This window comes from Seohaeicola saemankumensis (genome assembly GCF_042678485.1).
Classification (GTDB): domain Bacteria; phylum Pseudomonadota; class Alphaproteobacteria; order Rhodobacterales; family Rhodobacteraceae; genus Seohaeicola; species Seohaeicola saemankumensis.
The window spans coordinates 449,399-505,846 of sequence record NZ_JBHTKR010000005.1; the positions used below are offsets into that span (position 1 = coordinate 449,399).

Annotated in this window: 55 protein-coding genes and 1 pseudogene (2 of these 56 only partly in view); 23 read left to right on the top strand and 33 right to left on the bottom strand. The window is 63.7% G+C overall.

Annotation, left to right across the window (positions count from 1 at the left end; all coding sequences use genetic code 11):
• Both serB and ACFQ3C_RS14460 read left to right on the top strand, forming a co-directional pair.
• Positions 1-45 carry the 3' portion of a phosphoserine phosphatase SerB gene (gene serB, locus ACFQ3C_RS14455; protein ID WP_380793204.1) on the top strand. The gene continues 840 nt to the left of window position 1, outside the view, so only the last 45 of its 885 coding nucleotides appear in the window; its start codon lies beyond the left edge, outside the window; it ends in the stop codon at positions 43-45.
• An 87-nt stretch (positions 46-132) separates the two neighbouring features.
• The gene (locus ACFQ3C_RS14460) at positions 133-1,122 is read left to right on the top strand and encodes a Hint domain-containing protein (RefSeq protein ID WP_380793206.1); all 990 of its coding nucleotides are present in this window, start codon (positions 133-135) and stop codon (positions 1,120-1,122) included.
• A 22-nt stretch (positions 1,123-1,144) separates the two neighbouring features.
• On the opposite strand, the gene ACFQ3C_RS14465 is transcribed toward ACFQ3C_RS14460, so the two are convergent.
• On the bottom strand, positions 1,145-2,140 hold the full coding sequence (locus ACFQ3C_RS14465) for an asparaginase (RefSeq protein ID WP_380793208.1): 996 nt from the start codon (positions 2,138-2,140) through the stop codon (positions 1,145-1,147).
• Positions 2,141-2,334: 194 nt separating this feature from the next.
• Between ACFQ3C_RS14465 and ACFQ3C_RS14470 the strand changes: the two genes are divergently transcribed.
• The 3 genes from ACFQ3C_RS14470 (at position 2,335) to ACFQ3C_RS14480 (ending at position 4,580) form a co-directional block, all read left to right on the top strand.
• Entirely contained in the window at positions 2,335-2,874 is a 540-nt protein-coding gene (locus ACFQ3C_RS14470) for a hypothetical protein (protein ID WP_380793210.1), read from the top strand.
• 142 nt (positions 2,875-3,016) lie between these two features.
• A complete protein-coding gene (gene rlmN, locus ACFQ3C_RS14475) occupies positions 3,017-4,198 on the top strand; it encodes a 23S rRNA (adenine(2503)-C(2))-methyltransferase RlmN (RefSeq protein WP_380793212.1) in 1,182 nt (393 codons plus the stop codon).
• Positions 4,199-4,367: 169 nt separating this feature from the next.
• Entirely contained in the window at positions 4,368-4,580 is a 213-nt protein-coding gene (locus ACFQ3C_RS14480; RefSeq protein ID WP_380793214.1) for a hypothetical protein, read from the top strand.
• Between the two features lie 257 nt (positions 4,581-4,837).
• Here ACFQ3C_RS14480 and ACFQ3C_RS14485 read toward each other — a convergent pair whose 3' ends face one another.
• A complete protein-coding gene (locus ACFQ3C_RS14485) occupies positions 4,838-6,067 on the bottom strand; it encodes an META domain-containing protein (protein WP_380793216.1) in 1,230 nt (409 codons plus the stop codon).
• Between the two features lie 127 nt (positions 6,068-6,194).
• Complete coding sequence (locus ACFQ3C_RS14490) at positions 6,195-7,040, bottom strand: LOG family protein (RefSeq protein WP_380793218.1); 846 nt, start codon at positions 7,038-7,040, stop codon at positions 6,195-6,197.
• 171 nt (positions 7,041-7,211) lie between these two features.
• Here ACFQ3C_RS14490 and dapD point away from each other — a divergent pair, with 171 nt between their 5' ends.
• Together dapD and ACFQ3C_RS14500 are read left to right on the top strand one after the other, a co-directional pair.
• Positions 7,212-8,039 (top strand): 2,3,4,5-tetrahydropyridine-2,6-dicarboxylate N-succinyltransferase, encoded by an 828-nt coding sequence (gene dapD, locus ACFQ3C_RS14495; protein ID WP_380793220.1) that lies wholly within the window; start codon positions 7,212-7,214, stop codon positions 8,037-8,039.
• Positions 8,032-8,376 carry a hypothetical protein gene (locus tag ACFQ3C_RS14500; RefSeq protein WP_380793222.1) on the top strand — a complete coding sequence of 115 codons (345 nt, stop codon included), beginning with the start codon at positions 8,032-8,034 and terminating at the stop codon, positions 8,374-8,376. The genes dapD and ACFQ3C_RS14500 overlap by 8 nt, the downstream gene beginning before the upstream one ends.
• Before the next feature lie 16 nt (positions 8,377-8,392).
• Here the strand turns inward: ACFQ3C_RS14500 and ACFQ3C_RS14505 are convergent, their stop codons facing one another.
• Positions 8,393-9,493: a Hint domain-containing protein gene (locus tag ACFQ3C_RS14505; RefSeq protein ID WP_380793224.1), complete on the bottom strand. Its 1,101-nt coding sequence runs from the start codon at positions 9,491-9,493 to the stop codon at positions 8,393-8,395.
• A gap of 1 nt (position 9,494) precedes the next feature.
• A complete protein-coding gene (locus tag ACFQ3C_RS14510) occupies positions 9,495-11,093 on the bottom strand; it encodes a Hint domain-containing protein (RefSeq protein ID WP_380793226.1) in 1,599 nt (532 codons plus the stop codon).
• Between the two features lie 326 nt (positions 11,094-11,419).
• Here ACFQ3C_RS14510 and dapE point away from each other — a divergent pair, with 326 nt between their 5' ends.
• From dapE to ACFQ3C_RS14530, 4 genes are all read left to right on the top strand, one after another.
• Complete coding sequence (gene dapE, locus ACFQ3C_RS14515) at positions 11,420-12,589, top strand: succinyl-diaminopimelate desuccinylase (protein WP_380793228.1); 1,170 nt, start codon at positions 11,420-11,422, stop codon at positions 12,587-12,589.
• A gap of 89 nt (positions 12,590-12,678) precedes the next feature.
• Positions 12,679-14,931 (top strand): ribonuclease R, encoded by a 2,253-nt coding sequence (rnr, locus tag ACFQ3C_RS14520; RefSeq protein ID WP_380793230.1) that lies wholly within the window; start codon positions 12,679-12,681, stop codon positions 14,929-14,931.
• A 116-nt stretch (positions 14,932-15,047) separates the two neighbouring features.
• Entirely contained in the window at positions 15,048-16,337 is a 1,290-nt protein-coding gene (locus ACFQ3C_RS14525; protein ID WP_380793232.1) for a lytic murein transglycosylase, read from the top strand.
• A 124-nt stretch (positions 16,338-16,461) separates the two neighbouring features.
• Positions 16,462-17,481 carry a 4Fe-4S dicluster domain-containing protein gene (locus ACFQ3C_RS14530; RefSeq protein WP_380793233.1) on the top strand — a complete coding sequence of 340 codons (1,020 nt, stop codon included), beginning with the start codon at positions 16,462-16,464 and terminating at the stop codon, positions 17,479-17,481.
• Here the strand turns inward: ACFQ3C_RS14530 and ACFQ3C_RS14535 are convergent.
• The 13 genes from ACFQ3C_RS14535 to ACFQ3C_RS14595 all read right to left on the bottom strand — a co-directional run bounded on the left by ACFQ3C_RS14535 (position 17,396) and on the right by ACFQ3C_RS14595 (position 34,795).
• Positions 17,396-20,323 (bottom strand): error-prone DNA polymerase, encoded by a 2,928-nt coding sequence (locus tag ACFQ3C_RS14535; protein WP_380793235.1) that lies wholly within the window; start codon positions 20,321-20,323, stop codon positions 17,396-17,398. The genes ACFQ3C_RS14530 and ACFQ3C_RS14535 overlap by 86 nt on opposite strands.
• Before the next feature lie 112 nt (positions 20,324-20,435).
• On the bottom strand, positions 20,436-21,296 hold the full coding sequence (locus tag ACFQ3C_RS14540; protein WP_380793237.1) for a class I SAM-dependent methyltransferase: 861 nt from the start codon (positions 21,294-21,296) through the stop codon (positions 20,436-20,438).
• 82 nt (positions 21,297-21,378) lie between these two features.
• Positions 21,379-21,867 (bottom strand): RNA pyrophosphohydrolase, encoded by a 489-nt coding sequence (locus tag ACFQ3C_RS14545; protein WP_380793238.1) that lies wholly within the window; start codon positions 21,865-21,867, stop codon positions 21,379-21,381.
• Positions 21,868-21,930: 63 nt separating this feature from the next.
• Positions 21,931-23,265, bottom strand: coding sequence for a S41 family peptidase (locus tag ACFQ3C_RS14550; RefSeq protein WP_380793240.1), 1,335 nt, complete (start codon positions 23,263-23,265; stop codon positions 21,931-21,933).
• A 2-nt stretch (positions 23,266-23,267) separates the two neighbouring features.
• Positions 23,268-24,425, bottom strand: coding sequence for a murein hydrolase activator EnvC family protein (locus ACFQ3C_RS14555; RefSeq protein ID WP_380793242.1), 1,158 nt, complete (start codon positions 24,423-24,425; stop codon positions 23,268-23,270).
• Positions 24,422-25,939 carry a 2,3-bisphosphoglycerate-independent phosphoglycerate mutase gene (gene gpmI / locus ACFQ3C_RS14560; RefSeq protein WP_380793243.1) on the bottom strand — a complete coding sequence of 506 codons (1,518 nt, stop codon included), beginning with the start codon at positions 25,937-25,939 and terminating at the stop codon, positions 24,422-24,424. The genes ACFQ3C_RS14555 and gpmI overlap by 4 nt, the downstream gene beginning before the upstream one ends.
• A 124-nt stretch (positions 25,940-26,063) precedes the next feature.
• On the bottom strand, positions 26,064-27,377 hold the full coding sequence (locus tag ACFQ3C_RS14565; RefSeq protein ID WP_380793245.1) for a M16 family metallopeptidase: 1,314 nt from the start codon (positions 27,375-27,377) through the stop codon (positions 26,064-26,066).
• Positions 27,377-28,669, bottom strand: coding sequence for a M16 family metallopeptidase (locus tag ACFQ3C_RS14570; RefSeq protein WP_380793360.1), 1,293 nt, complete (start codon positions 28,667-28,669; stop codon positions 27,377-27,379). Before ACFQ3C_RS14570 ends, ACFQ3C_RS14565 begins: the two co-directional genes overlap by 1 nt.
• A gap of 136 nt (positions 28,670-28,805) precedes the next feature.
• On the bottom strand, positions 28,806-29,336 hold the full coding sequence (locus ACFQ3C_RS14575; protein WP_380793247.1) for a DUF3035 domain-containing protein: 531 nt from the start codon (positions 29,334-29,336) through the stop codon (positions 28,806-28,808).
• Between the two features lie 53 nt (positions 29,337-29,389).
• Positions 29,390-29,860 carry a signal peptidase II gene (gene lspA, locus ACFQ3C_RS14580; protein ID WP_380793249.1) on the bottom strand — a complete coding sequence of 157 codons (471 nt, stop codon included), beginning with the start codon at positions 29,858-29,860 and terminating at the stop codon, positions 29,390-29,392.
• Between the two features lie 114 nt (positions 29,861-29,974).
• Positions 29,975-31,567: a bifunctional phosphoribosylaminoimidazolecarboxamide formyltransferase/IMP cyclohydrolase gene (purH, locus tag ACFQ3C_RS14585; protein ID WP_380793251.1), complete on the bottom strand. Its 1,593-nt coding sequence runs from the start codon at positions 31,565-31,567 to the stop codon at positions 29,975-29,977.
• 43 nt (positions 31,568-31,610) lie between these two features.
• Positions 31,611-33,359, bottom strand: coding sequence for a heparinase II/III family protein (locus ACFQ3C_RS14590; RefSeq protein WP_380793253.1), 1,749 nt, complete (start codon positions 33,357-33,359; stop codon positions 31,611-31,613).
• Positions 33,360-33,529: 170 nt separating this feature from the next.
• Positions 33,530-34,795, bottom strand: coding sequence for an RsmB/NOP family class I SAM-dependent RNA methyltransferase (locus ACFQ3C_RS14595; RefSeq protein ID WP_380793255.1), 1,266 nt, complete (start codon positions 34,793-34,795; stop codon positions 33,530-33,532).
• 66 nt (positions 34,796-34,861) lie between these two features.
• On the opposite strand from ACFQ3C_RS14595, the gene ACFQ3C_RS14600 reads away from it, so the two are divergent.
• Positions 34,862-35,053, top strand: a complete 192-nt coding sequence (locus ACFQ3C_RS14600; protein ID WP_380793257.1) for a DUF1674 domain-containing protein — start codon at positions 34,862-34,864, stop codon at positions 35,051-35,053.
• 23 nt (positions 35,054-35,076) lie between these two features.
• On the opposite strand, the gene ACFQ3C_RS14605 is transcribed toward ACFQ3C_RS14600, so the two are convergent.
• Both ACFQ3C_RS14605 and dapB read right to left on the bottom strand, forming a co-directional pair.
• The gene (locus ACFQ3C_RS14605) at positions 35,077-35,454 is read right to left on the bottom strand and encodes a dihydrodipicolinate reductase (protein ID WP_380793259.1); all 378 of its coding nucleotides are present in this window, start codon (positions 35,452-35,454) and stop codon (positions 35,077-35,079) included.
• Positions 35,455-35,597: 143 nt separating this feature from the next.
• Positions 35,598-36,416, bottom strand: coding sequence for a 4-hydroxy-tetrahydrodipicolinate reductase (gene dapB / locus ACFQ3C_RS14610; protein WP_380793362.1), 819 nt, complete (start codon positions 36,414-36,416; stop codon positions 35,598-35,600).
• Between the two features lie 96 nt (positions 36,417-36,512).
• Between dapB and rbfA the strand changes: the two genes are divergently transcribed.
• The 10 genes from rbfA (at position 36,513) to ACFQ3C_RS14660 (ending at position 44,786) form a co-directional block, all read left to right on the top strand.
• Positions 36,513-36,902, top strand: a complete 390-nt coding sequence (rbfA, locus tag ACFQ3C_RS14615) for a 30S ribosome-binding factor RbfA (protein WP_380793261.1) — start codon at positions 36,513-36,515, stop codon at positions 36,900-36,902.
• The gene (locus ACFQ3C_RS14620; protein ID WP_380793263.1) at positions 36,902-37,648 is read left to right on the top strand and encodes a phosphodiester glycosidase family protein; all 747 of its coding nucleotides are present in this window, start codon (positions 36,902-36,904) and stop codon (positions 37,646-37,648) included. The genes rbfA and ACFQ3C_RS14620 overlap by 1 nt, the downstream gene beginning before the upstream one ends.
• A gap of 121 nt (positions 37,649-37,769) precedes the next feature.
• Positions 37,770-38,678: a tRNA pseudouridine(55) synthase TruB gene (gene truB, locus ACFQ3C_RS14625; RefSeq protein WP_380793265.1), complete on the top strand. Its 909-nt coding sequence runs from the start codon at positions 37,770-37,772 to the stop codon at positions 38,676-38,678.
• Between the two features lie 47 nt (positions 38,679-38,725).
• The gene (locus tag ACFQ3C_RS14630) at positions 38,726-39,259 is read left to right on the top strand and encodes a DUF1643 domain-containing protein (RefSeq protein ID WP_380793267.1); all 534 of its coding nucleotides are present in this window, start codon (positions 38,726-38,728) and stop codon (positions 39,257-39,259) included.
• 31 nt (positions 39,260-39,290) lie between these two features.
• Positions 39,291-39,605: a DUF5665 domain-containing protein gene (locus ACFQ3C_RS14635; RefSeq protein WP_380793269.1), complete on the top strand. Its 315-nt coding sequence runs from the start codon at positions 39,291-39,293 to the stop codon at positions 39,603-39,605.
• A gap of 88 nt (positions 39,606-39,693) precedes the next feature.
• Positions 39,694-40,698: a calcium-binding protein gene (locus ACFQ3C_RS14640; RefSeq protein ID WP_380793271.1), complete on the top strand. Its 1,005-nt coding sequence runs from the start codon at positions 39,694-39,696 to the stop codon at positions 40,696-40,698.
• A gap of 191 nt (positions 40,699-40,889) precedes the next feature.
• Entirely contained in the window at positions 40,890-41,159 is a 270-nt protein-coding gene (gene rpsO / locus ACFQ3C_RS14645) for a 30S ribosomal protein S15 (RefSeq protein ID WP_380793273.1), read from the top strand.
• A 174-nt stretch (positions 41,160-41,333) separates the two neighbouring features.
• Positions 41,334-43,472: a polyribonucleotide nucleotidyltransferase gene (gene pnp, locus ACFQ3C_RS14650; protein WP_380793275.1), complete on the top strand. Its 2,139-nt coding sequence runs from the start codon at positions 41,334-41,336 to the stop codon at positions 43,470-43,472.
• 218 nt (positions 43,473-43,690) lie between these two features.
• On the top strand, positions 43,691-44,380 hold the full coding sequence (locus tag ACFQ3C_RS14655; RefSeq protein ID WP_380793277.1) for an esterase/lipase family protein: 690 nt from the start codon (positions 43,691-43,693) through the stop codon (positions 44,378-44,380).
• A gap of 4 nt (positions 44,381-44,384) precedes the next feature.
• Complete coding sequence (locus ACFQ3C_RS14660) at positions 44,385-44,786, top strand: hypothetical protein (RefSeq protein ID WP_380793279.1); 402 nt, start codon at positions 44,385-44,387, stop codon at positions 44,784-44,786.
• A 23-nt stretch (positions 44,787-44,809) separates the two neighbouring features.
• Here ACFQ3C_RS14660 and ACFQ3C_RS14665 read toward each other — a convergent pair whose 3' ends face one another.
• The 4 genes and pseudogenes from ACFQ3C_RS14665 to ACFQ3C_RS14680 all read right to left on the bottom strand — a co-directional run.
• Positions 44,810-45,853, bottom strand: coding sequence for a succinylglutamate desuccinylase/aspartoacylase family protein (locus ACFQ3C_RS14665; RefSeq protein ID WP_380793281.1), 1,044 nt, complete (start codon positions 45,851-45,853; stop codon positions 44,810-44,812).
• Between the two features lie 13 nt (positions 45,854-45,866).
• A complete protein-coding gene (gene rimK, locus ACFQ3C_RS14670; protein WP_274555494.1) occupies positions 45,867-46,772 on the bottom strand; it encodes a 30S ribosomal protein S6--L-glutamate ligase in 906 nt (301 codons plus the stop codon).
• A gap of 53 nt (positions 46,773-46,825) precedes the next feature.
• Positions 46,826-47,341 (bottom strand): ATP-dependent zinc protease family protein, encoded by a 516-nt coding sequence (locus ACFQ3C_RS14675; RefSeq protein ID WP_380793283.1) that lies wholly within the window; start codon positions 47,339-47,341, stop codon positions 46,826-46,828.
• A gap of 183 nt (positions 47,342-47,524) precedes the next feature.
• A pseudogene (locus ACFQ3C_RS14680) lies at positions 47,525-47,743 on the bottom strand (redoxin domain-containing protein); the annotation flags it as partial.
• A 166-nt stretch (positions 47,744-47,909) separates the two neighbouring features.
• Here ACFQ3C_RS14680 and ACFQ3C_RS14685 point away from each other — a divergent pair.
• On the top strand, positions 47,910-49,349 hold the full coding sequence (locus ACFQ3C_RS14685) for an aldehyde dehydrogenase family protein (RefSeq protein ID WP_380793285.1): 1,440 nt from the start codon (positions 47,910-47,912) through the stop codon (positions 49,347-49,349).
• Between the two features lie 100 nt (positions 49,350-49,449).
• Here the strand turns inward: ACFQ3C_RS14685 and ACFQ3C_RS14690 are convergent, their stop codons facing one another.
• The 9 genes from ACFQ3C_RS14690 to urtB form a co-directional block, all read right to left on the bottom strand.
• On the bottom strand, positions 49,450-49,629 hold the full coding sequence (locus tag ACFQ3C_RS14690) for a Trm112 family protein (protein ID WP_380793287.1): 180 nt from the start codon (positions 49,627-49,629) through the stop codon (positions 49,450-49,452).
• The gene (locus ACFQ3C_RS14695) at positions 49,629-50,273 is read right to left on the bottom strand and encodes an LON peptidase substrate-binding domain-containing protein (RefSeq protein WP_380793289.1); all 645 of its coding nucleotides are present in this window, start codon (positions 50,271-50,273) and stop codon (positions 49,629-49,631) included. Before ACFQ3C_RS14695 ends, ACFQ3C_RS14690 begins: the two co-directional genes overlap by 1 nt.
• 27 nt (positions 50,274-50,300) lie before the next feature.
• Positions 50,301-51,212: a thioredoxin gene (gene trxA, locus ACFQ3C_RS14700; RefSeq protein ID WP_380793291.1), complete on the bottom strand. Its 912-nt coding sequence runs from the start codon at positions 51,210-51,212 to the stop codon at positions 50,301-50,303.
• An 84-nt stretch (positions 51,213-51,296) separates the two neighbouring features.
• Positions 51,297-52,085: an exodeoxyribonuclease III gene (locus ACFQ3C_RS14705; protein WP_380793293.1), complete on the bottom strand. Its 789-nt coding sequence runs from the start codon at positions 52,083-52,085 to the stop codon at positions 51,297-51,299.
• 105 nt (positions 52,086-52,190) lie between these two features.
• The gene (locus tag ACFQ3C_RS14710) at positions 52,191-52,967 is read right to left on the bottom strand and encodes a transglutaminase-like domain-containing protein (protein WP_380793295.1); all 777 of its coding nucleotides are present in this window, start codon (positions 52,965-52,967) and stop codon (positions 52,191-52,193) included.
• A gap of 135 nt (positions 52,968-53,102) precedes the next feature.
• Positions 53,103-53,798, bottom strand: a complete 696-nt coding sequence (urtE, locus tag ACFQ3C_RS14715) for an urea ABC transporter ATP-binding subunit UrtE (RefSeq protein WP_380793297.1) — start codon at positions 53,796-53,798, stop codon at positions 53,103-53,105.
• A 1-nt stretch (position 53,799) separates the two neighbouring features.
• Positions 53,800-54,540: an urea ABC transporter ATP-binding protein UrtD gene (urtD, locus tag ACFQ3C_RS14720; protein ID WP_380793299.1), complete on the bottom strand. Its 741-nt coding sequence runs from the start codon at positions 54,538-54,540 to the stop codon at positions 53,800-53,802.
• Entirely contained in the window at positions 54,537-55,766 is a 1,230-nt protein-coding gene (gene urtC, locus ACFQ3C_RS14725) for an urea ABC transporter permease subunit UrtC (protein ID WP_380793301.1), read from the bottom strand. Before urtC ends, urtD begins: the two co-directional genes overlap by 4 nt.
• A 96-nt stretch (positions 55,767-55,862) precedes the next feature.
• Positions 55,863-56,448 carry the final stretch of an urea ABC transporter permease subunit UrtB gene (urtB, locus tag ACFQ3C_RS14730; protein ID WP_380793303.1) on the bottom strand. The gene runs 1,388 nt beyond the window's last position, so 586 of the gene's 1,974 nt are visible here — the last part of the coding sequence; its start codon lies off the right edge, out of view; the stop codon is at positions 55,863-55,865.

Genomic DNA, 56,448 nt, shown 5'->3' on the forward strand with positions numbered 1-56,448 from the left:
ATCCAGGGCTATGCGCGGTCGGAATTCACGACGGCACTTGTTTAATTCTCTACCTTAAGTTAACATTTCCGGCAATTCGCTGCCACGTTGCAACAAATCCTGGGGGGGTCTTGTTGACGGGGAACTGGCGCATTGCCAACGATCGAGATATTCGCCACGGGTGACGAGATAGGCATATATTCCAGCCTGTCGGTCTCTGGCGCTTCCAACGGAACGAAGGTGACCCTGCAAGGCGTCCAGGCGCTTGGCACCTCTACCGATGTGTTCCGGATCGTGATCCGGAATGTAGAGGAAGGCGACGGCCTTTTCAGCAGCGGACAATACGTGGATATCTATGCTTGGCCGGATACCGATCCGCCCGCGCCGCCGCTTTATTCCTCGCTTGACCCGCAAAGTGACCAGTTCAATGGGCGCGCCTCCTCGGCCGAGCATCAGGTATTTACCGGCGCCAACATCGTGTTCGATCTGAACGGGATCACCGAAGGCACGATACAATACGGCCCCGGCATTGATCCGCCACGCAACCAGCAACTGTCGTTCAACACCTTCTCGCCCGATCCACCTGTCTTTCCCTGCTTTGCCGCCGGCACCCTGATCGAAGCCGAGGGAGGCCCACGCCCGGCCGAGACCCTGAAAGAGGGCGATCTGGTGCTGACCGCCGACAATGGCCTGCAACCGATCCGCTGGATCGGAAAACGCAGCGTATCGGGGCTGGACAGGTTGGCACCGATCCTGATCAAGGCCGGCGCCCTGGGCAATTACCGCGATCTTCTGGTGTCGCCGCAGCACCGGATGCTGGTGCAGAATTGGCGCACACAGGTCTATTTCGGCAAGTCACAGGTTCTGGTCGCCGCAAAACATCTGGTGAACGGCAAAACCATAAGGCCAGCCCCGCGCAGCAGCATCACCTATGTGCATATGGCCTTTGACCAGCACGAGATCATCTTTGCCGAAGGCTGCCCCAGCGAGAGCCTTTTCCTGGCCGACGAATCCATGGCCGCGCTCGGCGCTGACGCATTGGCAGAGCTTCGTGATATCTTTCCGGACATGCGCCGGGATGCGCCTTCTTCAAAGGCCGCGCGCGCCTTTCTGCGCGGATGGGAAGGCACATTGGTGGCCTGATCTGCTCTGCGGCACGTCGCGATCAGGCGAAGGCGGCGCCCGGTCGGATCATGCCGACCTCGATACCCCTCCGGTTCAGGATTGGCGGGTTCAGAAATCGACGCGTTGCGGGATGACCGGCATCCAGCACCCCAAGACGTACCAGGATCGCGGCAATCGCGCATTCCGCGCCGCGGGTGGTGCCATCGGTGATCTTCAGCGCCACGCCCAGCCTGCGTTCGGGTATGATCGCGATGAAAAACGCCTCGGCCCCGGTTTTCAGCGCCACGCGACCGTTCATCGCCCGCATCAGAAGCGTGCAGGCTCGGCCTTCTCCGGCGACCAGTTCGGGAAAGGCGACCATGGCTTGCACCAACCGGGCAGCGGCCCCTTCCTGCGCCGAGGCACCATCCCGTGCGGCGGCAAAGAAAGCCATGGCGCGGGCCATGCCATGCAGAGAGGTGGCGAAATTCGGGGCGGAACAGCCGTCGATCCCGTAGCCGGGGCTGGCCTCTCCCGTGATTTCTTCGAACGCCTCCAGACAGGCGCGCTGCACCGGATGATCAGGGTCCACATATTCGGGCCCGCCGCCCAGATGGCGGTTCAGCGTCAGAAAGCCCGTGTGCTTGCCAGAGCAGTTGTTGTGGATCTGGCAGGGTTTTTGGCCCGCCCGGATCAACGCATCACGGGCCGGCAGGTCGTCAGGCTCTTGCGGCCCGCAGCGGAAGTCATCGACGGTGCAACCGATATGATCCAGCCAGGCTTTCACCCGGTCCGTGTGGATCGCCGCCCCATTGTGACTGGCGCAGGCCAGGGCCAGATGTTCGGGCCATAACCTGGCGGCATCCGCGGCGCCGCTGGTGATCAAGGGCAGCGCCTGCAACATCTTGGAAGACGAGCGCGGCATCACCACCGCTTGCGGATCCCCCCAGGATTCGACGATCCCGCCCGCGGCGTCACAAATCACGGCGTGACCGTGATGAATGCTTTCCAGAAAGGGCCCGCGCCATATTTCGGCCATGGGAACAGGGGGGGTCATCGATTGCTCCTTTGTAAACTCTACGCGATCCCGGGGCGGGTCTGTGCAATTTTCCGCCAACAGCACTTTCGCATGTGGCAGCTTTCAGGCTATTGTTGCAAGGTCGAGAAGGACATGGGTCAAGCGCGAATGCCGAAAACGGCGGGCCTGACCCATCGCGGAATTGAGGCACGTACGGCTTGGAGGCTGGACAGATGACATCAAGACTGGCGCGCGGATGGCTCCGCGCAAGTGTCGGGGCGATGATGGCCCTCGCGGCGACCGGAGCATGGGCGCAACAAACAAGCACCAATCAGGTTGCGGCCAAAACGGACTGGAGCGTCTTCGAAGACGCGGACCCCAAGGAATGCTGGGCCGTGTCGTCGCCCAAGGAAACGGTCAACACAAGAGACGGGCGTGTGGTCGCCGTGCAGCGCGGGGAAATCCTGCTGATGACCTTCTACCGCCCTGCGGCAGGGGTCAGCGGGCAGGTGACATTCACCGGCGGCTATCCCTTCGCCTCGGGATCGACCGTGAACCTGAACATCAATGACACGCAATTCGAACTCTTCACCGAAGGCGAATGGGCCTGGCCGGCCTCGGCCGAGGACGATGCCAAGATCATCGCCGCGATGAAGGGCGGCTCTTCGGCGATACTGACCGCGCGCTCGGCGCGCGGGACGGTGACCAAGGACAGCTTTTCGTTGCTGGGCTATACGGCCGCCACCGAAGAGGCCGCGCGCCGCTGCCAGTGACACGCAAGCGCGACGGAATATGGGCAGCCCCCGGATGGGGCTGCCCTTTCGCGTTTGAAACTTGGCTTTGGATTCGCCGCGCGAATCCTGTATGACCCCGCTCTGTTTCCAAGCCCGCTCTGTTTCCAGGAATGCAAAGCCCATGACCGCCACCGCCCCGATCACCCAGGATGTGATGACCATCCCGCGCAAGCTGCCCGACGGGCCCGTCAACCTTGTCGGCCTTACACGTGATGCGATGCGCGCGGCACTGATTGCCCATGGCACCCCGGAAAAGCAGGCGAAGATGCGCGTGGGCCAGATCTGGCAGTGGATCTACCAGAAAGGTGTGCGCGATTTCGACCTGATGACCAATCTGGCCAAACCTTACCGGCAAGAGCTGGCACAGCACTTCACCATAGAAGTGCCCGAGGTCGTGACCCGCCAGCTATCCGAGGATGGCACCCGGAAATATCTGGTCCGCATCGCAGGCGGCCATGAGGTCGAGGTGGTCTATATCCCCGAAGAAGGGCGCGGTACGCTGTGCATCTCCAGCCAGGTAGGCTGCACCCTGACCTGTTCCTTCTGCCATACCGGCACGCAGAAACTGGTCCGCAACCTGACCGCCGCCGAGATCATCGGCCAGGTCATGATCGCGCGCGACGACCTGGGCGAATGGCCCGAACCGGGGCGCAACCCCAAGGACGAAACGCGGCTTCTGTCCAACATCGTCCTGATGGGCATGGGAGAGCCGCTTTACAATTTCGACAACGTGCGCGACGCGATGAAGATCGCGATGGACCCCGAAGGCATCAGCCTCAGCCGTCGCCGCATCACCCTGTCCACGTCGGGCGTGGTGCCGGAAATCGCGCGTACCGCGCAGGAAATCGGCTGTTTGCTGGCCGTCAGCTTCCACGCCACCACGGACGAAACCCGTGACAAGCTGGTGCCGATCAACAAGCGCTGGAACATCGCGGCCCTTCTGGACGCGCTGCGCGAGTACCCCAAGGTGTCCAATTCCGAGCGGATCACATTTGAATACGTGATGCTGGCCGGGGTGAATGATACCGACGAGGATGCGCGCCGCCTGGTCAAGCTGATCGAAGGGATTCCCGCGAAGATCAACCTGATCCCGTTCAACGAATGGCCCGGCGCACCTTACAAGCGGTCGTCGAACAACCGCATTCATGCCTTTGCCGACATCATCTACAAAGCGGGGTATGCCAGCCCGATCCGCACCCCGCGCGGCGAAGACATCATGGCCGCCTGTGGACAGTTGAAATCGGCCACGGAACGCGCTCGCAAGACGCGCGCCCAGATCGAATCCGAGGCCGGGTTGCGCTGACATGGCGTTTCTTGATTGCCGAGGCATTGCTTCGGCGATGCCCATCAATCCGCCCAGCCTGCCTTAATTGTTTCGCAATGCCCTGCAATTGCCCTGATCTGGCAGAATTGACGCCAAGATTCGGGAACAGATTGTTTCCTGTAGAGACGCCTTACAGGAGCCACATAAAATGTCCGTCATCCAAGCCAGCGACGCCTTCATGGCCGCCCAAGTCCTTGATCTGGTGCTGAGTGAGCGCCGCAAGGCGTTGTCCCCGCGCGAATGGAAACACCGCCTGGCCGGTTACGGCTACCGACTGATGCAGTCGGATGAAGGTGTCGTTGTCACCAGCATCCGCACAGGCAGCGCCGTCTGCGCGGTTCCGGGTGAAATGTCGGTCTGATACCAGCTCGCAGTATCAGGCCGCGCAAACGGGCTCGAAACCCTGGGGGGAAATCCCGGGCCCGAAATCCTGGGGGCGACTTGGGCGGGAAACCCTGGGGGGAAATCCTGCGCCCGAAATCCTGGGGGAAGACTTGGGCCGGAAACCCTGGGGGGAAATCCTGCGCCCGAAATCCTGGGGGAAGACTTGGGCCGGAAACCCTGGGGGGAAATCCTGCGCCCGAGATCACGGACCCGCATTGCTGCAGGATGTGATGCCTACTGGCTGATACGCGCCAAAATCAGCGGGTCCTGCCGATCGTTGGAAAACAGAAGCAGGGCGCCTGTGGGGTCGATGTCAAACCGGCTGATCCGTTGCAGGTCGGCAAGAAACAGTCCCTCCTGTTCCATCAGGTCTGGAACACATGCCATTCGCGTGGCCCCTGCGGGCCCGATGCTCAGGCCCTCGCCGCTCAACTCGAAGGCCGCATTATAGCGATTGCAGCCACTGCGCCCGGCCAATCGCCGCGTGACCGCATCGAATTCCAGCGTGACCAGCGAACCGTCCACAAGGCTGGAACCGCTGATCTGCTCGACGATCCATTCCACACCGGCAAGCAGATCCATCGACTCGCCCCCGCAGCCTTCCAGAACACTGTCCTGCGTGGTCACACTGACCGTCTGGGGAAAAGGCGTGCCTGACATCAGGTCATGGCAGATCACGTCGGACAGGCGCAGCACCATGCCCTGGGCCGACATGTCAAAGACGAAGTCCGCACCCACCAGCGCCGCCGGTGGCAGTTTGGCGCGCAAGGGCATCTGCCCGATATTCGGGATCAGCTCGACCATTCCGCCGACGATCGTCAGCGACCAGAACGGTTCTGTCCCGCGGGCACGATAGGGCTGTTCGGGCTCGGGCGGAACGGCCACGCATTCCGGCAGGACCTCGCCTTGCAACGACACCAGCGCGGTATCCCCCCTGGACTGATAGGAGGTGCCGGGGTCCGCCGGGTCTTCGAAGGTCATGCCCGAAGCGGTCGGAGCCCGCAACAGCACCAACCGATCCGCATCGGTTTCAAGCACGGCGCGATCCTCGAAGAACCCGATCTTCAGCCGCGCCTCACCGCAGCGCAGCGTGCTGGCGAATCCCATCGGTTGATGGCGGCTCATGATGACCTCGCCCAGCGCCACGGGTGCCATCCCCGCAGCCACGACAATCGCATCGCTGACCCAAAGCGGTTCGCCATCCAGGACCACTGCCGCGCGTATCGTGGCGCCAACACCGTCGGGCAGCGTCAGCGAGAACGGCAGCGGCACTTGCTTCCCGCCAGACTGAAACCGCGTCTCTGCCAGGGGCGTGTCCTGCAACCCCCTTGCCTCGATCACGATCTCTGCGCCGGGCGGCAGCGCATCGCGCGACAGGTAGGTCAGGGCACCATCGACATTGCGGGCTTCGGCAACGCCGCACAGCATCGCAAAAGCCAGAACAGAGATACCGACGATGCGCATCAAGGCAGACCCTTTCGAAGATCCCTGCAAGTCTCGCGCAATATAGATCAGCGGCGGGCCTGCTCAATGCCCTCCCGGCGCTGCGGCTGCTTTTTTGGCCGACCCTTCAGCACCCACGGAGGGCCGGTCAGCGCCCCGGAATGGCCTCGCGCTTTTCGCCAGCGCCTTCCCATTCCGCCATGGCGGCGATCGCTTCATCGGCGGTCTCGACATAGCGGAACAGCGACAGATCCTCGGCCGAGATGGTGCCCGCCTCGGCCAGCGCCTCCCAGTTGATGATGGTTTGCCAGAAGTCCTTGCCGAACAGAAGAAACGGCACGCGTTTCATACGGCCTGTCTGGATCAGCGTCAGACTTTCGAACATCTCGTCCAGCGTGCCGAAACCGCCCGGAAAGACGCAAACCGCATTGGCGCGCATCAGGAAATGCATCTTGCGGATCGCGAAATAGTGGAAGTTGAAGCACAGGTCGGGCGTGACGTATTCATTGGGCGCCTGTTCATGCGGCAGCACGATATTCAAGCCGATCGAAATGCCCCCCGCCTCACGTGCGCCGCGGTTTCCGGCCTCCATCACACCGGGCCCGCCACCCGTGGCAATGATGTTGCGATGCCCGCCTGCAACAAGCGAGGCTTCCGTCACCAGATAGGCGAAACGGCGCGCCTCCTCGTAGTAGCGCGACAATGCCGCAAGGTTCTTGTTGGATGCCTCCGATGCCTTGTCCGGGGCCGGGATACGCGCGCCACCGAACAGAACCACGGTGCTTTCGACGCCATATTCGTCCAGCAGCATCTGCGGTTTCAGCAGTTCCAGCTGCAAGCGGACCGGGCGCAATTCATCCCGGCACAGGAATTCATTATCGGCAAAAGCCAACTTGTAGGCAGGCGAGCGTGTCTGTTCGGTCTCGGGCACGCCATGGGCCGTCTTGATGTCCGTATGCGCGTCCCGAAACGGGCTGCTGCGGTCTTCTGTCATCGTGGTCGCTTTCCTGAAGGGGCTGAACCGGACCTATCAAAGCGCGCGCGGCAAAGCCAGTGACCTGTGGCCGGGTCCCGCCCTGCACACGCGATGCCGTTGCGATTGCGCGCGGCGGCACTTGGCCTTATAGGCGTGGCGAAACATCGTTCATTGACCGGAGAGCCCGCCATGTCCAACGCCGCACTCGAAACCGCAATCGAAGCCGCCTGGGAAGCCCGTGACGGCATCACGCCCGCCACCAAAGGCGAAGCGCGCGACGCGATCGAGGCCACGCTGGACGCGCTGGACAGCGGCAAGCTGCGCGTGGCCGAACGTCAGGCTGACGGCCAGTGGCATGTGAACCAGTGGGCCAAGAAAGCCGTGCTTCTGGGGTTCCGCATCAATGACATGGAAGTGCATGATGGCGGCCCGCAGTCGGGCGGCTGGTGGGACAAGGTCGACAGCAAGTTCAAGGGATGGGAAGCGGCTGACTGGAAATCCGCAGGGTTCCGCGCCGTTCCCAACTGCGTCGTGCGCCGCTCGGCCTATATCGCGCCGGGCGTTGTGCTGATGCCGTCCTTCGTGAACCTGGGCGCCTATGTGGACAGCGGCACGATGGTCGATACCTGGGCCACGGTGGGCAGCTGCGCGCAGATCGGCAAGAATGTGCACCTGTCGGGTGGCGTGGGGATCGGCGGCGTGCTGGAACCGATGCAGGCCGGCCCCACGATCATCGAGGATAACTGCTTCATCGGCGCGCGTTCCGAAGTGGTCGAAGGCTGCATCGTGCGCGAAGGCTCGGTCCTGGGCATGGGTGTGTTCATCGGCAAATCCACCAAGATCGTGGACCGCGAAACCGGCGAGGTCATGTATGGCGAAGTGCCGGCCGGTTCCGTCGTGGTCGCAGGCTCGATGCCCTCGAAGAACGGCATCAACCTTTACTGTGCCGTGATCGTCAAGAAGGTCGACGCACAGACCCGCTCGAAGACGTCGATCAACGAGCTGTTGCGTGACTGACCAACCCGAAAAGCCGAAAAAGAAGCCATCCCGCCAGCAGGTCTATACCCTGCTGGTCGAGGTGGGCCGCAAGGATGGTGACGGCTTGCCGCCGAAATCCACCGGCGCGGCGCTGATGATCTATGCCTCGGGCGTGGATGAGGCCGAAGCCGTACGCGAGACGGTGGCGATCCTGAAACAGGCAGACATGGCACCGCTGGATGTGACCGGCTATGGCACCCTTGAGGAACGCCTTGCGGATGGTCAGGAGATCGACGAGGACGAACGCGCCCTGATGGCCCGCGCCTTGGACGAAAACGCCGTCATCGTGGCGCAGATCACCCCGTTCGAAGACTGAAACCTGCCTTGCGAGCTTAGGCCGCCCGGCGTTCTGCCAGGGTGATTGCCTCGTAGGCCCGCAGCACCGGATAGGCTGAAACAGCATGGTCCGGCAGGCGCGACCGCTCGGATCCGGCCAGAAGACTGGCCGCCAGCCGGGCGGGATTGCGCCGTATCCGCCCGATGAAAAGACTTTCAAGGGGCGCGCCCGCCGCAAGGATCGCCTCGTGTCCGGGCAGCAGAACCTGGCCATAGGTCGCCGTCGGGCCTGTCGCGCAGAAATGGGCGGCCGTGCGATTGACGAGGTGTCGCGCCGGGACCAGCACGAATTCCTGGTCAAACAGGTATTCAACATCGGACCCGCCGATCACCAGCCGCTGTTCAGGCGACACGACGATATCCTGCTGCAAGCCGAAATAGGGTGCGCGCAACCGCACGGGGCGGAACATCCCGCGCGCGGGTACTGTGCGACGCAGCACCTGCAGCACGGGCTGGGTATTGCCATCCGCCAGCCGCATGACATCGCCCCGCTTGATCGCACCCAATGGCTTGTAACCATAAGTCGTGCACAGGGGCACACGCGCATCCAGGGTCGGCAAGGGACCCACGGGTTCGATCCGGGTCGAGACGGCGAAATACGTGACATCGGGATCCATGGACCGCATCGCAGGCGTCATCGTGACCGCATGCACATCGCCCAGCAACAGCGGCGGGGGATCGCGGAACTCGGTCAGGAACTGCCCGGGCGTGTTGAGCTTTTCAACCACAAGCCGCCCCCAGCGGGCCGGCGCATCCCAGGAATAGCTGATCCGCAATGTCTCATCGCCACCGACGGCATCATGCTTGACCACGCAGTGACACGCATCGCTTCCCTGGAACACCACCAAGGCGATACCGCCGCCGGGCAAGGCCCGCAGCGACAGGCCGCGCCGCCAGGGGTGGGTCTGATCCCATTCCAGCAGGGTCTGGGGCCGTCCGTCAGGTGCAAGACGCGCCTCCATCAGCAGCGTCCCCCGCATCAGAAGCGCCTGGGGGTCGTTGCGATGCAAGGCGGTTTCGGACTGGCCTGCATCACAGCCAAGACCTGAAGAGGAAAACCGCGGATCCGCCGGGTCTGAAATCGCGATCCATGCCATGTCAGGCCACCATTCTTTCGGTCTGCAGCAATCGGGCCTCGTAGCAGCGCAACATGCGGCGGGCAGCCGGGCCATAGCCCTGCCACGTCATCGGATCCAGGTCCGGCAAGATCGTCGTGATCTGGTCGATGACTTCAGCCTCGAATGACCGCACGATCTGCGGCCCCGGCAGGAAGCTTTCGGTCTCAAGACCTTCGGAAAAGACAACCTGGTGCCGGTCGAACAGGATATGGACATAGTCGACCATGCCGCCTTCGATCCGTCGCACCGATCGATCATTGACCAGATCTTGCGCCGCAACCAGAACCTCGCGTTCGCCGAAAAGAACCTCGGCCAGACTGTCGCGGATCAGAATGCGATGCAGCGGCGACACCATCAGGGCGCGATGGTCGCCAAAGGTATTGGCCGCGATCAGGATAGGGGCATGACTGTCCAGGGCCTCGACCCGGCGCCGGCCGATCCAGCGCAGAGGCTGCGGGCCGTCGTCCTTGGTCAGCACCAGATCGCCCGGCATCAGGCTTTCGACGGGTACCTCGCCCTTCGTGGTCAAAACCATCGTGCCGGCCACGAAACAGGGCACGGAATCGACAATCACGAAACCGGTGTCGGTCTGTCCGGTACTGCTGGCCACCGTGTAGGTGAAATTCGCCACCTCGACATTGCCATCGCCGACAAGGGTCAGTGTCCCGTCGGCGTTCACCGTGATCTGCTGACCCGTCCCAAGGGTCAGGACACTGCCCGCCACCACGGCCTGGCCATTGATATGGGTGATGGTCAGCACACCGCCCGTGGCATTCACGTCATTGTCAAGAACATCGATCACCACGGTGCCGTTGGGATAGATCTCGGCCATATCCGTTTGCGCGACCAGCACGGTCTGCACCGAATTTCCCGCGATCAGCACATTGGTGTCGTATTGCGAATCAAGCACATCCGCGATGCCGATACGGATCGAATTGACCTGACCGGGGTTGACCACCATCGTCAGGGTCATGGTGACGGTGAAGCCGTCCATCTCGGTGTTGTAGGGGCTGCCGACGTTCGAGATGAAAAGGTTCTGGTTGCTGCCCCCATTCAGGTTGTTGGGGTCGACATCGCCATCGCCCACCGCCAGTTCGACCTGCTGGCCGTTAACCCAGACCCCGAAGAAATCCTGATAGGCGCCATTGGCGAACTCGGGATATTCATCCGAGGAAAAGACGAACTGCATCGTCATCAGGTTACCGGTGGGGATGAAGTCCACATCCAGCCAGGCCGCGTCAAAGGTGCTGGTTCCGGCGGCCGCGTTGAACTGGGCATTGTTGTTGATGCCCGCTGTATCGGTACTGCGTGCGGTGCTCTGGTTGGCCTGGGTCGGGTTGGCATTGGTTCCCCCCGCCGCATTGGTGAAATCCGTCGCTCTGCCGGTCGACAGGATCACGCCTGTATCGCTTGGCGTGACAAAGGGCGATACGCTGTCGCCATTGCTGTAGATCCCTGAGGATCGCGCATCGCCAGTGTAGCTTGCGCTGACAACCGTGACGCCGTCGCCGAAGATCTCGTTCGCCATCTGCAAGGCAGAGGCATTCGTGTTCACAGGTAATTTGGATGCTGCAACCATTTACGTCCTGCCCCACTTTGCCAGAGAACAGGACAGCAACAGATCACACGGCCGCATTTCACGCGACACGTACCACGTGCCGGTCAGGACCGGCACCTTCGTTGATCGGGACCACGTTGGATCCTGCTGCTTGTGACCTGCCTCGGGTCTTATTGATTGAGGACGATCTAACACTTTCATCGCAGCACTGTTAACAACCTTGCAGCCACAGACCCGCTATCGCCATGAAATTGCGCCTTTTCTGACACATACATACAATCGGGGATGGTTTGCCGTTGCTGCAAAAGCAGTCTATCGATGGGCAACGCCACGAAAGGATGCCGCCCATGGCCCAGACCCATAGCAACGCGCCCGCCGCGATCGACCCCGCCGACCTGACCGTGCAACTGATCCGCTGCCCCTCGGTCACGCCCGAAGAAGGTGGTGCGTTGGTGCTGTTGCAATCCCTGCTGGAAAGCGCGGGTTTTACCTGCACCCGCGTTGATCGCGGCGCAGTGTCGAACCTGTTTGCCCGGTGGGGCGCCAAGGGGCATCCACATACATTCGGCTTCAACGGTCATACGGATGTGGTGCCGCTGGGCGATGAAGCGTCCTGGACCGTGCCGCCCTTTGGTGGGGTCATCAAGGATGGTCAGATCTGGGGCCGGGGCGCCACCGACATGAAATCGGGCGTCGCGGCCTTTGCCGCCGCCGCGATTGATTTCGTGCGCCAGACACCGCCCGATGGCGCGGTGATCCTGACCATCACCGGCGACGAGGAAGGTGACGCCGTGGACGGAACAACCGCGCTGCTGGACTGGATGCGCGACACAGGCGAAGCGATGAGCGTGTGCCTTGTGGGCGAACCCACCTGCCCCGAGCGCATGGGCGAGATGATCAAGATCGGGCGGCGCGGATCGCTGACCGCGTTCTTCACCGTGACCGGCGTGCAGGGCCATTCCGCCTATCCGCACCGCGCCAAGAACCCCTTGCCCGCCATGGCGCGCCTGATGGACAGGCTGTCCAGCCACGAACTGGACAAGGGCAATGATCATTTCGATCCCTCGACCCTTGCCGTGGTGACCATCGACACCGGGAACCCCGCGACCAATGTGATCCCCGCCCAATGCCGCGCCAGCGTCAATATCCGCTTCAATGACATCCATTCCGGCGCCAGCCTGACCGACTGGCTGCGCGCCGAGGCTGACAAGGTGGCCGCCGAATTCGACGTGCAGGTGGCGATGACCGTCAAGATTTCCGGCGAAAGCTTCCTGACACCGCCCGGCGATCTGTCGGACATGGTCAGCGCGGCGGTTCAGGCGGAAACCAACATCGTGCCGGTGCTGTCCACTTCGGGGGGCACCTCGGACGCGCGCTTTGTCAAGGATCACTGCCCGGTGGTGGAATTCGGACTGGTGGGACGCACCATGCATCAGGTCGATGAACGGGTCGAGATTGCCCATATCCACCAGCTCAAGGCGATCTATTCCCGTATCCTGCACAGCTATTTCCGCTGATCCGGGTCTGCGGTGATTTCAGGGGGCCGCATGTAGGGAAGAAGGCGATTCCCCATGACGGCCCCGCGCACCTGTGATAACCGGACAAAATGAGCCAGCTTCCCACCAAGGCCGAGATCCTGAACTGGATCGCGGACCACCCGACCCTCACCGCCAAACGCGACATTGCCAAGGCTTTCGGCATCAAAGGTGCTGCGCGGATCGACCTCAAGCGCCTGCTGAAGGAGCTGGAGGACGAAGGTCATCTGGCCAAGCGCAAAAAGACCTATCGCGACCCCGATCGCCTGCCCCCTGTCAGCATCGTGCAGGTCGGCCCGCCCAATGCGGAAGGCGACATGACGGCCCGCCCGCTGGAATGGACCGGCGAAGGACCCGAACCGCGCATCCTGATGATCGCGCGCGCCACGGACCCGGCCCTGGGTGAAGGCGACCGCATTCTGGCGCGCCTGACCGAAGTACGCGGGCAGACATATCATTACGAAGGCCGACTGATCCGCCGTGTCGGCACCAATCCGGCAAGAGTGCTGGGCGTGTTCCGCAAGACCTCGGAAGGGGGGCGGATTCTGCCCATCGACAAGGGTGACGGCAAGGAATGGCTGGTGCCCGAAGGCGCCACCGGCGGCGCCAAGGACGGCGAGCTTGTCGAGGCAGAGCAGGCCGGCCCCAAGGCCCGCATGGGCCTGCCGCGCGCCCGTGTGATCAACCGGCTGGGTGATCCGTCAGCGCCCAAGGCCGTATCGCTGATCGCCATCCACCAGCACGGCATCCCCGACGACTTCCCCGACGAGGTGATCGCCGAGGCGGACAGCATGAAGCCTGCGGGCCTGAACGGGCGCGAGGACATGCGCGACATGCCCCTGATCACGATTGATCCCTGGGATGCACGCGACCATGACGATGCCTGCTGGGCCCATGCCGATGACGATCCCGCCAACGCGGGCGGCCATGTGATCTGGGTCGCCATCGCCGATGTGGCGCATTACGTGCACCCCGGATCGGCGCTGGACATCGAAGCCCGAAAGCGGGGCAATTCAAGCTATTTCCCGGACCGTGTCGTGCCGATGCTGCCGGACCGTCTGTCAGGCGATCTGTGTTCGCTGCACGAGGGCGTGCCGCGCGCCTGTATCGCCGTGCGGATGCAGATAGACGCCGAGGGGCAGAAGATCGGGCACCGCTTCGTGCGCGGGCTGATGCGCTCTGTCGCCTCGCTCAACTACCGCGAGGTTCAGGAGGCCCGTGACGGCACCCCGAACGACAAATGCGCGCCCCTGATGGATCTGGTGATCACCCCGCTCTATGGCGCCTATGACGCGCTGGTGAAGGCGCGCGCGCGCCGGCAGCCGCTGGATCTGGACCTGCCCGAACGCAAGGTGATCCTGTCGGATGAGGGCAAGGTCACATCCGTCAACTTCGCCGACCGGCTGGACGCGCACAAGCTGATCGAGGAATTCATGGTGCTGGCCAATGTCGCCGCAGCCGAAACCCTGATCGCGCGCCGCTCGCCCCTGCTGTTCCGCGTGCACGAGGAACCCAGCCCCGAAAAGCTGGAAAGCCTGCGCGACACGGCCGAAGCCGCAGGGCTGGTGCTGGCCAAGGGGCAGGTTCTGAAAACCGCGCATCTGAACGCGCTTCTGGCCCAGGCCGAAGGCACGGATCATGACGAGCTGATCAATATCTCGACCCTGCGCGCCATGACGCAGGCCTATTACAGCCCGTCGAACTTCGGCCATTTCGGACTGGCGCTTCAGGCTTACGCGCATTTCACCTCGCCGATCCGGCGCTATTCGGATCTTGTGGTGCACCGGGCGCTGATCTCGGCCCACAAATGGGGCGATGACGGCCTGAGCCATCACGAGATCGACCGGCTGGAGGCGACCGCCCAGCATATCAGCGAGACCGAGCGGCGGTCGATGATGGCCGAGCGGGACACGAATGACCGCTATCTGGCGGCCTTCCTGTCCGACCGCCTGGGTGCGGAATTCAGCGGGCGCATCAGTGGCATCGCCAAGTTCGGGGCCTTCGTGAAACTGGATGAAACCGGCGCGGACGGACTGATCCCGATCCGGTCCCTGGGCAGCGAATATTTCCACTTTGACCGCGACAGGGGCACGCTGATGGGCGCGCAGACCGGCCTGACCATCGGACTGGGCCAGCGCGTGCGCGTCAAGCTGACCGAAGCCGCCCCCGTCACGGGCGGCATCGCGCTGGAACTGATCAGCATCGAGGGCCGTGACATGCCAAAGGGTCCGCCCGCCTCGCGCGGCAAACCGCCCAAGCGCGCCCTGGGCAAGGCAAAACACAAGGCAGACAAGCTGAAACGCAAGGCCAAACGCAGCCGTTGATCCGGCCATCGGCGAAACCTTGCAGCAGGCGTGACGTGCCCTACAGAACGCTTTTGTAATCGCAGGCGCTGCGCTACCATGTGGACAAAAGACCAAGCACAAGCGGGGCCGAGCATATGAGCATGAAATTCCTTATTCCACTGTCAGGCGTGATCCTGATGACAAATGCCGCCTGCGCGGGTCCGGTCGAGCGATCCTTGCGCCCCGAGGCGCGGCCTGCCGCCCTGTCTTCGGTCCAGCAGACCTCTGGCACCTCGACGCGCCAGGAGGTGCCGGCCGCAACGCGCGCGGCCTTCAATCGCTGGATCGACGGGTTCCGCGGGCGGGCCCAGGCCCAGGGCATCAGGGCCGATGTGCTGAACCGCGCCTTTGCCGGTATCAGCTACAATCCGCTGGTCATTGAACGCGACCGCAATCAGGCTGAATTCACCCGTCAGATCTGGGACTACCTGGACAGCGCCGCCTCGCCCGTACGTGTGGCAAACGGGCAAGCCGCGTTGCAGAAGCATCGCCGCACCTTGCAGGCGATCGAAGACCGCTTCGGTGTGGAGAAGGAAGTCGTGACAGCCGTCTGGGGCCTGGAAAGCGCCTATGGCGAGCGTCGCGGCACGATGGATATCGTGGAATCTCTGGCGACGCTTGCCCATGACGGGCGGCGCGGCCCCTTCTTCGAGGCGCAGCTGATCGCAGCCTTGCAGATCATCCAGGCCGGCGACGTCGATCCGCGAAGCATGACCGGCAGTTGGGCAGGGGCGATGGGTCATACCCAGTTCATCCCGACATCCTACCTGGCTTATGCGGTGGATTTCACCGGCGATGGCAAGCGTGACATCTGGTCGGATGATCCCACCGATGCGCTGGCCTCGACCGCGGCCTATCTCAAGCGGTTCGGCTGGACCAAGGGCCAGCCCTGGGGCGTCGAAGTGCGCCTGCCACGCGGCTTCAACGCGGGCCTGGCCAAGCGGGACATCAAGCGCGCGCCATCCGATTGGGCCGCGATCGGCGTGACCGACATGAACGGGCGCGCCGTGCCCAATCATGGTGCGGCCGCTATCCTTCTACCCGCGGGCGCATCGGGCGCGGCCTTCATGATCTTCGACAATTTCGCGGTGATCGAACGCTACAATCAGGCGGATGCCTATGTGATCGGGGTTGGTCACCTGTCGGACCGAATCAAGGGCGGCCCCGAGATCCAGACCCCCTGGCCGCGCGGCTACAAGCCTCTGTCCTTCGACGAACGGATGGAGATGCAGCAGCGCCTCCAGGCCCGCGGCTTCGGGATCGAGAAGATCGACGGTATCATCGGCCCCAACACGACCGAAGCCATTCGCGCTTTTCAGATGTCGGCGGGCGTCACGCCCGATGGTTTCCCCAGCCAGGACCTGTTGGCCCTGCTCAAGCGGTAGCCGCCGCGACGGATCAGGGGCGGCGGTCCTGGCCGCCCCATTGAGATGAGTATTTCTGGAAAGATGAAGCCGGCACAGCCATAATCCTTGCAGAACCGGGTGCTGGCGGGTGTAGCATGGGCCCATGCCGCGCAAGAACCCTTACCGCCCCTTCATCCCGGACCCGGCGCAGATGGCGCTGGCGCCGGCTGTATCGGGCAATGCCATCAACGGGCTTGGCGAGGATGCGCCGCGGCCCGCGCGCGTGGTCTACTGGGCGCCGGATCCTGACACGATACCCCATGGCGCAATGCAGCGCTGGTTCTATACCGTCGATCCGGGCGCGGCCCCGATCGTGGCGGCGCGGGCCGCGCGGCAGGTGATCCTGAACGCACCGCTGGCTGATCTGGCGCCTGAGCCGGTGGAGCGTGCCCCCGAGACCTGGACTGCCCTCCTGGAACGGTTCGTCGAAGACGGATTTTGCGAGAAAACCGGCGTGGCCGTGATGGACCCGGCTTGGGTCTATGAGGGGCAGGACATTGCACAATCGCGGGTGATCGTGCTGGGCGTTCAGCATGATTTCGACGCGATCAGCGCCGCACCCGAGGCCCTGGCGGGGGGCGAGGTGATCCGCCAATACGGCCGCGCGGCGGGCGCGGCCAAGGCCGTGGCCAGCTGGCTGCGCCAGCAAGGATGGGCGGCGGAGCCTGTGACCGGCCCGATGGCGGGCAAGCTGTTGCTGATCCCGCCCGCGCTGGCCTGTGGCTTTGGCGAACTGGGCAAGCACGGGTCGATCATCGACGCCGAAATGGGATCGTCCTTTCGCCTTGCGGCGGTGCTGACGGATGCGCCCTTTGCCCCGACCCCGCCCCAAACCCACGGGGTCGACGCATTCTGCACCAGTTGCCGCATCTGCGAGGATGCCTGCCCGCCCATGGCGATTGCCCCCGAGAAGCAGACCGTGCGCGGCGTGGAAAAGTGGTACGTGGATTTCGACCGCTGCCTGCCCTTTTTCAACCAGACCAACGGTTGCGCGATCTGCATCGCCGTCTGCCCCTGGTCGCGCCCCGGTGTCGGCCTTAACCTGGCGGCAAAGCTGGCCCGGCGCGCGGCGCGGGTGCAGGGGTCAGCAACGGACGCAGCAACGCCAGCGGATGCGCCCTGAGCGACAGGCGCATGGCGACGTAATCCTCGACCACCTCCTCGCCCAGGGTCATTGCCGGCAGATGGGCAGCGGGTTCCACGATCCCCTCGCCGTCCATGTCCAGCGCGAAGAGCGGCAGGGGCGCATCGGCGGTCAGGGCCTTGGCCTCCCATAGGGCCTGGCGACGGGTCAGGCCAAGACCCGCGAAGGCATCGGCCTCGGCCAGGCGGGCCACCACCGCAGGCGCCAGCCCCGCGCGGCGCCAGACATCGGCCACCGAGGGATAGCCATTGCCCCGCGCGGCGGACAGCCATGCGGCATCATCCTCGCGCAGGCCCTTGATCTGACGAAAGCCGAGGCGCAGGGCCAGCCCGCCCAGACCGTCAGGTTCCATCACATTGTCCCAATAGCTGTGGTTCACACAGACGGGGCGCACCTGCACACCATGTTCGCGCGCATCGCGGATGATCTGCGCGGGCGCGTAAAAGCCCATCGGCTGCGCATTCAGAAGCGCACAGGTGAAGATGCCGGGGTGATGGCACTTGAGCCAGGCCGAGGCATAGACCAGCAGCGCGAAACTGGCCGCATGGCTTTCGGGAAAACCGTAGCTGCCAAAGCCTTCGATCTGGCTGAAACACCTTTCGGCGAAATCCATGTCATAGCCGTTGCGCGCCATGCCCCGCAGGAACCGTGTGCGGAATTCGGACACGTTGCCATGTTTCTTGAAAGTGGCCAGCGAGCGGCGCAAACGATCCGCCTCGTCCGGGGTGAAACCTGCGCCGATGATGGCGATCTGCATCGCCTGTTCCTGGAACAGCGGCACGCCCAGCGTCTTGACCAGCACGTCGCCCAGCGCGTCAGACGGAAATTCCATCCGTTCCTCGCCATTGCGGCGGCGCAGATAGGGATGGACCATGTCGCCCTGAATGGGACCGGGGCGAACGATGGCGACCTCGATCACCAGATCATAGAAACAGCGCGGCTTCATCCGGGGCAGAAAGTTCATCTGCGCGCGGCTTTCCACCTGGAACACGCCCACGGAATCGGCGCGGCAGAGCATGTCATAGACGCGCGGATCCTCGGGCGGCAGGGTCGCCAGCCGGTGGCGCGTGCCGTGATGCTGCGCGATCAGATCGAAGGCCTTGCGGATGCAGGTCAGCATGCCAAGGCTGAGGATATCGACCTTGAGGATACCCAGCGTGTCGATATCGTCCTTGTCCCAGCAGATCACTGTCCGCCCCTCCATCGCGGCATTCTCGATCGGCACCAATTCATCCAGCCGCCCTTCGGTGATGATGAAGCCGCCGACATGCTGGCTGAGGTGGCGGGGAAAGCCCACGATCTCGTGGATCAGGGCCATGGTGCGGGCCAGGCGCGGCTCGGTCGGGTCAAGGCCGATCTCGCGCAGGCGGGCATCCTCGGTTCCCGACATGCCGTAGAACCCCCAAAGCTGCGAACTGAGCGCGGCGACTGTGTCCTGCGACAGGCCCATGGCGGCGCCCACCTCGCGGATGGCGCGCTTGCCGCGATAGTGGATCACGGTGGCGCAAAGCCCCGCGCGGTGGCGACCGTAGCGGTCATAGATATGCTGGATCACCTCCTCGCGCCGTTCATGTTCGAAATCCACGTCGATATCGGGGGGCTCGTCGCGGGCCTCGGAGACGAAACGCTCAAAGACCATGGTGCCGATTTCAGGGCTGACCGACGTGACGCCAAGGCAATAGCAGACCACCGAATTGGCAGCCGATCCACGCCCCTGGCACAGGATGCCACGCCCGCGCGCGAAATCGACGATGTCATGCACGGTCAGGAAATAAGGCTCGTAGCCCAGCTTGGTGATCAGGGTCAGCTCATGCTCCAGCATCCCGCGCACGCGATCCGGCGCGCCCTCGGGATAGCGCCAGTCCAGACCGGCCAGGGCCAGGCGGCGCAGGCGGGCGGTCGCCGTTTCGCCGCCCGTCACCTCGGACGGGTATTCATAGCGCAATTCGTCCAGCGAGAAGGTCAGACGCCCCGCCAGCGTGCCGGCCCGATCCACGGCATCGGCATGCGGGCCGAAAAGGCGGCGCATCTCGGCCTCGGATCGCAGGCGCTGTTCGCCATTGGCCAGCGCCGCGCGGCCTAGCCGGTCGACCGTGGTGCCGGTCCGGATCGCGGTCAGCACATCGGCCATCTGGCGGCGGCGGCCTTCGTGCATGATCGGCCTGGCCGAGGCGAGGGTGGGAATGCCCAGATCGGCGGCCAGCCGCGACAGGCGGTCGAAACGGGCGCGATCCTGCCCGTCATAACGCGGGGCCATCACCAGGTGCATCTGACGGGCAAGGCCGCGCGTCAGGCCGCGCGCCAGCAGCAGCCAGTCGTCGGCGCCGCTGTCGGGCGTGGTCATGTGTGGCGGGTGCAACAGCAGGTGCAGCCCCGCGGTCTGCCCCTCCAGATCGGCCAGCCGCAGATCACAGCCGCCTTTGGGTGCGCGGCGGCGGCCCAGCGTCAGCAGACGGCACAGATGTGCCCAGCCGGTCCGGTTTTCGGGCAGGGCGGTCATTACCAGACCTTCGGCCAGATGCAGCGTGGCGGCGGGGATCAGCCGCGGGCAGGTGAAGCGTGGTCCCTGATCATCCGGCGCGCGGGCGGGATCGGGCGGGCCGATCACACCATGGGCCGCCTGATGCGCCTGCCGCTCGGCGACCTGCCGCGCGATCTCGCGCGCGCTGGCATGGGCGCGCACGATCCCGGCCACGGAATCGGCATCGGCAATGGCGATCGCCGCTATCCCCAGGCTGGCGGCACGCTGCATGTACTCCTCGGGGTGCGAGGCCCCGGTGAGGAAGGTGAAATTCGAGGTGATGCACAGCTCTGCAAACATGTCATGGCAGAGTATATTCACGTTTTGTTCTTTTTCGAGTCCTATCATCGAGGCTATCTGCGACATCTGGCGCAGATGAGTATTTGTGGAACGATGAAAGGAACTGCCCTTGTCAGGCTGTCGGGCGCAGGCGCATCAAAAGGTAGATATTGAACCGGGCAAAATTCTCGCGGTTGCGCATCTGCTGGTTCAGGCGCTGATCAAGGCGTGCACGCTTGCGTTCACTGATCAGCGCGCGGATCGCGCGGTGCAGCACCCAGCGCAGGCGGGGCTTGTGGCGGGCAAGATCCTGGTCGACACGGGTCAGACCGTAGCCGAACACGTTGAACAGGCCCTGCTCGATCTCGACAGAGGGGGCGGCGGAGAGGGTCACGTCCTCTTCGCTGACCACCCTGAGCGGGAGAGAGGCCAGCGTCTCGCGGAAGGCGGCGATGCGGTGGCCGCCGCCCACGGGGGCCAACATGCGGTCGCCGGTATATTCAGGGCTGCGGAAGCAATCGGCCACGATGATCTCACCCCCGGGCGCCAGCAGGGTCAGGCATTTCGGCAGCCCCTGATCCAGCGGGATATACTGGAAGCTTTCGGAGAAAAGGCAGATGTCGAAGCTGGCCGGATCGGCCTTGAAATCCTCGAACATGCATTCATGCACACGCGCGGCCGGCGCATTGGCGCGGCAGCGCCCGGCCAGGAAGGGGCTGGGCACCACGATATCGACCGAATGCCCAAGGGCCAGCAGCTTTTTCGCGGTCTCGCCCGCGCCACCGCCGATATCAAGGATGCGGCAGGGCCTGTCCGGCAGCAGCGCGAACAGCCGGTCAGTATAGGCTTCCTGTGCGGCACGCAGATTGGCGGCGCTGACCTGCAGCCCGTCCCACAGCCCGTAATGCAGGTTTTCCGCACCCGTCAGCCATTTGGTGAATGCCAGCCCGACATCAAGGCCGATGGCCTGCGTATTGATCTTGTTCTTTCCCATAGGCGGCAGTTAGCCCAAACCGGGCGTTCTGGGAAGCATGTTTCCACAGCGCCCGCACGATTGCGCCGGGTCCGTGGCGTGATCAGATCAGCGATTCGAATTCTGCCAGCACTCGGGCATAGACCTCACGCTTGAAGGGCACGATGTGATCCACAAGATCGGAAGGATCAAGCCAGCGCCATTCCGAAAACTCCGGATGGCTGGTCAGGATATCGACCTGATCGTCGCTGCCATGGAACCGCATCAGGAACCATTTCTGGCGCTGCCCCCGGAACTGGCCCTGCCAGATGCGCGGCACGATCTCATGCGGCAGATCATAGGGGATCCAGTCGGCGGTTTCGGCGACCACCGTCACAAGATCAGGCGTCACGCCGGTTTCTTCCCACAATTCGCGCAGAGCGGCCTCCCGCGGTTCTTCGCCCTGATCGATCCCGCCCTGGGGCATCTGCCAGGCGGGCGTGTCATTATCCAGGCGCTGGCCCACGAAGACCTGGCCAAGCCCGTTGGCCAGCATCACACCCACGCAGGGGCGGTAGGGCAGGCGGGCGATCTGTTCCGGGGTCGGTGCCATGGTGTGCAGTTCCAGTCGTCTTGGGCGCCCCGCAGCCCGAAGGATGCGGGGCAGTTTGCGTGATCAGCGCATCGGCCCCAGCGCCGAGAGGCCCTTGAGGATGTCCAGCGCATAGGCCAGCTGATAATCATCTTCGCGCAGCTTGGCGGACAGTTCGGCCTTGGCGCGATCTTCCTCGATCTGGCGAATCTGGTCCTCGGTCAGGCTGTCATTGTTCAGAGAGCCACGCAGATCGGCCTCGGAACGGCTGGGCGCGGCGCTTTCCTCTTCCTCGGCAGAGGCAGGTTGCCGGCGCGGCTGCTCCACCAGGATGTCGGGCGAGACGCCCAGCGCCTGGATCGAACGGCCCGAAGGCGTGTAGTAGCGCGCGGTCGTCAGACGCATCGCCCCTTCACCGCGCAGCGGCATCACCGTCTGCACGGACCCTTTGCCGAAACTCTTGGTGCCGATCACGACGGCCCGACGATGATCCTGGAGCGCGCCGGCCACGATCTCGGAGGCAGAAGCAGAGCCGCCGTTGATCAGAACGACAACCGGCTTGCCCTGGGCCAGATCGCCCGGCGTGGCGTTGTACCGCTCTCCATCCTCGGGGTTGCGGCCACGAGTCGACACGATTTCCCCTTTTTCCAGGAAAGCGTCCGAGACGCGGATCGCCTGGGTCAGAAGACCGCCGGGATTGTTGCGCAGATCCAGAACGATCCCGCTGATCGCGTCGATCCCACCCGCTTCGGCAATCGCGTCAGACAGACCGGATTCAAGATTGCTGTAGGTCTGGTCGTTGAAGGTCGTGACCCGCAGCACCACGGCCTGCCCCTCGGTACGGGTACGCACCGCCGTCAGCTTGATCGTATCGCGAATGATCGACACATCGAACGGCTCGGCCGTGCCTTCACGCAGCACGGTGATCACGATTTCGCTGCCGACAGGGCCGCGCATCATGTCAACCGCCTGATCCAGCGTCAGGCCCAGCAGACTTTGACCATCCACATGGGTGATGAAATCGCCCGCCTCGATCCCGGCGGCATCGGCAGGCGTGCCGTCGATGGGCGAGACCACCTTGACGAAGCCCTCTTCCTGCGTGACCTCGATCCCCAGCCCGCCGAACTCACCACGGGTCTGCACGCGCATGTCGGCGGCATCTTCGGGCGACATGTAGCTGGAATGCGGATCAAGCGATGTCAGCATGCCGTTGATCGCCGCCTCTATCAGCTCGTTGGTATCAACCTCTTCGACATATTGCGCGCGGATCCTTTCGAAAATATCGCCGAACAGGTCAAGCTGCTCATAGACGCTGCTGTTTTTCGATGACTCCTGCGCCAGAAGCGGTGCTGCCAGCTGCGTTGTGGCCAGGACTCCGGCTATCGTCCCGCCGATCGCAACCATCACGAACTTGTTCATACCTAATCGTCCTCTCGCGTTGCAAACCATGCTTCCGGGTCCACCGGCGCATTATCCTGCCTGACTTCGATATAGAGCGTTTCCGAGCGCCCTGTTCCAGTCCCATTGCCTGAATTGGCAAGAATATCGCCAATTTCCGCATCCTGCCCGCCCATCAAGCCAAGGGGACTGCCTGCGGGGATCACTTCTCCGATGCCACCATAAACCACATCCAATCCGGCAAGCACGAAAAGAGTGCCGGATTGCGGCTCCAGAATCATCACGTTTCCGTAGTCCAGAAGCGGTCCGCGATACCGTATCGTGGCCGCTGTCGGCGCAGAGACCAGCGCGCGTGGCCGGGTGGCCAGCAAAAGACCGGGCCGCGTGATACCGGCGGCATCCGCCTCGCCCGCGCGGCGCAGGATCTGGCCCTGGACCGGCAAGGGAAGTTTTCCGCGCATGGCGGATATATCGGGAAGCTCGCTGCGATCCTCGTCTGTCGTGATCTGGGACAGCCCGCTGGCAAACCCTTCCAGCGTTTCTGTCGAGGCGATCAGAATGGCCGTCCGCACAGGATCGGCGGTGAAGCGGCGCGGCAGATCGGTGCGATCCGCCACGGCCTGCGACAAGGCGGTACGCGCCTCCTGCACACCGTTCAGGCCAGTCTGAAGGGTTTCGGCCGCATTCTGCTGCAACAGCCGCAGGGTCGAGATTTCCTGCAACTTGCGGCGCAGATCATCGGCGCGCAGGTTCAGCGCAGGCGTCACATCGGCCAGGATCATACCCGCCCGCGCGGTACCCATCGGCCCTTCGGGATGCAGCAGCATCACCGGCGAAGGGCGGCTTCCCATGCTTTGCAGAACACCCAGAAGCTGGGCGATCTCATCCTCGCGCGATTGCAACTCGCGGGTCAGACGCGCCTCGCGCAGGCTGGCACGGCGCAGGCCGTCGCGCATCGCCTCAAGCCCGTCCTCGAAGGCGGCGACCGTTTCGGTCAGGGCGCGCACCCGGTCGCGGGCTGATTCCGCCGCATCAAGCTGCCGCGTCGCCTGATCCAGACGTTCTGCCGCGGCCTTTGCCGCCTGGCCGGCCTCTGCATCGCCGCCCGTTTGCGCCCGCACGGGTGCGCCGCCCAGGGACAACGCAGAGATCAGCAGCACAAGGGCAAGATGTCGGATCATGCGATCAGGCTTTCCCCTGTCATCTCGGGCGGCTTGGGCAGATCCATCAACTGCAGAAGCGTGGGGGCCAGATCAGCCAGCCTGCCAGGTTTCAGCCGCGCGCCCGCAGGTCCCCCGATCAGCGCCACAGGCACCGGGTTCAGCGTATGCGCGGTATGCGGCCCGCCGGTGTCAGGATCGACCATCAGCTCGCAATTTCCGTGATCGGCGGTCACGATCATCGCACCGCCCACCTCGTCCAACGCGGCCAGGACACGGGCAAGCCCCTGGTCCACGGCTTCGCATGCGGCAATCGCGGCCTTCAGATCGCCGGTATGCCCGACCATGTCGGGATTGGCGTAATTCACCACGATCAGATCGTAATCGTCATGGATCGCCTGCACGAAATGATCCGTCACCTCTTCGCAGGACATCTCGGGTTGCAGATCGTAGGTCGCCACCTTCGGTGACGGCGCCATATAGCGATCCTCGCCTGTTTCGGGCTGTTCCTCGCCACCGTTCAGAAAGAAGGTGACATGGGGATATTTCTCGGTCTCGGCCAGACGGAACTGGCGCTTGCCGTGCTTGGCCACCCATTCGCCCAGGGTGTTCACAAGCTCGCGCGCGGGGAACACCGTCGCCATGTAGGCGTTGTGGCCCTCGGAATATTCGACCATGCCCAACAGCGCGGACCACGCCGGGCGCTGGCCGGCATCAAAGGCGTCAAACCCCGGCTCACCGATGGCGCGCAGGATTTCCCGCGCCCGGTCGGCACGGAAGTTCAGGCAAAAGAACCCGTCCCCATCCCTGGCGCCCGCGTAATCCCCGATCACGGTGGCCGTGATGAACTCATCGGTTTCCGAGCGGTTGTAACCCGCGGTCACGGCGGCATGGGCGCTTGCGGCGTGCAGCCCCTTGCCATGCACCATGACTTCATAGGCTTCGGCCACGCGTTCCCAGCGGTTGTCGCGGTCCATGCTGAAATAGCGCCCCGTCAGCGTGCCGATACGCGCCCCCGCCGGCAGGGCCGCCTGCAGGTCTTCCAGATAACCATAGGCGGATTTCGGCGCAACATCGCGCCCGTCGGTCACCGCATGGAGAACCACGGGCACACCGGCCCCGGTGATCGCCCGCGTCGCGGCAAGAATATGGCTGATGTGGCCATGCACCCCGCCATCCGATACCAGCCCCATCAGATGCGCCACGCCGCCGGATGCCTTCAGCGCCGTGATGAAACCCTGCAAGGCCGCGTTGTTGAAGAAACTGCCATCTTCGATCGCAAGGTCGATCTGACCCAGATCCATCGCCACCACACGTCCCGCACCGATATTGGTGTGACCCACTTCGGAATTGCCCATCTGCCCCGTCGGCAAGCCCACATCGGGGCCATGGGTGATCAACAGGTTGTGCGGGCAGGTCGCCATGATCCGGTCGAAGGTCGGCGTATGGGCCAGTGCGGGCGCGTTCGCCTGCCGCTCTTCCCGGTGGCCCCAGCCGTCCAGAATGCACAGCACTACGGGTTTCGGGGTCGTCATCGTCCAAGTCTCCTGCCTGATACGATGCCTCTTAACCCTTTGTGGGCCGAGGGTGAACCGCTTTCGCGCGCCTGCGACCCCATGCAGCGACGGGATCGCCGTTGCGGGATCTGGCGCCGCTGGGTCAGTTCGACGTCCCCATCAGCCCTTCCGGCTGCCCGACGACGACAAAGCTCAATCTCGCGGGGTCCAGCAGGGTACGCGCGACGCGGTTCGCATCCGCAAGCGTGACGGCATTCACCTGATCGTTGCGGGTGGCGGCATAGTCGATGGGCAGGCCGCGCATCTGCATGCCGACGATGATATTGGCAATCGTCCCGTTCCCGTCAAACCGCAGCGGATAGGCCCCGGTCAGGTAGGTCTTGGCATTGTCCAGCTCGTCCTGCGTGATGCCATCCTGTTGCATCCGTGCCCATTCCGCGCGGATCACCTCGACCGCTTCGGCAACCCGGTCATTGGCCGAGGCAACCGAGCCGCCCCAGATCTGCGCCAGGTCACGATCGGCAAGGTAGGTGTAGACGCCATAGGTCAGGCCCCGTTTTTCGCGCACTTCGGTCATCAGGCGGCTTTCAAACCCGCCGCCACCCATGATGTGATCCAGAATGAAGGCGGCGAAGAAATCGGGATCCTCCTGGCCGATACCGGGCTGACCGAACAGCACGACGGATTGCGGCGTGGGAAAATCCACGACATCGACACCGCCGCGAAATTCAGGCGCGGCAGGTCCCGGCAGGGCTGCACCCGTCGCCGGCAACGCGCCCAGCAGATTGTCCAGCAAGGCGCCAAGCTCGGCCTCGGTGATATCGCCCACGGCCGACACGTGAATGCGGTCACGCGCCATTGCCCCTGCATGGGCGGCCACAAGATCATCGCGGGTCAGGGCGCTGACCGTGTCGATCGTACCGTCCAGCGAAGATCCATAGGGATGATCGCCATAGACCAGACCGTCGAACCGGCGCGATGCGATGTTTTGCGGGTTCTTCTCATCCGACCGCAAGCCGGACAGGACCTGCGCGCGAACCCGTTCGATGGCGTCGTCGTCAAAACGCGGCTGGATCAGGGACTGGCGCAGCAGATCGACAGCCGCATCCCGGTTCTCGGTCAGAAACTGCGCCGACACCGACAGCGCATCATCCGAGACCGAGTAACGGAACGACGCCGCAAGCCCGTCACGCGCACGGGCAAAGGCGCGTGCATCCATCTCGCCAGCCCCTTCTTCCAGAAGCGCCGTCATCAGGTTGGTGACGCCGCGCTGTTCCGCCGCCTCGACCGAGGCGCCGCCACGGAACCGGATTTCCAGCGCCGTGAAGGGAATCGCATGATCCTCGACCAGCCAGGCGGTGATACCGCCGGGGCTGACAACTTCCTTGATCTCGATCGCGGCGCGCACCGGCAACGCGGCCAGCGCCAGCATCACGGGCAGAATGAAACGCAACATCACTGGGTCACCTCCTCGGCCATCAGCCAGCCGGTCACGGCCTGCCTGCGGTCCAGCACCATTCTTGCTGCGGCCAGAACGTCATCGGCCGTGACGGCCTGCAACAGGTCGGGCCAGGCCTGCACATCCGCAACAGTCAGCCCCTGCGTCAGGGCGCGGCCATAGCGGTTGGCAATCGATTCCACGTCATCGCGGGCATAGATCTGCGCCGCGCGCATCTGCATCTTGATCCGCTCCAGTTGTTCTGCATCGACGCCGGTGTTCAGGAAATCGGCCAGCACACGATCCATCGCGGCCTCGGCCTCCTCCAGGCTCACGCCTTGGGATGGCACCACGACCACGTCGAACGTGGTCCGGTCCAGCGCGGTTCCGCCGTAGAATGCGCCGGTGAAGGTCGCGATCTGGCTGTCGAACTGAAGCGCCTCGGCCATCACCGATGTCGTGCCTGACCCCAGGACCTCGGCCAGAACATTCAGCGCCGCTGCGGTCTCCTGCGCGCCACTGTCACGCTCGGGCGCCAGGTAGGACCGGCTGACATAGGGCTGGGCCACGCGCGCATCCCGATAGATCAGGCGCCGTTCGGCGGTTTGCGGCGGCTCGCTCGGGCGCAGGCGTTCACGCAGGTCCGGATTGGCCGGGATAGGGCCGTAATGCTGCTCGGCCAATGCGCGCACCGCATCCGGGGTCACGTCACCCGCAACGATCAGGATCGCGTTGTTCGGCGCATAGAACTGCTTGTAGAAGGCCAGCGCGTCATCGCGGTCCAGCGCCACCATTTCATGACGCCAGCCAATGATCGGCACGCCATAACGATGGTTGAGATATTGCACCGCATCCTTCTGTTCGCGGAACAGGGCGGCGGGGCTGTTCTCGACCCGCTGGTTGCGCTCTTCGATGATGACGTCGCGTTCTGTCGCGATCTCGGCATCGTCCAGGCGCAGATTGACCATGCGGTCCGCCTCCATCTGCATCATCAGGCCAAGCCGGTCTGACGCGACACGCTGGAAATAGGCGGTGTAATCGTAGCTGGTAAAGGCGTTGTCGCGCCCGCCGTTGCGCGCCACGGTGCGGGAAAACTCACCCGACTCCATCTTCTCGGTGCGCTTGAACATCAGGTGCTCCAGGAAATGCGCGATCCCCGAGGCCCCGGCAGGCTCATCGGCCGAACCGGCACGATACCAGACCATGTGCATGACGACGGGCGCGCGATGGTCCTCGATCACGACGACGTCCATGCCGTTCTCAAGAGTGAAGGACGTCACCTGATCATCGGCAAGGACGGGCCGGGCCATGGCATGTGACAGCGCAAGGACAAGGCCAAGCGTAACAGCAGACAGACGCAGCACGGTATTCCTCCTGAGGCTGGGTTATCCCTAAATTAGGAAGTGAGGCCCCGGCTGCAACCCGGACTGACGCAGATGTGACGGATCAGCGCCGTTCAGGCGGCGGCGCGGACGGGGTTGCCACCCCCATGCGGCGGAATCGCCGCAACTCGGCATAGGGATCGGTCATCTCGCTGCTGTAGACCTCGTGATAGCGGTCGACATCGCGGAACAGCCGGAACTTGGTGAACCGGGACCGGTTGCGCTGGAACGCGTCATCCTCGGCGGCCAAGGTCATGCGGATATCGCTGGACACGCCATTTCGCGCCACATGCCGCACCATGGCCGCGTCCGAGGCGGCAATCCCTTGTCCGGACAGCGCGGCAGGCCGCCCGCCAAGGGCTGCGACACCATCGGCCAGGGGATTCTGATCGGTCAGGTTGGTGCCGCCCGGCGTCGGCGCAGGCAGGCTTGCCATGTCCGCAGGCATCTCCAGCGGCTTCGCCGGCAGGACCGAAAATTCATCAGGCCCCGCGCCAAAGGCGCGCAGATCGCGCAGCTGCAGCTCTCCCTGCGGTCGCGAACAGGCCGAAAGGGCCAGAACGGCCACCAAGATCATCCCATGCGTCAGACGCATTGCCACCCTCCTGACGTTTCCGTTCCCAGCATTATCCGATCATGCGCCAATCGTCACGGGGCCTTTTTCTCGCCGGTGAAAAGAACCAGCCCCAATGCCCCCAGGAAGATCGAGATATCGGCGATATTGAACGCATAGGGATTCTGGAAACCGCAGCAGGACATGTTCAGGAAATCCGCAACCGCCCCGTAAAGGACCCGGTCCACCACATTGCCCAGCGCGCCGCCGACCAGCAGGCCCGCCGACACCAGGCCCAGCGGCCCCGGCGGCTCCTTGCGGACCCACCACAACACCCCGCCCGAAATGACAAGCGCCACCGCGATCAACAACCATCGCATGTTGTCCGCCGCCTGCGAGAAAAGCCCGAAATTGATGCCATAGTTCCAGGCCATGCGCAGGTTCAGATAGGGCGGAAACACATCGATCGCGCCCAGCACGGCAAGGTCCATCACGTGGACCACAAGGTATTTCACCGCCTGATCCGCGACAAAGATCACGGCCGCGACCCAGAAAATCAGTCTCATGCGCTCTCCTTGCCGCTCGGCTTGTCATCGACGCGATGAAAGCCCGGTTTCTTCTTGCCGAAAATATCCCCGCCGGAGGCATCCCCGCCCCGGCAGGTATGCAACATCACCGGTTCAGTGCCGGAAATGCCGCATGCCCGTAAAGACCATCGCCAGACCGGCCTCGTCCGCCGCCGCGATCACCTCGGCATCGCGCATCGACCCGCCCGGCTGGATCACCGCGGTTGCACCGGCCTCGGCGGCGGTCAGCAGACCGTCGGCGAAGGGAAAGAACGCGTCCGAAGCGACAACCGACCCCTGCGTCAGCGGCGTGGACAGGCCCAGCGCCTCGGCCATGTCCTGCGCCTTGCGCGCGGCGATCCGGCAACTGTCCACGCGGCTCATCTGCCCCGCGCCCACACCCACGGTCGCCCCGTCCTTCACATAGACGATCGCATTCGATTTGACATGTTTCGCCACTTTCCACGCGAACAGCAGATCGGCCAGTTCAGCCTCGCTGGGCGCACGTTTCGTCACGACCTTCAGATCATCCAGACCGATATGGCCATTGTCCTTGTCCTGCACCAGATAGCCGCCCGACACCTGCCGCCACGTCAGCGCGGCCTCGGCCGGATTGGCCAGGCCCGGCGTGATCAGCAGCCGCAGGTTCTTCTTGGCCGCGAAGATGTCGCGCGCGGCCTGATCGGCCCCCGGCGCGATCACCACTTCGGTGAAGATCTGCGCGATCTCCTCGGCGGTGGCGGCGTCCAGCGTGCTGTTCAGCGCGATGATCCCGCCAAAGGCGCTGGTGCGGTCGCAATCGAAGGCCCGCGCATAGGCATCCTTGAGGCTGGTGCCACGCGCCACACCGCAGGGATTGGCATGTTTGATGATCGCGCAGGCCGGCCCGTCGGAGGGCGCGAATTCGCTGACCAGTTCAAAGGCCGCATCGGTGTCATTGATGTTGTTGTAAGACAGCTCCTTGCCCTGCAACTGCTGTGCGGTCGCCACGCCGGGTCGGGCGCTGCCATCCAGGTAGAAGGATGCGGACTGATGCGGGTTCTCGCCATAGCGCAGGCTTTGGGCCAGCTTGCCCGCCACCACGCGACGGCGCGGCGCGGTCTCGCCGATGGCGGCCGCCATCCAGGTCGACACGGCGGCATCATAGGCCCCGGTGCGCGCATAGGCGATTTGCGCCAGCCGCTGCCGGAATGTCAGCGACGTGGCGCCATCATGCGCCTCAAGCTCGGCCAGCAGGGGGGCGTAATCCTCGACATCGACCACGACATTGACGAAGCCATGGTTCTTGGCGGCCGCCCGGATCATCGCGGGTCCACCGATATCGATATTCTCGATGCAGGTCTCGTAATCCGCACCTTTCGCCACGGTTTCCTCGAACGGATAGAGGTTGACCACCAGCAGGTCGATCGCGCCGATGCCATGCGCCTCCATCGCGGCCAGGTGATCGGCATTGTCGCGCAGCGCCAGCAGGCCGCCATGTACCGCCGGGTGCAGCGTCTTGACGCGGCCATCCATCATTTCGGGAAATCCCGTGACATCGGCCACGTCCTTGACCTCCAGACCGGCCGCGCGCAGCGTCGCCGCCGACCCGCCCGTGGACAGCAGTTCGATCCCGCGCGCCGCCAGCGCGTGGCCCAGGTCCAGCAGCCCGGTCTTGTCGGATACGGAAATCAGCGCGCGGCGCACTGGGTGCAGGTCGGTCGTCATGGTTCTTGGCCCCCGAGGTCGTTCGGCCCCCGCGGACAGGGGCCTAAAGTGTCACATCCATCTCGTCCCGGTTCAGGTCGCGAATACTGATCGGCGTATCCTGCGCCTTGGTCAAAGACCACCGGGTGCGGGTCGCATAGTCCATCACGCGGCCGGATAAAACGATTTGTTTGGTCGCACGGGGGGCAAGGCGGCCTTTTTCCAGGTAAACGCTGGGCTCCAGCGTCATGATCGCGCGGCTGTCATGGCGAAACACCCACAACTCACCGCTTTTCAACGCCAGTGACACGGCCGTGCCGCCCATGTCCAGTTCGGCCTCGACCTCGGGATGCAGGTGAAAGCGGATCGCGAAAGGGATGCCCTGCAGGCGGATCGCATCCATCTGCCTGTCGAATGTCTTTTGCGCCGCCCCGTTCAACGCGATCAGCAAATCCTCGCCCGCCAGCCCGCTGCCATCGAAGGTCAGCTCCAGCGTTCGCGCATGGGTCAGTCCGTGGGTGCGGACATAACCGTCATGCCCCCCCTGGAACCGCAGACCATCCGGCATCTGCGAGATCTCGACCGGCACATCTTTCGGCGCATCCATCAGCCACTCGGCCCGCCCCGACAAGGCGGCCTTGGCCTTGCCCAGTCGCGCGCTGGAATATCCCGCCAGCGTTACGGTGGAATGGCTGGGCGTGGCGCGACCGGCGCGGCGCCATTCCAGGCCAAAGGCAGCACCCGAGCCGCAATTGACCACCACCGGACGCCGCCCGGACGTCAGCTCAAACGCAAGAGTCGAGGCATGGGCATTCACCGAAGCCACACCCGCAGGCGGTGGGGCCGCATCCACGATCACGCTGGTCCGCCCGGCGCCCAACCGGGCAAACCCCATCGAAAGGCCCTCGGGCATGCGGTTCTTGACGCCCGACGCCGCCAGCGCACCGTCCAGCCGCCCCTCCAGTCCGCGCCCCCCGCCATGAAACCGCGCAAGACCTCCATCAGAATGGCGCAGCGTCCGCAGACTGGGCGCGATCCTGTCGATCGCCGCAAGCAAATCCGCAGGCACGGATCGCCCGGCCTCGCCAAGCGCGGCGGCGGCCCAGGTCAGCAGGGTGAAAACCTCCAGCAGTTCTTCGGGATTGCGCGTTGGAATCCCCCCCTGCTCATCGACCTGTACCCGACAGTCGCGCGCCAGCGCCCGCATCGCGGGTTCAACAAGCCGCTCCATCCCCTGCAGGGAAAGGCCCGCATAGATCATGCCGGTCAACGCCTCGATCCGCGGCAATCCGGGCGAGGCCGCGCGCCAGCGCCGCCCCAGAAAGATCGCCTGCTGCGCCAGTGATCGGTAGAACGCCTCGGACTGCGCCTTGTCCCGCCCGCGCAACACGAAAAGCGCGTGATGGATCCAGCGGATCACCCTGCGTCCGGTCAGGTCCGGCGTCCAGCCAGGCCCCTTTCCCCGACCGTAGCGGTCAATCCAGGCCCACAGCCAGTCCTGCGCCAGCGCGCGGGTCCCGGCATCGCCGACCGCCGCCAGATCGTCCAGCCAGCCGAATCCCTGCAATTCTTCCTCGAACAAATCGTCCGGCGCCTCGACCTGCCAGGGCGTGCGCCCCTCGGCCACGACAAGATGTCCTGCGAACAGATAGTTGCCCGCCAGCAACTGGCGCCCCCTGGCAAAACTGCCGATGGTGCGGGGTTCGGGCTGGCTGACAAAGCCGGTGGCAGGGCGCGACAGGGTACTCAGCCGCGCATGAAAGCGGTGCATCCAGCGCTTGCGACGCGCCGAAAAGCTCTCGGATCGGGACATTGCTCTGCCTCTCGCGCGGGTTGACGCGTCTTTGTCGAACCATAGCCCGGCGATCCGCGCAAGTCACCGCCGAATTCCGGCGCATGGCTTCTTCTTGCCGGAAATATCCTCGGGGGTAGACCCGCAGGGTCTGTGGGGGCAGACAGCCCCCACCTTGGCGGCCCTGCGCGTCACATCCGCAGGCAAGCGATATAGAACCCGTCCAGACCACCCTGTTCGGCCCAGACATCAGGCCGCAGGCGCAAGCCACCCTCGGGCGTGATCCAGGCCGGATCGACACCCGGTCGCGCCAGCGCATCGCGATCCACCACAAGACCGGGGTGGCTTTCCAGCGCTTCCTCGATCTGGCATTCGCCCTCGTCGGGCAGCAGCGAGCAGGTGCAATAGATCAGCCTTCCCCCCGGCTTCAACAGGCCAAGCGCATGATCCAGCATCCGCGCCTGAAGGTCGATCAGCGCACCGAAATCCGATCCGTCCTTGGCATGGGGCAGGTCAGGGTGACGCCGGATCGTTCCTGTGGCCGAACAGGGCGCATCCAGCAGGATCGCATCGTAGCGGCCATCATGCTCCAGCGCGTCGCCCACCACCAGCGTGGCCTGCAACCCGGTACGCGCCAGGTTCGCCGCGACCCGCGCCATGCGCGCCTCGGACAGATCCAGCGCGGTCACACGGGCACCAGCCGCGGCCAATTGCATTGTCTTTCCGCCCGGTGCCGCGCACATGTCCAGCACCGCCTCGCCCGGTTGGGCGGCCAGCACCCGGGCGGGGATTGCAGCGGCGGCATCCTGCACCCACCAGTCGCCGCTGTCATATCCCGGCAGTGACGTAACCTGCCCCGCAGCGCCCAGGCGCACCGATCCCGTGGGCAGCACAATGCCGCCAACCGCAGCCGCCACATCCGTGGCAGGGCCGCGCGGGGTCAGGTCCAGCGGTGGCGTGGCGAAATGCACAGCCTCCATCGCGGCAACTGCGGGCGCGCCATATGCCTCGACCAAGGGCGCGCGCAGCCACTTCGGCAGGCGCGGCACCCGCAGCTTTACCCATGCCGCAGGCCCCTCGGCCGCGATCTTGCGCAGCACGGCATTGACCATCCCTTTCAGCGCGCCGGTCCGCTTGTCCTGGCCCACGATCGCCACGGCCTCGTTCACGACACCATGCGCGTCGCCGCCCATGCAGATTTCGACGGTGGCCAGACGCAGCATGTTCCGCACGCTCAGGGGCGGATTCTTCCGCAGATGCCGTTCCAGCAGGCGATCCGCGCGCTCCAGCCCGCGCAGCGTGTCCAACGCAAGGCGTTGTGCACGGGCGCGATCTGCCGGCTCAAGCCGATCCAGTGCACCCGCCGCCAGCAGTTCGGACATCAGCCGACCCTCGCCAGTGATCCGGTCAAGCATCTGATGCGCCACGCGGCGTGGAGAACTTTGGGGGGCGGCCATGGCGTTATCCTTGCTTGCAGGCGGTTGCGCCGTATATCAAGCGATGGTGCCAGAAGGAAGACAGCCGTGACCGACGAGATCCAGAGCCCTGCCCCCCGAGACTTGCCGCCAGCCGCGCAACGCGCCCTGGCCGAAGCCGAAGAACGCCGCAAGACAGCGAAAGCGCTTGAGATGCCGAAAGAGCTTGGCGGGCGCAACGGGCCAGAGCCCGTGCGCTACGGCGATTGGGAGAAGAAGGGCATCGCGATCGATTTCTGATCCGCGCCCGCAGTTTTGCGTCCTTACTGCACCACGAAATCGGCAAAGTCGCCGGCACCGCGATCCGCGATGAAGCGCACCGTCTGGCCCTGTACGCGCACTTCCTGGCAATTCGGGCCCAGATCCGTGCCGCCCCAGTTCAGATCCCGGCAGAAGAACCCGTCCTGCCAGCGCCATTCGCCGGTCACGTCCCAGCCCAGTCCACGCCCGGTGATTTCGCCATCCGGCAGAACCTTCAGTCGCACGACGATGGGGCCATAGCCTTTCAGGCGCAGGTCTTTCCCCGCCACGGTTGACAGGAACGCCGACTGATCCGGGATCGGCATGAATTCCTCGGCCACCGACGGAACTGCCGCAGCGCCAGCAAGGGACATGGTCAGAACAAGGGCAAAGGGTTTCATGGAGATCGGCCTCATATGAGTTGAGCAGCATTACCGGAATATACGCAAAAATCGCAGATTCGGATCATTCGGCGCCTCACAAACCCGCGAGGCTCGGCCAAAAACTGCCGATCGGACAGCCGACATTACACAACCGCGCGCGGTCAGTGAGCGTTCAGCCCCAGGACATCGACCATGTCGTATTCGCCCGGGTGACGCCCCTGCCCCCAAAGCGCGGCCTTCAGTGCGCCCCTGGCAAAGACCCCGCGATCGGTTGCGATGTGGCGCAGGATGACCCGCTCGCCAGGAGCGGCGAACATGACGTCATGCTCGCCCACGATATCGCCGCCGCGAATGGCGGAAAATCCGATGTGGCCGCGCTCACGCGCACCGGTGATCCCTTCGCGGGCGGCGTCGCGCACATCCTCAAGCCGGACACCGCGCCCGATGGCCGCCGCCTCGCCCAGCATCAATGCCGTGCCGGAAGGGGCATCGACCTTGCGGTTGTGATGGGCCTCAATCACCTCGATGTCGAAATCCGCGTCCAGCGCGGCGGCAACCCGCTTTGTCAGCTGGACCAGCAGGTTGACACCCAGAGACATGTTGCCCGCCCGCACGACAACGGCATGGCGCGCCGCCGCCTTGATGGCGGCCAGATCATCCTCGGACAGGCCCGTGGTGCCGATGACATGCACGGCGCGCGCCTGTGCCGCCAGTGCCGCGAATGCGACCGTGGCTGCAGGGCTGGTGAAGTCGATCACCGCCTGGGCATGGCGAAACGCCTCCAGCGGATCATCGGTGACGGTCACGCCCAGTGCGGCCCCCCCCATGGCGGTACCCAGGTCCTGCCCGATCCAGTCATGGCCCGCGCGTTCCACCGCGCCGACCAGACGCGCCTGATCGCTGTCCGTGATGGTCTGCACCAGCATCCGGCCCATCCGGCCCGATACACCCGTCACCACGATTCCCGGCTTGTCCGTCATCCCGCTCACCTCGTCTGCCCGTTTCCGCATCTGCCGTCCCTCATATCCAAGCAACCGCCGCTTGGCAAAGCCTGCCGGAACGCTTAGATGGGCGGCATGGTAAAAAGCACATCTTCCTCTAGTCCGGGCCAACGACAGCTGCGCGTGGGCGAACTCATCCGCCGCACCCTGTCCGAGGTGCTGCTGCGCGGCGACGTTCATGACCCTGACCTCAACCGCATGTCCATCACCGTGGGCGAGGTGCGCGTGACCACCGATCTGCGCGTCGCCACGATCTATGTCTTGCCACTGGGCGGCGAAGGCAAGGACGAGGTGATCAAGCTTCTGGCCCGCAACAAGGGCGAGTTGAGGCGCATCATCGGCAAGAAGGTCGCCCTCAAGTTCGCGCCCGAGCTGCGGTTCCAGCTGGACGAGACCTTTGACCGGATGGACGAAACGCGCCGCCTGTTCGCGCAGGACGCCGTCCGGCGCGACCTCGACGACTGATGCGCGCGCTGTCGGCGCTGATGGTCGGCCTGGTGGCCCTTGCCGCTTCCCGGGCCGTTGCGCTGGACTGTCGCGAAACCACATATGAAGACGTGCTCTATGCAATCTGCGAGGTCGACACCGCGACAGAACGGCTGGAACTGTTCCTGAACGATCCAACGGGCCGGCCCCATGGTCATTTCAGCGCAATCGACGATGCGCTGGCCGCTTCGGGGCAGACCCTCGGCTTCGCGATGAACGCGGGCATGTATCATCAGGATCGGCGGCCCGTGGGCCTCTACATCGAGAACGGCGAAACCCTTGCGCCGCTGCAGACCCGCGAAAGCTATGGCAACTTCGGCCTGCTGCCGAACGGGTTGCTGTGCCTGACCGAAACCGGCGCACGGGTGATCGAGACGCTGCGCTACCGCGACACCGGGCCGGACTGCCGGTCCGCCACCCAATCGGGGCCGATGCTGGTGATCGACGGCGCGCTGCATCCACGGTTCCTGCCCGACAGCACCTCGCGCTATATCCGCAACGGGGTCGGCACGACGGACGCGGGCGACCGCGCCGTTTTCGCCATCTCGCGCAATCCGGTCACCTTTCACCAGTTTGCCCGCTTCTTCCGCGATGCGCTTGGCCTGCGACAGGCGCTTTATTTCGACGGCAATATCTCGCGCCTGCATGCGCCGCAGATGGGACGCTCGGACAGCGGCTTTCGCATGGGGCCGATCATCGGCCTGCCTGTGCCCAAGGGCGACTGATCCCGCTTCATCGTTCCGCAAATACTCAAAACCCGCAGCAGGCCGTCGCCGCAACGCCAGCGTTTGACAGACCGACGCCCTTGGGCTAGGCCCCGCGCTCTGACAGGAACGGGACAAAGCCATGGGACGCAAGCGCAAGGGTCGTGACATTTCGGGCTGGCTGGTAGTGGACAAGCCCGCGGGCCTGACCTCGACCGCCGTGGTCAACAAGGTGCGCTGGGCGCTGGATGCCAACAAGGCAGGGCATGCCGGCACGCTGGACCCCGAAGCGACCGGCGTTCTGGCCGTGGCGCTGGGCGAGGCCACCAAGACCGTCCCCTATATCACCGACGCGCTGAAAGCCTACCGTTTCACGATCCGGCTGGGACAGGCCACCAATACAGACGATGCCGAAGGCGAAGTGATCGCCACCTCGGACATCCGCCCCGATGACGCCACCATCAAGGAGGCGCTGCATGCCTTTGTCGGTGACATCATGCAGGTGCCGCCGCGGTTTTCCGCCGTCAAGATCGACGGGGAACGCGCCTACAAGCTGGCCCGCGATGACGCCGAATTCGAGATTGCAGCACGGCCCTTGTGGGTCGAGGAACTGGTGATGACGGACCGGCCCGATGCTGATCATGTCGTTTTGGAAATGACCTGCGGCAAGGGCGGCTATGTCCGGTCGATCGCGCGCGACCTGGGCGAGGCGCTGGGTTGCCATGCCCATGTCGTGACCCTGCGCCGCGTCTGGTCCGGCCCGTTCGAGGCAACGGACGGGTTGACGCTGGATCAGATCGACGCCATGGCCCGGACGCCCGAACTTGACGCCCATGTGCTGCCGCTGGAAACCGGCCTTGCCGACCTGCCCGAACTGCGCTGCACGCCGGAGGGCGCCGCGAAACTGCGAAACGGCAATCCCGGCATGGTGCTGGCCTCCGATGTCGAATACGGCGACGAAGCCTGGGCCAGCCTGGACGGACACGCCGTGGCGGTCGGCATCTACAAGGCCGGCGAACTGCACCCGAGCCGCGTGTTCAACCGGGACTGAGGCGCGGCCGCCTTGCAAACCGGTGGCGGGCAAGGCACAACCAAGCCATGATCACACGCGATTTCCTGAAAGGCGACGCGCAGTCCACGGCAGTCTATTCCGACTGCGAACGCTACCGTTACCTGCTGACACGCACCTGGAATGCGACGGGGCCGCGCGCGCTGTTCGTGATGCTCAACCCGTCAACCGCGACCGAGGCACAGAACGACCCCACGGTGGAACGCTGCGAACGCCGTGCCCGCGCGCTGGGTTTCGGCAGCTTTCGTGTCACCAACATCTTTGCCTGGCGCGACACCGATCCGCGCGCGATGCGCGCCGCATCCGATCCGGTCGGGCCCGCCAACGATAAGGCCATCGCCCAAAGCTGTGAATGGGCTGCGGGGGCGCAGGATCGCATCATCGCCGCCTGGGGCACCCACGGCGCCCATCTGGATCGCGGCGCTTGCGTCGAACGCCTGCTGCGCGCGCAACGGCAACCCTTGCATCACCTTGGCCTGACCAAGGACGGACACCCCAAGCATCCGCTCTATATCTCCTATGACCAGAAGCCGATCCTCTGGCCCGCCCATCGAAATTGCTGACCCCATTCCCGAACCGCAGAAAGGACCGCAGATGACAGGCAGCCCCCGGCCACAATCCCCGGACGATCAGGCCGAAGCGATGCGCGCGCTTGCCCGCGAAGTTGCACGTCTGAACGCGCATCGCTTCATCAAGGTGCACAACTCGATCTGGCGGCTGGTGGGGTTCCAGTTCCTGCGGGGTCTGGCCTTTGGCCTCGGCTCGGTTCTGGGGGCCTCGATCCTTGTGTCTGCCCTGGCCTGGTGGGTGTCGCAGTTCGAATTCCTGCCGATCATCGGCGAATGGGCGTCGGAGCTTGCGAAAGAGATCGACCTGAGCCGCGGCCTTGACGGCGGCAGCCAGAATTAACCACGCAGTCAGAACGGATTTGACCCAAACCCTGTCTTCATGGCTGGGTGATGTGGGGTGATCTTTTCTGTGCGGTGCAGGGTTCTTCATGTTGATCTTGACAGGCATCATCGGCCTGATGCTTGCCAGTGCGGCCTTTGTCGGACTGGCGGGCGCATCGGACACCGATGACACCGCGGAAACCGACGGGCAGCCAGACACCGGCCTTGACGCGCCAATGGGCAACGCCGCGACGGCCGGTTCCGGTCTTTCCGACATCATGGATGCCACTGAACTGCCGCCCCTGCCGGACGACAGTGACGAAACCGACCGGATTCTGGCCGGCCAGAGCGGCCCCGACCTGATCGCAGGCGGCGCCGGTGACGACCAGATCGGCGGGCGCCAGGGCAATGACACGCTCATGGGCGCCGAAGGGCGCGATGACCTGCATGGTGCCGAAGGCGATGATCTTGTGATCGGCGGTCCGGGCAACGATCACCTTTATGGCGGCACGGGCGATGACAGCCTGTCCGGCGGCGAGGGCGATGACCTGCTGTTCGGTCAGAACGGTGATGACACCCTGGACGGTGGCCCCGGCATGGACAGCCTGCATGGTGGTGACGGAACGGATCAGCTGTTCGGCGCGGCCGGCAACGATGCGCTGCATGGCGGATTGGGCCATGACAGCCTGACCGGCGGGCCAGGCCATGACAGCCTGTTCGGCGGCGCGGGCCACGACATCCTGATCGGCCATCGTCCCGAGGACGCGGAACAATCCGACGCGGATTACCTGAATGGCGCGGACGGCGACGACACGATCCTGGCGGGCAGCGGTGACATCGCCACGGGCGGGCGGGGCGCAGATCTTTTCCAGCTGGGGCACTGGATCAGGGATCCGGTCGAGGTGGTGGATTTCGACCCGACCGAGGACCGCCTGATCATCATCTTCGACGATAGCAGTGCCGATCCCCCCCTGATCGAGCTGCGCGACGATGACGGTGGATCAGGCCAGGTCAATCTCTATCTGGATGGCGCGCATGTTGCCTCGTTGTCGGGCGCAAACGGCCTGATGCTGTCTGACATCGCGATCCTGGGACAGTCACAGGCAACATGATACCCGTTCGGGAAACGCAACCGGTCCAGGGCCTGCCGCCCCTGACCGGTTGCGATTTCTCCTTTCCAAATGGGGTGATTTCCCCTATACGCGCGCAATCCACGCCGGATTCCCCGGCTGGATATCTCCACGGACCCTGCTGGACGACATCCCGGCTTGTGCCCTCCACCTTTCATTCAAAGGAGACCCCGATGTCGATTACTGTCGAAGAAAAAGCACGTGTGATCAAAGAATTCGCGACTAAAGAAGGCGACACCGGTTCGCCCGAAGTACAGGTTGCGATCCTGACCTCGCGCATTTCCACGCTGACCGAGCACTTCAAGACCCATAAGAAGGACAACCACGGTCGCCGTGGCCTTCTGATGATGGTGGCCCAGCGCCGCAAGCTGCTGGATTACCTGAAGGCAAAGGAAGAGGCCCGTTATCAGGACCTCATCAAGCGCCTCGGCATCCGTCGCTGAGACAAGACACAGGACCGCGCCCCCCAAAAGGGCGCGGTTTTGACATGATCCGATTGCTGTTCCGTCGGGCTTTGCGGCGATGGCAGGATGACTGAAATGGAAGCCAGGGGGCAATACGGCCCCAGATGAAACGGCCAAAGGGGATGGGCCCCGGAGGCCAAGATAGGATACGAGATGTTTAACGTAACGACCAAAACGATGCAGTGGGGCGATGAGACGCTGACACTGGAAACGGGCAAGATCGCCCGCCAGGCAGATGGCACCGTCATCGCGACCCTGGGCGAAACCTCGGTGATGGCTAACGTCACCTTCGCCAAGGAACCCAAGCCGGGTCAGGATTTCTTTCCGCTGACCGTCCATTATCAGGAAAAATACTATGCTGCCGGCAAGGTGCCGGGCGGCTTCTTCAAGCGCGAAGCGCGTCCGACCGAAAAGGAAACGCTGACCGCGCGCCTGATCGACCGTCCGATCCGCCCGCTGTTCGTCGAAGGTTTCAAGAACGAAGTGCTGGTGATGTGCACCGTGCTGTCGCATGACCTGGTGAACGACCCCGATGTGGTTGCGATGATCGCGGCCTCTGCCGCCCTGACCCTGTCGGGCGCGCCCTTCATGGGTCCGATCGCGGGCTGCCGCGTGGGCTATGTGGACGGCGAATACGTCCTCAACCCTTCGGTCGATGACATGCAGAACCTGCGCAACAACCCCGAGCAGCGCCTTGATCTGGTTGTCGCAGGCACCAAGGACGCCGTGATGATGGTGGAATCGGAAGCCTATGAGCTGACCGAGGCCGAGATGCTGGGCGCCGTCGTCTTCGCGCATCAGCAGATCCAGCCGGTGATCGACCTGATCATTGACCTGGCCGAAGCCGCGGCCAAGGAACCGTTCAACTTCCAGCCCGCCGATTACAGCGAACTTTACGCTGCCGTGAAGGCGGCGGGCGAAGACAAGATCCGCGGCGCCTACGCGATCACGGACAAGCAGGCACGCACCACTGCCGTTGCCGAAGCAAAGGCCGCCATCAAGGCCGCCCTGACCGAGGAACAGCTGGCCGATGCCAACCTGGGCACGGCGCTGAAAAAGCTGGAAGCCAGCGTTCTGCGCGGCGATGTGGTCAAGACCGGCAAGCGGATCGACGGACGTGACACGACCACCGTGCGCCCGATCGTCTGCGAAACCGGCCTGCTGCCGCGCACCCATGGTTCGGCCCTGTTTACCCGCGGGGAAACCCAGGGCCTGGTCGTGACCACGCTGGGCACCGGCGATGACGAGCAGTTCATCGACGCGCTGCATGGCAACTTCAAATCCAACTTCATGCTGCATTACAACTTCCCCCCCTATTCGGTGGGCGAGGTTGGTCGCGTGTCTGGACCGGGTCGCCGCGAAATCGGCCACGGCAAACTGGCATGGCGCGCCCTTCAGGCCGTTCTGCCCGCAGCCACCGATTTCCCCTACACGATCCGCATCGTGTCCGAGATCACGGAATCGAACGGCTCGTCCTCGATGGCGTCGGTCTGCGGTGGCTCTTTGTCGATGATGGATGCCGGTGTTCCCCTGAAAGCGCCGGTCGCCGGTGTGGCCATGGGCCTGATCCTGGAAGATGACGGCTCTTATGCCGTGCTGACAGACATCCTGGGTGACGAAGACCACCTGGGCGACATGGACTTCAAGGTTGCCGGCACCGAGAACGGGATCACCAGCCTTCAGATGGACATCAAGGTTGCAGGCATCACGCCCGAGATCATGGAGAAAGCCCTGGCGCAAGCCAAGGACGGCCGTATCCACATCCTCGGTGAGATGAACAAGGCCCTGTCCGGCGCGGCTGATTTCTCGATCCACGCACCGCGCATCGAGACGATGCAGATCCCGACCGACAAGATCCGTGAAGTGATCGGTTCCGGCGGCAAGGTCATCCGCGAGATCGTGGAAGTGTCCGGTGCCAAGGTCGACATCAACGATGACGGCATCATCAAGATCGCTTCGCCCAACGGCGATTCGATCAAGAAAGCCTATGACATGATCTGGTCCATCGTGGCCGAGCCGGAAGAAGGCAAGATCTACAAGGGCACCGTGGTCAAGCTGGTCGATTTCGGCGCGTTCGTGAACTTCTTCGGCAAGCGCGACGGCCTGGTGCACGTGTCCCAGATCGAAAACCGCCGCCTGAACCATCCGTCGGATGTGCTCAAGGAAGGTCAGGAAGTCTGGGTCAAGCTGCTGGGCTTCGACGATCGCGGCAAGGTGCGCCTGGCGATGAAATCGGTGAACCAGGAAACCGGCGAAGAGATCACCAAGGAAGAGGCGGAAGCGGGCGAATAAGCCCCCTTTCACCTTGGAATGGACAAGGCCCCGATGGCAGCATCGGGGCCTTTTTTTGTTTGGCATGACGGGATGAATTGACAGCCTGTTCACCGCTGTTCATGGTTCGCGCATGGTTCCGTTTTTGGTTAACGAGTGAGCGTGTAGCGATGACGACCGAGAGCCTCGAAATAATCCCCGCAGCAGAAATCTATGATGGCGTCCGTCTGAGTACGGAGATGACGCCAGACATGGGCGCCATGTCCGCGCCAAAGGGCGTTGCCCTTGTGCTGCACGGCTTTGACCTGATGAAGAACCATCAACCCGGACAAGCCTTGCTTGTCGCCGTCGACTGGCTGCGTTTCAAGCTGGAAAAACAGGGCTATCAGGTCATTTTCGGGCGCTACAATACCCACCAGTCGTTCATCTATGGCGCGCAAGAGATCGCGGCATACCTCAAGAACAACAACGTTCCCACGAACAACCTGTCGATCTTCGCCTATTCGATGGGCGGTTTGGTTGCACGTCAGATGATCGCAAATGGCCTGAAGCCAAAGCGGCTTTTCACCTATTGCACACCGCATCTGGGAACCATGCTGCATGTGCCCCCCGTCAACCACGGCGCCATGTCCATGATGCCGATCAGCCAGGATCTGGGCAAACTGAACAAGAACGCGACCGAAACGGCCTTTCGCAGCAATATTACGGCAATCGGGTTCAGCCATGCCAACCCCTCGCCGCAACTGCATGACGGCGTGGTGGACATCAATTCGGCCACGGGTCTTGGCCTTGGCTTCGGGCGGCCCGTGCATTGGCTGTCCATGCGCGTCGGGCCGCAATTGCCTCTTGATCCGCACGGTGCGGTACAGAACTTGCCGGACATCGAGCCGGCCCTGTCGATGTTCGTCGGGGACGTTCTGAAAGGCTGACACGATGCTTGAACCCAGCCCCGAGGACCCAAGACGGTTCATGCCGAAGATCACATTCGACGGCTCCGCAATCCAGGTCGAGGCGATTTGCCTGATCGACTGGGACATCACGCTGCTGCTTGCGGGGGTGCAGGCGTTCAAGGATCATCTGCCCAAAGGGGAAGGCGTTGTCACTGCGCTGCCCCTGCCGATGAACCTGGGCGCCTACACCTCGCGCAACCCCAATTTTACGTTTCTCTGTGAAATCGACCAGCGCAGTTCCTTCGATCGCGCGGTCAAGGTGACCGTGTCAGGCAAGCTGCTGAACCAGACCGATTGCACCGACCTGTTCAACGATGCCTGGTTCTTCCAGAAATTCCTTCCCAAGGATTTGGACGACACGACCCGCATGCCCTATGACGACTGACCCTTTCCGGTCAGTCACCGGGATCAGATGATCTCGTCCTCGTCGAAAAGCGGCGCATCTTCCATCTGGGCGGCCACGCCGACCATTGCCGCTTCGGCATGGGCGACACGCGGGGTTTCGGCCACATGGAACAGGGCGTCGCCTTCATTTACCACGGGCATGTTGCTGCGCCCCACGATGATGCCGTTGGACTGCGCGGCAATCTCGATCTCGGCCACGCCGAAAGGATCGGACACCGCGCCCAGCACCATGCCCGGTTCGACCAGATCGCCAATCCCGCGATAGGTCCGCAGCAGCCCGCCCGCAGGCGCGCGGTACCAGCTGGATCGCGTGCAGGTGACGGGTCGCGCACGCAGGCGCGGCACGCCCTTGGGACCGATCATGCCCAGCACCTGCATCACCCGCAGGATACCTGACAGCCCTGCCCGCGCGGCCAGCTCATCGAACCGAAGCCCCTCGCCCGCCTCATAGAGCAGCACATCAACCCCTGCCGCCTCGGCGGCCATGCGAAGGGACCCGTCGCGGAGCTTGGAATGCAGCATCACCGGCGCGCCGAAGGCCTGCGCCAGGTGTTCCAGCCGCGTGTTCCCTGGCGTCAGGCGAATCTGCGGCAGGTTCGACCGCTGCACCGCCGCCGAATGCAGGTCGATCCCGAAATCGGACCGCGTCACGATCTGGTTGAGGAAGATATGCGCCAGGCGCGCCCCAAGCGATCCTTCGGCCGATCCGGGAAAGCAGCGGTTCAGGTCGCGCCGGTCGGGCAGATAGCGCGAATGGTTGAGGAAGCCGAAGGTGTTGACGATGGGCACGGCCAGCAGCGTCCCGGCCATCCGTTCCAGGTTGGGCGCGCGCAGCAGGCGGCGCACGATCTCGACCCCGATCACCTCATCGCCATGGATCGCGGCCGAGACGAACATCACCGGCCCCGGCTTGCGCCCGTTCACCACATGCACGGCCATCGACACCGGCGTATGATCGGACAGGGACGACACGGGCAGATCGACGGTGCGCCGCGTGCCCGGCGGCACCCGCACGCCACCCAGTTCGAAGATCGTGCCACTGCTCATCGCGCGCCCCTTGTCACCCTTTGCCCTTGGTCTTGGTCTGCCCGTCCTTGGCGTTTTTTTCGATGAACGCGATGATCATCCCCGCGATATCCTTGCCCGTCGCCTTTTCGACCCCTTCCAGACCGGGGCTGGAGTTCACCTCCATCACCACAGGCCCGTGATTCGACCTCAGCATATCCACGCCGCAGACATTCAGCCCCATGGATTTGGCTGCCCGGATGGCCGTGGACCGTTCTTCTGGTGAAATCTTGATCGGTTTGGCTGATCCGCCCCGATGCAGGTTCGACCGAAACTCGCCCTCGGCCCCGGTGCGCTGCATGGCCGCCACCACCTTGCCGCCCACGACGATGGCGCGGATGTCGGTGCCGCCCGCTTCCTTGATGAACTCCTGCACAAGGATGTTCACGCCTGCCCCCCGAAACGCCTCGATCACCGATTTGGCGGACCGGTCGGTATCGGCCAGAACCACACCGATGCCCTGCGTGCCCTCCAGCAGCTTGATCACCAGGGGCGCGCCACCGGCCAGCTTTACCACTTCTTCGGTCTGCTTGGGATCATGGGCGAAGGTCGTGACCGGCAACCCGATCCCGTCCCGCGCCAGCAATTGCATCGACCGCAGCTTGTCGCGGCTGCGCCCGATGGCCACGCTTTCATTCAACGGATAGACGCCCTGCATTTCGAACTGCCTGAGCACGGCAAGACCGTAGAAGGTCACGGATGCCCCGATACGCGGGATCACCGCATCGTAGCGCGGCAGTTTCTGGCCGTCGTAATAGATCTCGGGCCTGCGCGAGGCGATGTTCATGCTGCAGCGCAGGGTATTGACGAAATCCAGCTCATGCCCACGCGCCTCGGCCGCCTCTTTCAGGCGCTGATGCGAATAAAGAGCCGGGTTGCGCGTCATCATGGCGATCTTCATGGAAAGGGTCCTTCCGGGAAACGAAAAAAGATACTGCGGTATTGGCTGGCCCGTCAGGACTTGCCCGCGCCGCTTGTTGGTCTGGGGGGGCCAGCCAGATAGGATTTGCCGGCATCCACCAGGATCCCGCGCTTGCGGATGGCTGTGCGGCCCAGGATGATCGGCATCGCCATGGCGGATCGGTCGGCCAGCGACACCTCGATCCGCCAGCGCCGCCCGCCCAGCAAAAGCAGGGTCTCGATGACCAGGCGATCTTCGCCCTGTCCGGACGTGTTCTTGATTTCACGCCGATCCACAAGGGGCGCTTCGCAATCGCGCGCGGTCAGGCCGCTGGCATGCGGTATGTGGAACCGCACCCAATCCACGCCGTCCCGCTGGAACCGCACAACCTTGCTGGCATGCAGCGCAGAGGTGCGCGCCCCGGTGTCGATCTTGGCCTGCATCAGGTCGATCCCCAGTTCGGGCAACGCGATACGCTCGCGCCATCCGATCAGCAACGGCGGCCTGCTCTTGCCAGACTGGGTCTTGCCGGACCTGGTCTTGTCCATGGCGCCTGTTTTCTCCGGCATGTCGTGATCCTGTCTTGGGTCTGGGTCGCAGTCTACCAGTCTGACGCGGCCCGTGCATCCCCCGGCGCGCCGCGTAATCCCGTGCACTGCCTTTGTCCATGACCGGGGTGACATATGCGTGAAAAAGCCCTGCGGAAAGTATGTGCATGGTCGTCTTGAACCAGCAAGGCGGCTGGCTTCTTAAAGCTTGGTGCCGCGCTTTGCCCATTCATCGGCCAGTTGCGCCACGGCACCGAATTCGGTGGTGCAGACCGGCGTGACATCCTTGGGGTGGCTGAACAGAATGGCCCAGCTGTCACCGATCCAGTCATGAAAGGTTATCTTTCCCTGATCGGTGTCCGCCGTGAAATACGGCACGATATCGTTGATACGCAGGCCCGTTTGGGTTTCCTTTCCTGTCATGGCCTCACTTGCATTCTGGGATTGAGATATTTCCTGCGCCACGGATTTTCGCCCCCTCCCTTGCAGCCAATCAGGCAGAGTGACAGAGTGTCGCGAATCCAGTGAGCCGACCTTTGATCCAGTGGATCAGGCCCCATATCGAGACGCAATAACGAAGGAGATCGACATGATCGAGAAACGTCAGTTTTACATCAACGGTGCATGGGTAGACCCGATCGAAGGGCGCGACCATCCCGTGATCGACCCCTCGACCGAAGAACCCTGCGCCATCATCTCGCTGGGTGGCAAGGCAGATACCGATGCTGCTGTTGCCGCGGCAAAAGCAGCGTTTCCGGCATGGATGAACACCCCTGTCGAAGAGCGTATCGCCCTGGTCGAGAAGATGCTGGACATCTACAAGTCCCGTACCGAGGATCTGGCCCAGGCGATGACCATGGAAATGGGCGCGCCCATCGACATGTCGCGCGCCTCGCAGGTGGGTGCTGGCACATGGCATATCACCAACTTCATCACGGCCGCCAAGAAGTTCAAGTTCATCCGCCCGCTGGGCGATCACGCGCCGAACGACCGGATCGTTTACGAGCCGATCGGCGTCTGTGCGATGATCACGCCGTGGAACTGGCCGATGAACCAGGTCACGCTCAAGGTCGTGGCGGCCGCCATCGCGGGCTGCACCATGGTGCTGAAACCGTCGGAAGAAAGCCCGCTGAACGCGATCGTCTTTGCCGAGATCATGCACGAGGCAGGGTTCCCCAAGGGCGTGTTCAACCTTGTGAATGGTGACGGCATGGGTGTCGGTTCGCAGCTGTCCAACCACAAGGATGTGGACATGGTCAGCTTTACCGGTTCGACCCGCGCAGGCATCGCGATTTCCAAGGCGGCTGCGGACACGCTCAAGCGCGTGCATCTGGAACTGGGTGGCAAGGGCGCCAACATCATCTTCGCCGATGCAGATGACAAGGCCGTCAAGCGTGGCGTTCTGCACATGATGAATAACTCGGGCCAGTCCTGCAATGCACCCAGCCGGATGCTGGTGCAGAAGGGCGTTTATGAAAAGGCGGTCGAAACCGCTGCCGAAGTGGCGAATTCCGTCACCGTGGGCAACGCGCATGACGCCGGCCGCCACATCGGCCCCGTGGTGAACGAGGCCCAGTTCAACAAGATCCAGGGCCTGATCCAGAAGGGTATCGACGAAGGTGCACGCCTTGTGGCCGGTGGGACGGGCCGCCCCGAAGGCTTCAACCGTGGTTTCTTCGTCAAGCCGACGGTCTTTGCCGATGTCACCAATGAGATGACCATCGCGCGCGAGGAAATCTTTGGCCCCGTGCTGTCGATCATCCCTTTCGAGACCGAGGAAGAAGCGATCCGTATCGCCAATGACACGGTGTACGGTCTGACCAACTACATCCAGACGCAGGATGGCAGCAAATCCAACCGCGTCGCGCTGCAACTGCGTTCGGGCATGGTCGAGATCAACGGCCAGTCGCGCGGCGCCGGTGCGCCCTTTGGCGGCATGAAACAGTCCGGCAACGGTCGCGAAGGTGGCGTCTGGGGCATCGAGGATTTCCTTGAGGTCAAGTCGGTCGCTGGCTGGGCGGCTGAATAACGCACTGTCACCGCAATGAAAAAACCGCCGTCCGGGATGCCGGGCGGCGGTTTTGTCTTGGCGGCGCCTGCTGGCTTGCCTTTGTGCGATCAGCGTCGCGTCAATCCAGCCTGCGGGCCTCGTCGACCAGCATCACGGGAATGCCGTTGCGGATCGGATAGGCCAATCCGGCGGGTTTGCTGATCAGTTCCTGACGCTCGGCATCGTAATCAAGACGCGCACCCGTGCGCGGACATACCAGCGCTTCCAGCATGCGGCGGTCAAAAAGCGGGCCATCCATCACTGCATGATCTCCTCGGTATTGCCGCCACGCAGGGAATACTCGATCAGGGTGACAAGCGTTTCGCGGCGTGTGGACAGGCACGGGGCCTCAAGCAGGGCCTGCTTGTCCTCAGGATCGAAATCCAGAAGCATGGACAATGAGTTGATCAGCAACTCATCATCCGCCTCTTGCAGGCTTTCCCAATCGGTCTGCAATTCCCGCGCGGTGAAATAGCGCGACAGCAGGTTCATGAAGGCTTCGCGGTCAAAGCCCTTGTCGCTTTCGTCGCGACCAAGATCCCTTTCGAACCCGGTCCATGACACCTCGCACCGGCGATAGGGGGTAAAACCCGTCACTTCCCGGACCACGCGGAAACGGGACATGCCCGACAGCGTGATCAGATAGCGCCCATCCTCGGTTTCAGAGAATTGCGTGACCCGGCCCGCGCAACCGATCTGATGCAACCCGTTCCCGTCGCGTCCGGGGATCGCGTTCGGTTGCACCATGCCGATCAGGCGTTCCGGCGTTTTCAACGCATCCTCGAGCATGGCGAGGTAGCGTGGCTCGAAGATGTGCAATGGCAACCGCGACCGGGGCAGCAGAAGCGCCCCGGGCAGCGGAAACACCGCGATCACGTCCGGCATGTCAAATGTCTTGCCCATACCCTGCGACCTAGACCGGAATGTTCATCAGGCAAATATCATCGACGACAGTTTGCGCCGACCGTTCAGAACCACCGGATCATTCGGCTTGAGCGCCTCGAAGATGGTGAAAAGCTGCTGCTTTGCGGCACCGTCATTCCATTCCCGATCCCGGCGGAAAATCTCCAGCAGCGCATCGACCGCCTCTTCCATCCGGTTCGCAGCCTGAAGCGCAAGCGCCAGATCGAACCGCGCCTGAAGATCGGCCGGGTTCGCCTCGACTGCCGCCATCAGGTCAGCCACGGGACCGGCACCGGCCGCCTGCCGCGCCAGTTCAAGCTGGGCATGGGCCGCTTCCAGCGGGGCCGCCTTGGCGATTTCGGCGGGCGCGCCGTTCAGCACGGCCTCGGCCTCCTCCAGGTCACCCTTCGTGATGTGGCAACGCACCAGACCGGCGTAGGCCGCGACATTCACGGGGTCTTCCTCGAGGATGGCAGCGAAGGTTTGCGCCGCATCATCCACCGCACCTTCGGCCAGCATGGCCTCCGCGGCCTCAATCGCTTCGGCCAGACCGCCATCGCCATCGCCAGCCAGATCGGCCAGCCGTGTGACGAAAGCCTGCACTTCCGATGCCGGCACCGCCCCCTGGAAGGCATCGACCGGCTGGCCCTGCCAGAATGCATAGACAGTGGGAATGGACTGCACGCGCAACTGTGCCGCGATGCGCTGGTTCTGGTCTACATTGACCTTGACCATCTTCACCGCACCTTTGGCGGCCTGGACTGCGGCCTCAAGCTGCGGACCCAGCGTCTTGCAGGGGCCGCACCATGGCGCCCAGAAATCCACGAGCACCGGCACGGTCATCGAGGCATCGACAACCTCGGCCATGAAATCGGCCTCGGACACATCCATGATCACCGCCTTGTCTGCGGCCGGCTGCTTTTGTCCCAGTTCCAGCATCTTCCGTCATCCTTGTCTGCAAATCTGCGTGGCACCCCGTGAGAGTGCATTCATCACCCTATATGGGGTGACATATTCGTGAAATCAAAGGTCAAAGGTCGCAAAGACCGGCGCATGATCGCTGGGCTGCTGCCATCCGCGCGCGGCGCGCAGCACGCGGCTGGAGTGTCCCGCCCCTGCGATGTCCTGTGTGGCCCAGACGTGATCCAGACGACGCCCCTTGTCGGCGGCGTCCCAGTCGGCGGCGCGATAGGACCACCAGCTGTAAAGCTGCCCCTCGGGGATGTCGGCGCGCGTCACGTCGACCCATGCGCCTGATTCCTGCACCTGGCCAAGATGATCAACCTCGATCGGGGTATGGCTGACGATTTTCAGCAGTTGCTTGTGGTTCCACACATCGTCTTCACGCGGGGCGATGTTCAGATCGCCCACAAGGATCGACCGTTCCGGCCGGTCGCCGTGGAACCAGTCCCGCATCTCGGTCAGGTAATCCAGCTTCTGGCCGAACTTGTCGTTCACCGCGCGGTCGGGCACATCGCCCCCCGCCGGGACATAGCAGTTATGGATCACGACGCCATTGGGCAGCCGTGCCGCTACGTGACGCGCATGACCCAGGCTGGCGAAATCCATCTCGCCCATATCTTCAAGCGGCAGCTTGGACAGGATCGCCACACCGTTGTAGCCCTTCTGTCCGCGCGCAACCATGTGGTGATAGCCCAGCGCCTGGAACCCCTCCAGCGGGATCTTGTCCACCGGGCTCTTGCACTCCTGCAGACACAGGACATCGGGGGCTTCTTCGGTCAGCAGCTTGCACACAAGCCCCTCGCGCAGCCGGACCGAGTTGATGTTCCATGTGGCCAGGGTAAAGGTCATGCGCTGCTCCGTTTTCCGTCATTCGCGGGCAGGCCTATCACAAGCCCCGACCGAGGGGGAGGGGGTGCTGTCACCCGAAAGCCGTGACAGCCTTTGACAGAGGGCTCAGCGGATCTGCACGCTGACGGTCTGGCTGATCATCTCGGCCATGGATAGCGTTTCCATGAAGGCGATGTCCGATGCATCACGGCCCGCCGCGATCACGACAAGTTCCGCATCCGACGACATCCCCGTGGCATCCACCATATGCCAGCCGCCCTCAAGCCAGACTTGCGCCACGGCGTGAAAGTCGGGCGGGTTCACATCCGGCCCGTAGACAGAAACATAACGCGCCGGAATGTTCGACGCCCGCGCCAGCGCGCAGACCATATGGGCATAATCGCGGCACACCCCTTCGCCGATCGCGAATGTCTCCACCGCCGAGGTTTCCGCGTTCGAGCTTCCCGGCACATAGCGCAGCGCGCCGCTGACCCAATCGCGGATCGCCGCGATTTTCTGCCCACCCGCAAGGTCGCCGAAATTCTGCGCGGCAAGATCCCGGAACAGGTCCGACTGGCAGAACCGCGACGGTCTGAGACTGGCCATGACATGACCCGGCAGATGATGCAGCAGGTCGGCGCGCAACGACGCAAGCGGACGATGGGGATGGGCCACCTCAACGCTGGCACGATACCGCAGGTTCAGCTGCCCGCCATCGACCCTTGCCCAGATGCGCTGCCCCAACCCGCCCTCGCCATCGACGCGGGTCAAGGTAGCGTTTTCGATATCCAACTGATCGTGCAAAACGGTCTGGCCTGCCATATGCGCCGCCTCGATCGTCAGCCGGACCATCGGATCATCGCCCAGTGCATATTGCATGTTCACATCGATTTCGACGGTCATCAGGTTCCAATCTGCCGGATTTTCGGGTCTGCGGCGTGGATCGCCGCGGCGTGTATCCCGGTCAGGGGTATACACGACCATCGCGCCAATGACAGGGGTAGTGGCGCACCGAACGCCCCGGTGATCCCGAACGCGTCAGATGGAGACCCGTGACAGCAGCGTAGCGCGGTCCACCTTGGCCTTGGGATCGCGCAGCACGACCGAGCCACGGTTCAGCGCCACGAATTCATCGGCCAGGTTATAGGCAAAGTCGAAATACTGCTCGACCAGCACGATGGCGATCTCGCCTTCCCCGCGCAGCGCCTCGATCACGCGGCCAATCTGCTTGATGATGTTTGGCTGAATGCCCTCGGTCGGCTCGTCCAGCAGCAACACACGGGGGCGCGTAATCAGCGCGCGGGCGATGGCCAACTGTTGTTGCTGCCCCCCCGACAGATCCCCGCCGCGACGGTCTTTCATCTCGGCCAATACGGGAAACAGCTCGTAGATGCGGGGCGGAATGACCTTGCCCCCGCGCGGCAGGCAGGCGAAGCCCGTCGTCAGGTTCTCGGTCACGGTCAGCAGGGGGAACACCTCGCGCCCCTGCGGGACATAGGCGATACCCGCGCGCGCGGCCTGGAAGGCGGTCGGATGATCCAGCGGCTTGCCATCCAGCGTGATCGTGCCGCCGGAATAGGGATGCCGCCCCGCAATGGCCTTGAGAAGGCTGGTCTTGCCGACGCCATTGGTGCCCATCACGGCGGTGACCTGACCGGGTTTCGCGGTCATCGAAATCCCGTTCAGGATCTGGCTTTGCCCGTATTTCAGGGTCAGATCGGCAATCTCCAGCATCTCAGCGCCCCAGGTAGACGTCGATGACGTCCTGATTTTTCGTCACATGATCCAGGCTGCCCTCGGCCAGAACCGCCCCTTCATGCAGCACGGTCACCTTGCAATTCAGCCGCCGCACGAATTCCATGTCATGTTCGACGACAACCACGGCCCGCGTCTGTGCCGCACGCACCAGAAGCGCCGTGGTATGTTCCCGTTCGGCAGGGGTCATGCCCGCGGCGGGTTCATCCACCAGCAACAGCTGCGGATCCTGCGCCAGCAGCATCCCGATCTCCAGCCATTGTTTCTGGCCATGGCTCAACTCACCTGCCCGGCGGGGCAAGTCTTCGGTCAGGCCGATCTCATCCGCGATCTCGTCGATCCGTGCGGCCGTGTCACGGCTTTTGCGGTAGAACAGCACATCGAAAGGCCCGCGCGGGTTCTTGAGCGCCATGGCCAGGTTTTCACGCACGCTCTGCGCCTCGAAGACGGTGGGTTTCTGGAACTTGCGGCCGATCCCCTGCCGCGCGATCTGGCTTTCCGACAGATCCAGCAAAGAGATGCTGCGCGGCCCCCAAAGCACACGCCCTTCATCCGGCCTGGTCTTGCCGGTGATGATGTCCATGAAGGTGGTCTTGCCCGCGCCATTCGGCCCGATCACGGCACGCAATTCGGCTGCGCCGATGCTGATCGACAGGTTGTTGATGGCGCGGAACCCGTCGAAGGTGACGCTGACGCCGGACACTTCCAGAAGCGTGCTCATGGCTCGCCCTCCTCGCGGCGCCAGGCGCCCTTGTCGGGGCCGTAATCGCCCTGACGGTCCGGCACGGGTTTCAACACGATCAGGTCAAACAGCCCGCCGATCCCCTTTGGAAAGAACAGCGTGACCGCCACGAATGACAGACCCAGCAGCACCAGCCACCAGTCGGTCCAGTTGATCGTGTAGAACCCAAGGTTGATGGCCGGGGCCGATCCGCCCGTGAACCACGACGACAACAGCGACACGAAGGCCGCGCCGATGACCGCGCCGTAAAGCCGCCCGCGCCCGCCGATGGCGACCCAGACCGCCAGGTAGATCGAGGCGATGGGCGCGATTTCCGCCGGGTTGATGATCCCCGCCTGCGGATAGTAAAGCGCCCCCGCGATAGCGGCGACAACAGCCGTCACGGTGAAGACGAAAAGCTTGTAGCTTTCGACATGGTAGCCCAGGAACCGCACACGGCTTTCGTTGTCGCGGATGGCGCGTATCACGCTGCCCATCTTGCCCGACACGATCCAGGCGAACAGCACATAGCCCAGCCCCAGCGCCAGCGCCGAGGCCCAGAAGAACGCGATCGAGATGACCGATTGCGGCACCGCGTCCAGTCCGGGGATGTTCTGCAACCCCGACAGCCCGTTGTTGCCGCGCAAACCGCTGTCATTCTGGAACAGGTAAAGCGACAGCGCCAGCGTCATGGCCTGGGTGAGGATCGACAGGTAGACCCCTGTCACGCGGCTGCGGAACGCCAGCCAGCCGAAGACCAGCGCCAGCAATCCCGGCACCAGCACGACCATCAGCAGTTGCAGCGCCAGACTATGCGAGAAGGTCCAGATCAGCGGAAATTCAGAGGCTCCGACCACGCCGAAGATCTGGCCGGCGATGGCGTCCGCCACCTCCTTGTCGGTGGGCGGCAGCGCGGCATTGGCCAACGCATCGACCACGATCAACTCGGTCCGTGCATACATCAGCCACATGCCGATGGCATACCCACCCAGCCCGAAGAACGCGAAGTGTCCCAGGGACAGGATGCCGCAATAGCCCCAGACCACATCCATGGCGATGGCGATCAGGCACAGGCACAGCGTCTTGCCCAGCGTCTTGATGAAGGAGGTCGAGATCAGCCCCACGCCCGTCACCTCGGACATCAGCGTGACCGCGATGGTAAAGACCGACAGCGCCAGCAGGAACCACAGGACCGATGGATTTCGCGCAATGAAGGAACGGTTCATGCGCGGCCTCCGTTGCAGCGGGGGGTCAACCCCCCGCACCCCCCGGGATATTTGGGGCAAGAAGAAACGGAAGCGGTTTTTGCATGTGACATGGCGTCAATCCCCCGCCGCGCGGCCCTTGAGGGCGATGATGCCCTTGGGCCGGAACTGGATGAACAGGATGATGAACAGGATCATGTAGGTCTGCGCGGCCAGCGTGTTGCTGGGGTTCAGGAACTCGATCCCCTTTTGCAGAAAGCCGATCAGCGTGGCACCGGCCAGCGTGCCCCAGACATTCCCGACACCGCCCACGACCACGGTCATGAAGCTTTGCACGATATAATCCGCGCCCATTTCCGACGTGACCTTGGCATAAAGGCCGATGGCCACACCCGCGATACCGGCGATGCCCGAGCCAAGGCCGAAGGTCAGCATGTTGATACGGTCAGGGTTGATCCCCATCGACGCCGCCATGCCGGGGTTCTGGGTCACGGCCCGCACCTCCAGCCCCAGACGTGTCCGCTTGAGGATATAGAGCAGCAAGCCAAGAAACAGCAGCGCCAGCACGAAGATCGCCACGCGGATCATGCTGATCGACACCACCTCGTTGAAGGTCAGCGTCCCGCTGAGCCAATCGGGCGAGGTCAGCGGACGCGCCTGCGTGCCAAAGATGTTCTTGGCCAGCTGTTGCAGCGCGATGGAA

Coding starts and splice junctions, on each gene's coding strand:
- ACFQ3C_RS14465 (WP_380793208.1), bottom strand. CDS start 2,140: ATGACCCCCCCTGTTCCCATGGCCGAAATATGGCGCGGGCCCTTTCTG.
- ACFQ3C_RS14470 (WP_380793210.1), top strand. CDS start 2,335: ATGACATCAAGACTGGCGCGCGGATGGCTCCGCGCAAGTGTCGGGGCG.
- rlmN (WP_380793212.1), top strand. CDS start 3,017: ATGACCGCCACCGCCCCGATCACCCAGGATGTGATGACCATCCCGCGC.
- ACFQ3C_RS14480 (WP_380793214.1), top strand. CDS start 4,368: ATGTCCGTCATCCAAGCCAGCGACGCCTTCATGGCCGCCCAAGTCCTT.
- ACFQ3C_RS14485 (WP_380793216.1), bottom strand. CDS start 6,067: ATGCGCATCGTCGGTATCTCTGTTCTGGCTTTTGCGATGCTGTGCGGC.
- ACFQ3C_RS14490 (WP_380793218.1), bottom strand. CDS start 7,040: ATGACAGAAGACCGCAGCAGCCCGTTTCGGGACGCGCATACGGACATC.
- dapD (WP_380793220.1), top strand. CDS start 7,212: ATGTCCAACGCCGCACTCGAAACCGCAATCGAAGCCGCCTGGGAAGCC.
- ACFQ3C_RS14505 (WP_380793224.1), bottom strand. CDS start 9,493: ATGGCATGGATCGCGATTTCAGACCCGGCGGATCCGCGGTTTTCCTCT.
- ACFQ3C_RS14510 (WP_380793226.1), bottom strand. CDS start 11,093: ATGGTTGCAGCATCCAAATTACCTGTGAACACGAATGCCTCTGCCTTG.
- dapE (WP_380793228.1), top strand. CDS start 11,420: ATGGCCCAGACCCATAGCAACGCGCCCGCCGCGATCGACCCCGCCGAC.
- rnr (WP_380793230.1), top strand. CDS start 12,679: ATGAGCCAGCTTCCCACCAAGGCCGAGATCCTGAACTGGATCGCGGAC.
- ACFQ3C_RS14525 (WP_380793232.1), top strand. CDS start 15,048: ATGAGCATGAAATTCCTTATTCCACTGTCAGGCGTGATCCTGATGACA.
- ACFQ3C_RS14530 (WP_380793233.1), top strand. CDS start 16,462: ATGCCGCGCAAGAACCCTTACCGCCCCTTCATCCCGGACCCGGCGCAG.
- ACFQ3C_RS14535 (WP_380793235.1), bottom strand. CDS start 20,323: ATGTTTGCAGAGCTGTGCATCACCTCGAATTTCACCTTCCTCACCGGG.
- ACFQ3C_RS14540 (WP_380793237.1), bottom strand. CDS start 21,296: ATGGGAAAGAACAAGATCAATACGCAGGCCATCGGCCTTGATGTCGGG.
- ACFQ3C_RS14545 (WP_380793238.1), bottom strand. CDS start 21,867: ATGGCACCGACCCCGGAACAGATCGCCCGCCTGCCCTACCGCCCCTGC.
- ACFQ3C_RS14550 (WP_380793240.1), bottom strand. CDS start 23,265: ATGAACAAGTTCGTGATGGTTGCGATCGGCGGGACGATAGCCGGAGTC.
- ACFQ3C_RS14555 (WP_380793242.1), bottom strand. CDS start 24,425: ATGATCCGACATCTTGCCCTTGTGCTGCTGATCTCTGCGTTGTCCCTG.
- gpmI (WP_380793243.1), bottom strand. CDS start 25,939: ATGACGACCCCGAAACCCGTAGTGCTGTGCATTCTGGACGGCTGGGGC.
- ACFQ3C_RS14565 (WP_380793245.1), bottom strand. CDS start 27,377: ATGTTGCGTTTCATTCTGCCCGTGATGCTGGCGCTGGCCGCGTTGCCG.
- ACFQ3C_RS14570 (WP_380793360.1), bottom strand. CDS start 28,669: ATGGCCCGGCCCGTCCTTGCCGATGATCAGGTGACGTCCTTCACTCTT.
- ACFQ3C_RS14575 (WP_380793247.1), bottom strand. CDS start 29,336: ATGCGTCTGACGCATGGGATGATCTTGGTGGCCGTTCTGGCCCTTTCG.
- lspA (WP_380793249.1), bottom strand. CDS start 29,860: ATGAGACTGATTTTCTGGGTCGCGGCCGTGATCTTTGTCGCGGATCAG.
- purH (WP_380793251.1), bottom strand. CDS start 31,567: ATGACGACCGACCTGCACCCAGTGCGCCGCGCGCTGATTTCCGTATCC.
- ACFQ3C_RS14590 (WP_380793253.1), bottom strand. CDS start 33,359: ATGTCCCGATCCGAGAGCTTTTCGGCGCGTCGCAAGCGCTGGATGCAC.
- ACFQ3C_RS14595 (WP_380793255.1), bottom strand. CDS start 34,795: ATGGCCGCCCCCCAAAGTTCTCCACGCCGCGTGGCGCATCAGATGCTT.
- ACFQ3C_RS14605 (WP_380793259.1), bottom strand. CDS start 35,454: ATGAAACCCTTTGCCCTTGTTCTGACCATGTCCCTTGCTGGCGCTGCG.
- dapB (WP_380793362.1), bottom strand. CDS start 36,416: ATGACGGACAAGCCGGGAATCGTGGTGACGGGTGTATCGGGCCGGATG.
- rbfA (WP_380793261.1), top strand. CDS start 36,513: ATGGTAAAAAGCACATCTTCCTCTAGTCCGGGCCAACGACAGCTGCGC.
- ACFQ3C_RS14620 (WP_380793263.1), top strand. CDS start 36,902: ATGCGCGCGCTGTCGGCGCTGATGGTCGGCCTGGTGGCCCTTGCCGCT.
- truB (WP_380793265.1), top strand. CDS start 37,770: ATGGGACGCAAGCGCAAGGGTCGTGACATTTCGGGCTGGCTGGTAGTG.
- ACFQ3C_RS14630 (WP_380793267.1), top strand. CDS start 38,726: ATGATCACACGCGATTTCCTGAAAGGCGACGCGCAGTCCACGGCAGTC.
- ACFQ3C_RS14635 (WP_380793269.1), top strand. CDS start 39,291: ATGACAGGCAGCCCCCGGCCACAATCCCCGGACGATCAGGCCGAAGCG.
- ACFQ3C_RS14640 (WP_380793271.1), top strand. CDS start 39,694: ATGTTGATCTTGACAGGCATCATCGGCCTGATGCTTGCCAGTGCGGCC.
- rpsO (WP_380793273.1), top strand. CDS start 40,890: ATGTCGATTACTGTCGAAGAAAAAGCACGTGTGATCAAAGAATTCGCG.
- pnp (WP_380793275.1), top strand. CDS start 41,334: ATGTTTAACGTAACGACCAAAACGATGCAGTGGGGCGATGAGACGCTG.
- ACFQ3C_RS14655 (WP_380793277.1), top strand. CDS start 43,691: ATGACGCCAGACATGGGCGCCATGTCCGCGCCAAAGGGCGTTGCCCTT.
- ACFQ3C_RS14660 (WP_380793279.1), top strand. CDS start 44,385: ATGCTTGAACCCAGCCCCGAGGACCCAAGACGGTTCATGCCGAAGATC.
- ACFQ3C_RS14665 (WP_380793281.1), bottom strand. CDS start 45,853: ATGAGCAGTGGCACGATCTTCGAACTGGGTGGCGTGCGGGTGCCGCCG.
- rimK (WP_274555494.1), bottom strand. CDS start 46,772: ATGAAGATCGCCATGATGACGCGCAACCCGGCTCTTTATTCGCATCAG.
- ACFQ3C_RS14675 (WP_380793283.1), bottom strand. CDS start 47,341: ATGCCGGAGAAAACAGGCGCCATGGACAAGACCAGGTCCGGCAAGACC.
- ACFQ3C_RS14685 (WP_380793285.1), top strand. CDS start 47,910: ATGATCGAGAAACGTCAGTTTTACATCAACGGTGCATGGGTAGACCCG.
- ACFQ3C_RS14690 (WP_380793287.1), bottom strand. CDS start 49,629: ATGGATGGCCCGCTTTTTGACCGCCGCATGCTGGAAGCGCTGGTATGT.
- ACFQ3C_RS14695 (WP_380793289.1), bottom strand. CDS start 50,273: ATGGGCAAGACATTTGACATGCCGGACGTGATCGCGGTGTTTCCGCTG.
- trxA (WP_380793291.1), bottom strand. CDS start 51,212: ATGCTGGAACTGGGACAAAAGCAGCCGGCCGCAGACAAGGCGGTGATC.
- ACFQ3C_RS14705 (WP_380793293.1), bottom strand. CDS start 52,085: ATGACCTTTACCCTGGCCACATGGAACATCAACTCGGTCCGGCTGCGC.
- ACFQ3C_RS14710 (WP_380793295.1), bottom strand. CDS start 52,967: ATGACCGTCGAAATCGATGTGAACATGCAATATGCACTGGGCGATGAT.
- urtE (WP_380793297.1), bottom strand. CDS start 53,798: ATGCTGGAGATTGCCGATCTGACCCTGAAATACGGGCAAAGCCAGATC.
- urtD (WP_380793299.1), bottom strand. CDS start 54,540: ATGAGCACGCTTCTGGAAGTGTCCGGCGTCAGCGTCACCTTCGACGGG.
- urtC (WP_380793301.1), bottom strand. CDS start 55,766: ATGAACCGTTCCTTCATTGCGCGAAATCCATCGGTCCTGTGGTTCCTG.